The sequence below is a fragment of the Pseudomonas sp. B6(2017) genome, assembly GCF_002112765.1.
GTDB classification, from domain to species: Bacteria; Pseudomonadota; Gammaproteobacteria; order Pseudomonadales; family Pseudomonadaceae; genus Aquipseudomonas; species Aquipseudomonas piscis.
Window position 1 is genome coordinate 57,672 of the sequence record NZ_NEIQ01000014.1, and the last position, 55,131, is coordinate 112,802.

The window sequence follows — 55,131 nt, forward strand, 5'->3', positions numbered from 1 at the left end:
TGGCCCTGGCGGCCCAGGCGGTGCTGATCAAGCAGATGACCGAAAACATCGTCAAGGAAAACGTCACGGGGGCCGCCGAGGATGCATTGGGCGTGCTGGCCACCGACTTGATGGTGGGGGCTGCGGCGGCAGTGGCTGCTGCGGCCGGGGCCATGGAAGCCGATGCTGCGGCCGGGGCCATCGACAAGATCGACGCCAGCATCGCCAAGTACGCCGACACCCTGGCCAACCGTTCGGCATCCTGAACACCGCTCCCCGGGCGTGCAAGGCGTCCGGGGAGGTTGTACTCGGGGCCCGCGTGGGCTCTTTTTTCATCCCGGGCGCTGAAGCCCGATCAAGCCGACTACCAAGGCTTCAGCGCCATTCATCGACAAGGAGCATGAGATGGCGATTGAAGACCTAAATGCGTTGGAAACGATCCAGCGTTTTGCCGAAGCCTACCTGAATCGCCCGCTGACCCAGGTCGAAAGCCAGGTGCTCGATGCGTTCATCCGCGACAAGCCCCTGGACTTTTCCCAGAACGCCCAGCAGAGCGTCGAGCAGGCCCGCAAGCAGGCCATGGAGCTGATCCGCTCCGACAGCCAGCGCACCCGCAGCATTCTCGAGCAGGTGACCAGCCCCAGGGCCAACGACAGGGCCGACCCCCAGGCCCGGGAGTTGGTGCTCTCGCAGTTGCTCGCGGCCATCGCGGCCCAGGGCCAGGCGGCGCCACCTGCGCCTGCAGGCCCAGCGGACGATCCGGCGCTCAAGGCGATGCTCAGCGCCATGGTGCAGGCTGAGGTCAAGAGCGTGATCGAGAAGCAGATGGCCGAGCTCTCGCGGCAGGTCGAGCAAGCGCTCAAGCAGCTCAATGCCTCCGGCGGCAAGCCAGGGGGGCGTTGACGGCGGATCACCGATACCCGGCCCCGTTCACAGTCCCCTGGGTGCCACGTTCACTCAATGACACGGAATGCTCCGTGTGCCAAACAAAGGAAGTTGAGCCATGCCACTCGTAAATGAACAAATCACCGATGCCGTCACCCAGACCAACGTCAAAGTCGTCGCCGAAGCGCCGGCCATGGCGATGGGCACCATCTACCAATCCATGGCCCAGGCCACCGCGATCCTGTTCCAGAACTCGGTCTCGGCGCAGCAGCAGCAAAACACCCTGGCGCAGGCCGCGACCAACCAGGGCGTGATGCAGATCTACAGCGTCGACACCACCGCCGGTGCCGCGGCTACCGAGAAGGTCGCCCAGGGTGGGGTTGCCGACAATCTCACCAGCCTGCTGACGGTGCTCAAGTCCTTCCAGTCTTGAGGGCCTGACGGCTTAGCCCCGAATTGATTCTTCTTGCTGAAAAAATGGAGTTTTTATGAGCACAGTTAGTCCGCAAATCACCGATGCCGTGACCCAGAGCAACGTCAAGGTCGTCGCCGAGGCCCCGGCTGTTTCCATGGGTACTGTCTACCAGTCCATGGGCCAGTCCGTGGCCATCCTGTTCCAGAACTCGGTCTCGGCACAGCAGCAGCAAAACACCCTGGCGCAGGCCGCGACCAACCAGGGCGTGATGCAGATCTACACCGTCGATACCACCGCCGGTGCGGCAACCGCCGAGAAAGTCGCCCAGGGCGGTGTGGTCGACAACCTCGCCAGCCTGTTGACCGTGCTCAAGTCGCTCAACAGCTGATCGTCCCCCTGGCAACATGCCAGCGCCCCCGCTGTCTTCCGGCAGCGGGGGCGTTGTCTTTAGGGCGTGACGTTGATCCGAAAGTTTTCGCCTTGGGGACGTTTACGTTCTTTTTTTCGAACGGCCTATTGTCCTTTTACCCCCTTTGCTCCTAGGATTCGTTTGAGATTTCAAACGCTCTTGCCTGGGTGACCAAGCGCACGTCTATCCTTGTGTGCGACATTTTTCATGCTTCGACCCAGTGAACGATTTTCCTGACGGCAGCTTTGCCTCGGATCGTTGAATGCGCTGCCGCGCTCAATGGCCGACAAGGCGCCTTTTTTACAATCACAATTTGCCCCGCGTATGCGCGGTGCTGTTAAGGAAGCCGACATGCAGCTCAAAGACGCCCAGTTGTTCCGCCAACAAGCCTATATCGATGGTGCTTGGGTGGATGCGGACAGCGGCCAGACGATCAAGGTCAACAACCCAGCCACCGGTGAAATCCTCGGCACCGTGCCGAAGATGGGCGCCGTCGAAACCCGCCGCGCCATCGAGGCCGCCGACAAGGCCCTGCCGGCCTGGCGTGCCCTGACCGCCAAGGAGCGCGCCACCAAGCTGCGCCGCTGGTATGAGCTGCTGATCGAGAACCAGGACGACCTCGGTCGCCTGATGACCCTGGAGCAAGGCAAGCCACTGGCCGAGGCCAAGGGCGAGATCGTCTACGCGGCGTCCTTCATCGAGTGGTTCGCCGAAGAAGCCAAGCGCATCTACGGCGATGTGATCCCCGGCCACCAGCCCGACAAGCGCCTGATCGTGATCAAGCAGCCGATCGGCGTGACCGCGGCCATTACCCCGTGGAACTTCCCGGCGGCGATGATCACCCGCAAAGCCGGCCCGGCCCTGGCCGCCGGTTGCACCATGGTGATCAAGCCTGCGTCGCAAACTCCGTTCTCGGCCCTGGCCCTGGTCGAGCTGGCCCACCGTGCCGGCATCCCGAAAGGCGTGCTGAGCGTGGTCACCGGCAGTGCCGGCGACATCGGCGGCGAGCTGACCAGCAACCCGATCGTGCGCAAGCTGTCGTTCACCGGCTCCACCGAGATCGGTCGCCAACTGATGGCCGAATGCGCCAACGACATCAAGAAGGTGTCCCTGGAACTGGGCGGCAACGCGCCGTTCATCGTGTTCGACGACGCCGACCTGGATAAGGCGGTCGAGGGCGCGATCATTTCCAAGTACCGCAACAACGGCCAGACCTGCGTCTGCGCCAACCGCCTGTACATCCAGGATTCGGTCTACGACGCCTTCGCCGAGAAGCTCAAGGCCGCCGTGGCCAAGCTGAAGATCGGCAACGGCCTGGAAGAGGGCACCACCACCGGCCCGCTGATCGATGAAAAAGCCGTGGCCAAGGTCCAGGAACACATCAAGGATGCCCTGGACAAGGGCGCCACCCTGCTGGCCGGCGGCAAGCCCATGGAAGGCAACTTCTTCGAGCCGACCATCCTGGTCAACGTGCCCAAGGGCGCGGCCGTGGCCAAGGAAGAAACCTTCGGCCCGCTGGCGCCGCTGTTCCGCTTCAAGGACGAGGCCGAAGTCATCGCCATGTCCAACGACACCGAATTCGGCCTGGCCTCCTACTTCTATGCCCGCGACCTGGGTCGCGTGTTCCGTGTGGCCGAGGCCCTGGAATACGGCATGGTCGGGGTCAACACCGGCCTGATCTCCAACGAAGTGGCGCCGTTCGGCGGCATCAAGGCTTCGGGCCTGGGTCGCGAAGGTTCCAAGTACGGGATCGAGGATTATCTGGAAATCAAATACCTCTGCCTGGGTATCTGATCCGGTTTCAAGCGCGCAGGGCACGAGAGCGCTGTCCCCGCGCGCAGTTTTAAAACCGCACTATTCAAGGTGGCCCGGGACCACGGCGGCAGTCGATCATCGCATGCTGCCGCCGTCGCCTCCCCGCCCCGCAACCCTTGAACCGCACCGCGGCCGCCGCGGTGAATGAGGACACTATGAGCAAGACCAACGCATCCCTGATGAAACGCCGTGAAGCCGCCGTACCGCGTGGCGTGGGCCAGATCCACCCGATCTTCGCCGACAGCGCGAAGAACGCCAGCGTCACTGACGTCGAAGGCCGCGAGTTCATCGATTTCGCCGGCGGTATCGCCGTGCTCAATACCGGTCACGTACACCCGAAAGTCATCGCCGCGGTGACCGAGCAACTGAACAAGCTGACCCACACCTGCTTCCAGGTCCTGGCCTACGAGCCCTACGTTGAGCTGTGCGAGAAAATCAACGCCAAGGTGCCAGGCGATTTCGCCAAGAAAACCCTGCTGGTGACCACCGGCTCCGAAGCCGTCGAGAACGCCGTGAAGATCGCCCGCGCCAGCACTGGCCGCGCCGGCGTGATTGCCTTCACCGGCGCCTACCACGGCCGCACCATGATGACCTTGGGCCTGACCGGCAAGGTCGTGCCGTACTCGGCCGGCATGGGCCTGATGCCAGGCGGCATCTTCCGTGCGCTGTACCCCAACGAACTGCACGGCGTGAGCATCGACGATTCCATCGCCAGCATCGAGCGCATCTTCAAGAACGACGCCGAGCCTCGTGACATTGCCGCGATCATCATCGAGCCAGTGCAGGGCGAAGGCGGCTTCTACGTCGCGCCGAAGGAATTCATGAAGCGCCTGCGCGCCCTGTGCGACCAGCACGGCATCCTGTTGATCGCCGACGAAGTGCAGACCGGCGCTGGCCGTACCGGCACCTTCTTCGCCATGGAGCAGATGGGCGTCGCCGCTGACCTGACCACCTTCGCCAAGTCCATCGCCGGTGGTTTCCCGCTGGCTGGCGTATGCGGCAAGGCCGAGTACATGGACGCCATCGCCCCAGGTGGCCTGGGCGGCACCTACGCCGGTAGCCCGATCGCCTGCGCCGCGGCCCTGGCCGTGATGGAAGTGTTCGAGCAAGAGCACCTGCTGGATCGCTGCAAGGCTGTGGGCGAGCGCCTGGTGACCGGCCTCAAGGCTATCCAGGCCAAGCACCCGGCAGTGATCGGTGAAGTCCGTGCCCTGGGCGCGATGATCGCGGTCGAGCTGTTCGAGAACGGCGACAGCCACAAGCCGAACGCCGCCGCCGTGGCGCAGGTTGTGGCCAAGGCCCGTGACAAGGGCCTGATCCTGCTGTCCTGCGGCACCTACGGTAACGTCCTGCGGGTGCTGGTGCCGCTGACCGCGCCGGACGCGCAACTGGACAAGGGCCTGGCCATCATCGAAGAGTGCTTCGCTGAGCTTTGATGCCCGCCTGGGCTGATCGATAAAAAACCCGCTTCGGCGGGTTTTTTTCATTCCACGGTGGTCTATAGGCGGATTTGCGCTGTATGGAAGCCTGCGCATTGACTAAGGTGCAAGGGATTGCCTAGGGAGCGTGCCGCATGACCGCTGTTGATCTACCCGCTGTACCTCGCGTGCTGATCGCCGAGGCCGATCCCTGGTCCCGCGACCTGCTCGAGCAAGTGCTGCTTAACGTGCGTTGCGATGCTCGCCTGGATCTGTGCGCCGACGGCCAGGAAGCCATGGACCTGCTCAACGCCAAGCCCTACGACCTGGTCATCGCCGACTGGGAGCTGCCAGGCATCGACGGCCTCTCGCTGCTGCGTGCGATGCGCCAGCGCAAGCGCAATCCGCCGCAGCCGTTCATCCTGCTCAGCGTGCGCAGCGACAGCGCCAGCGTGCGTGAGGCCCTGCCCCTGGCCCCTACCGCGTACCTGACCAAGCCCCTGAACATGGAAGGCCTGACCCAGCGCCTGCAAGGCTTGCTGCTGGACGCTGGCCAGGAGGTCTCCTGCGAGATCCCGAGCCTGACGCCCGGCACGACCTTGTACAGCTTTCTCGAACACCGCCGCGAACTGGCCGACGGTGCGCCCCTGCTGACCGACGTGCAACTGGCGGTCAAGCGCAGCCTGCACCCCGAGGGGCTGGACCTGCGGCTGCTGGAGGACGAAATCCGCACCGACCCGCAAGTCACCGCCGTGCTGATCGCCGCTGCCAATAGTGCTGCCCAGCACCATGGCGACGGCGTGCAGACCCTGTCCCAGGCCCTGCACCGGCTCGGTACCGGGCAGAGCATGAACCTGATCCTCGGCCTGACCCTCAAGCGCAGCGCCCGCCTCAGCGACCCGGTCCTGGCCGACTATGCCGAGCGCTATTGGGGGCTATCGCTGCACGCCGCCGAGTACGGCCGGACCCTGGCCCGCCTGCTGGACCTGGACCAGGAGCGTTGCTACTGCGCCGGCTTGCTGCACCGCCTGGGCGACCTGGCGCTGCTGCGTTGCCTGCAAGAGTGGAAGCAGGCCGGCGGCGAGCTGGACGACCAGGAAGAGATCGGCGATGCCCTGGAGCGCTATGGCGCGGCCTACGGCTCGGCCCTGCGTACCCGCTGGCGCATGCCCCTGGAGCTGCGCGAGCTGATCGCCGCGGTCTACCAGCTCGGGGGTGGGGTCTACTCCCGCGAAGCCCTGGCGATGAACCTGGCGGGTCAGCTGGCGCACCTGACGCCCACCGAGGGCGTCGAGGAAGTGGCCCAGGGCAAGACCGCGCGGTTGCTGAAGATCGGCCTGCCGGAGCTGAGTCGCCTGCGCAAGGGTTGAGTGACCGCTGCGTTTGCATATCACCCGGTGACGATGCGGTTCTTGCCCTGGCGCTTGGCCTCGTACATCGCTGCGTCGGCCCGGGCGAACAGGCTATCCAGGCTCTCGTCTTCTGCCAGCAGGCTGGTCAGGCCCTGGCTGACCGTGATGCTGAAGACCTGGCCCTGGTGGCTGAAGTGCTGGCGCTGGATTTCTCGTTGCAGGCGTTCGGCCACCTGGCGCGCCATGTCGGCGGCGCAGCCGGGGAACAGCGCGGCGAACTCCTCGCCGCCGATACGCCCGAACAGGTCGCCCCGGCGCAGGGCGGCGCGTCCGCTCTCGGCGATGCGTTGCAGGACGATATCGCCCTCGGGGTGGCCATAGGTGTCGTTGATCACCTTGAAATCATCGATGTCCAGCAACAGGAAGGACAGGGGCGAGCCTTGCAGGCGGGCCTGTTCGAATTCGCGATTGGCACACTCGAAGAAGTGCCGGCGGTTGCTGCTCTGGGTCAGCGCGTCGGTGGTGGCCAGGCGCTGCAGCTCGTTCTCCAATTGCTTCTTTTCGCTGATGTCCTCGGCGATCCCCACCACGATCAGGCGCTGCCCGGGTTCGGCATTGCGGTTGATGAAGCATTTGTCGCTGAGCCAGCGCACCTGGCCCGTGGCGTCGATGATGCGGTACTCGCGGTCTTCCACCGCGCCTTTCTCCAGGACCTGGGCCAGGCTGCGCTCGGCGTATTCCAGGTCGTCGGGGTAGATGCTGTCGCGCCACTGGTTGTAGTCCGCCAGCAGCAGGCCGGCGGGGCGGCCGAAAATGCGTTCATAGGCCGGGCTGACGTACAGCACCTGGCGGCTTTCCCAGTCGAAGGCCCAAAGCACGGCGTTGACGCTGACCAGCAGCGAGTTGAACAGCTGCTCGCGTTCGGTCAGGCGAGCGACTTCGCCCTGGGCATGCATCAGGGCCATGAGGGTTTGCGCGGCCTCGGGCCACAGGGGAAGCGAAGATGGAATATCTGGATTCTTGTTGACCATCGGCACAATTCTCGAAGGGCGTGCCGCGTGGTGTTCGACAGCGGCTACAACCAAGCCCGCCTGGATGGCGAAGTGTTGCTTGAGATAGAGGATGGAACGCTAAGTTCCCGTGTGCCCCGGCGACGCGCCGGACGGTCGGCAGGCGCGGGTTGCGGGTGAGGCCGGAGGGAGTGTGCTCCCTCGCCTCGGGCGTGGCGAGGGATGCGGGTCAGGCGGCGCTGGGGCGCAGGGAGTAGGTCTTGAGCTGGTTGGCGAAGTCCCGCAGGGACTGGATGCCGCTGGCCTCGGCCTCGTGGACCCAGTCCTTGATGGCCGCCAGCATGTCGTGGCCGTTGGAGCTGGTCTTGACCCAGATCTGTTGCAGCGCCAGGCGCTTCTCGTAGATCACCTTCAACGCCTGGCTGTGTTCCAGCATGTTCTGGATACGCAGGTGGTGGCGGTCTTCCAGCAGGCTGGTTTCCCGGGACAGCAAGCGCTTGGCGCGGTGGAACTGGTGGCGCACCGAGTGATCGACCTTGGCCAGTTCCTGCTTGACCAGCGGGCCGATCACCAGCTTGCGGTACTGGGCCATGATCTGGAAGCGGTTGTTGAGGATCGCCATGGCGGTGTCCATGTCCAGGTGGCCCTTGCCTTCGACCCGATGGGCGATGGGCGCCACTCGCTGGACCTTGGCCAGGCCCAGCAGGCTGAACAGCTTGATCCAGCCCCAGCCCATGTCGAATTCCCACCTCTTCACCGACAGCTTGGCCGAGTTGGGGTAGGTGTGGTGGTTGTTATGCAGCTCTTCGCCGCCGACGATGATGCCCCAGGGCACCAGGTTGGTGGCCGCGTCGCGGCATTCGAAGTTGCGGTAGCCCACGGCATGGCCCAGGCCGTTGATCACGCCGGCGGCCCAGAACGGGATCCACATCATCTGCACCGCCCAGATGGTGATGCCGATGGTGCCGAACAGCAGCAGGTCGATCACCGCCATCAGCGCCACGCCGCCGAGTTTGTAGCGGCTGTAGAGGTTGCGCTCGATCCAGTCTTCCGGGCAGTTCTTGCCGTAGATGCGCAGGGTCTCGGGGTTGCGCGCTTCCTCGCGGTACAGCTCGGCGCCCTTGCGCATGACCGTGGACAAACCCTTGATCACCGGGCTGTGCGGGTCGTCGACGGTCTCGCATTTGGCGTGGTGCTTGCGATGGATCGCGGTCCACTCGCGGGTGTTCTGCGCCGTGGTCAGCCACAGCCAGAAGCGGAAGAAATGCTTGAGCCCGGCATTGAGCTCCAGGGAGCGGTGCGCGGAGTAACGGTGCAGATAGACCGTGACCGCAACGATGGTCACGTGGGTCATCAACAGGGTGACTGCCACCAGTTGCCAGGCGGACAAGCCAAGTAAACCTTCATACCACATAGGCGATAAGGCCCTCGATAGAGAAAAAACAGCCCAGGCATTATCACTAAGCCCGGTGAGAAAACCAGTCGCCCTTTCAGATAAGAGTGGCGGGATGTTTCTTCCTCTATAATCCCAAACTTTTCGTGTGGAAATAGACGGGCTTATGTCGGTTTCTTATCGCAATGGCTTGCGTGCTGCGCTGCTCTACCTGCTGCTGTCCATGGCCTGGCTGCAGCTCAGTGGCTATTTATTGAGCAGTTTCTTCGATGGATCGATCGACCAGGTCCTGTGGCAGCAAGCCAGCTGCTATGCCTGGGCCCTGGTCAGCGCGGTGCTGATCTTCTTTGCCCGTGCCCGCTTGCTGCGGGTGCTGGGCGCCGATCGCTGGCTGCGCCACCAGCAGAAGGACCGCGAGCGCCTGCGCCAGGCCGCGGCGGTGTTCGACTGTACCCGCGAGGGGGTACTGGTGAGCGACACCCAGGGGCAGATCGTCCACGTCAACCGCGCCTTCATGGAGATCACCGGCTACCAGCGCGAGGAGGTGCTGGGGCGCCAGCCGAGCATGTTCAAGTCCGGCCATCATTCGGTGGATTTCTACAAGGCGATGTTCGGCGCGTTGCGCCAGACCGGCGAGTGGAGCGGCGAAATCTGGAACCGGCGCAAGAGCGGGGAAATCTATCCGCAGTGGCAGACCATCCGTGCGATCCGTGACGAGCAGGGCGAGCTCACCCACTATGTGGCGGTATTCTCCGACATCAGCGCGATCAAGGATTCCGAGCATGAACTGGCGCACCTGGCCCACCACGATCCGCTGACCGACCTGCCCAACCGCCTGCTGCTCACCGACCGCGCCGAGCAGGCCCTGGCTTCGGCGCAGATCCACAAGCGCGGCTGCGCCATGCTGATGATCGACCTGGACCACTTCAAGATGGTCAACGACAGCCTCGGGCATAACGTCGGCGACCAGTTGCTCAAGGCTTTTGCCCAACGCCTGCGGGAGATGTTCGGCCCGGGCGTGACCCTGGCGCGCCTGGGCGGCGACGAGTTCGCCGTGCTGGCCGAAAGTTGCCCGCAGCTGGTGCAGGCGGCCGCCCTGGCCCAGCGCATCCTCGATGGTCTCAAGGAGCCGTTCCAGCTGGACGGTCACCAGGTGCTGATCAACGCCAGCATCGGCATCAGCCTGTTTCCCAGCGATGCCCGCAGCGCCAGCCAGTTGCTGCGCAACGCCGATGCCGCGCTGTTCAAGGCCAAGAGCGCCGGGCGCAATGGTTATGCGTTGTACACCGAGGAGCTCACCGCCCATGCCCAGCAGCGGGTGGAGACCGCCTTCGAGTTGCGCCGCGCCCTGGACCGCCAGGAGCTGCGGGTCTACTACCAACCCGTGCACGACCTGGCCAGCAGTCGCCTGGTGGGCGTCGAGGCCCTGGTGCGCTGGCAGCACCCGCACCGGGGCCTGGTGCCGCCGGCGGAGTTCATCCCCATCGCCGAACGCACCGGGATGATTGCCGAGATCGATGCCTGGGTCATGGGCGAGGCATGCCGGCAGATGTGCCAGTGGCAGGCCGAGGGCGTGGTGCTGTCGTTCATCGCGGTGAATGTCTCGACCCGCCTGTTCGCCCGTAGCGAGCTGTACCAGCAGGTGGCCCAGGTACTGCACGACACCGGGCTGGATCCGGCCTACCTGGAGCTGGAGGTCACCGAAAGCGCGCTGATGGATGACCCGGAAGTGGCCCTGGAACAGATGCATCGCCTGCGCGAGCTGGGCATCCGCCTGGCCATCGACGACTTCGGCACCGGCTATTCGTCGCTACTGCGGCTCAAGCGCCTGCCGGTGCAGAAGCTCAAGATCGACCAGGGTTTCGTCGCCGGTTTGCCCTGGGACGAGGACGATGCGGCGATTTCCCGGGTCATCGTGGCGCTGGCCCAGAGCATGGGCATGCAGGTCCATGCCGAAGGCATCGAGCAGATGGAGCAGGCGCGGTTCCTCCTCGACCAGGGCTGCGATCTGGGCCAGGGCTACTGGTTCGGCCGGCCGATGCCGGCCTCCTTGCTGGACTGGGACAACGCCCCGCAGATCCTCTGACCTGCCTGATGCAGCTTGCGGGTGCTGCGCCCCGGTCGCGGCCTCGCTGCGTTCGACAGCGGCTCCAGGCGCTTCGCGTAGCGGCCGCAAGAGGGTGGGCACGGACTCAGGGGGCCCGTAACTGCGCGCCCCGCCGAATAATTTCCACTGGTTATATAAACATTCTTAAATAGTATTTTTAAGAATATCCCTGCCTATCTACTATTGCTCCACGCCACCCGCAGTGCCGCCACTGCACGGCACATCCCACTCAGGAGCAACACCATGAGCGCATCTCTACGTAGCGTCGACGGACAGGACGAAGCAACCATCTTGCGTGAAATTCAAAGTGCACTGCGGGACCTGCGCTTCGGTGCGGTGGAAATCACCGTGCACAACGCCCAGGTCGTGCAGATCGAGCGCAAGGAAAAATTCCGCCTGCAGCAACCCGGCAACAAGCCCAGCTGAATCGCGCGTCACCCTCTCGCGAGCGAGAGGCCCGACTGGTCAACCGGAGGGCGTCACCCATGACCCCCAGTTCGTCCCACAGCGTTCGCCCGCGAATGCGAGCCTGATTCGCCATAAGAAAAATGCCAGCACATTAGAAAATTTCGGGAGCTCTACCATGTCGTCGATTCGCCGTTATGCCCTGGCTGCCCTCGCCAGCGCCGTTTTTGCCGGTTCCGCCGTAGCCAAGGACTATGAGCTGCTCAACGTGTCCTACGACCCGACCCGCGAGCTGTACCAGGACTACAACGCCGAGTTCGTAAGCTTCTGGAAGAAGGAGCACCCCGGCGACAACGTGAAGATCCAGCAATCCCACGGTGGTTCGGGCAAGCAGGGCCGGGCGGTGATCGACGGCCTGCGCGCCGACGTGGTGACCCTGGCCCTGGCCGGCGACATCGACGAAATCGCCAAGCTCGGCAAGACCCTGCCGGCGGACTGGCAGCAGCGCCTGCCCGACGCCAGCACGCCCTACACCTCGACCATCGTGTTCCTGGTGCGCAAGGGCAATCCCAAGGGCATCAAGGACTGGGGCGACCTGATCAAGAAGGACGTCTCGGTGATCACCCCCAACCCGAAGACCTCCGGCGGCGCCCGCTGGAACTTCCTGGCCGCGTGGGCCTACGGCCTGAAGGCCGGGGGTAGCGAAGCCAAGGCCAAGGAGTACGTGCAAGAGTTGTTCAAGCACGTACCGGTGCTGGATACCGGCGCCCGTGGCTCGACCATCACCTTCGTCAACAACGGCCAGGGCGATGTCCTGCTGGCCTGGGAAAACGAAGCCTTCCTGGCGCTCAAGGAAGACGGTGGCGCCGACAAGTTCGACATCGTCGTGCCGTCGCTGTCGATCCTCGCCGAACCGCCGGTGGCGGTGGTGGACAAGAACGCCGAGAAGAAGGGCAACACGGCGATCGCCGAAGCCTACCTAAAGCACCTGTACAGCCCGGCCGGCCAGGAGATCGCGGCGAAGAACTTCTATCGTCCACGGGACAAGGACGTGGCGGCCAAATACGCCCAGCAGTTCCCGAAACTGGAGCTGGTGACTATCGACAAGGACTTCGGCGGCTGGAAAACTGCCCAACCGAAATTCTTCAATGACGGTGGCGTGTTCGACCAGATCTACCAGGCCCAGTAACAGGAGGAGCCACTCTAACCGCCCTCGCCTGGAGCCCCGGAATCACTTCGGGGCTTCGTGCGTTTCACCTGCGTTCAACCAAGGACTCTTATGTCGCGTCGTATCTCCCCCGTCATACCCGGCTTCGGGCTGACGCTGGGCTACACCTTGGTGTACCTCAGCCTGATTGTGCTCATCCCCCTGGCGGCGATGTTCGTCCATGCCGCACAACTCACCTGGGACCAGTTCTGGGCCATCGTCTCGGCGCCCCGGGTGCTCGCCGCCCTCAAGCTCAGCTTCGGCACCGCCTTGTACGCGGCAGTCATCAATGGCCTGATCGGCACGCTGCTGGCCTGGGTCCTGGTGCGCTACAACTTCCCCGGACGGCGGATCATCGATGCGATGATCGACCTGCCCTTCGCTTTGCCCACCGCGGTGGCGGGCATTGCCCTGACCGCGCTGTACGCGCCCACCGGGCTGGTGGGCCAGTTTGCCACCGACCTGGGCTTCAAGATCGCCTACACGCCCTTGGGCATCACCCTGGCGCTGACTTTCGTCACCCTGCCGTTCGTGGTGCGTACCGTACAACCGGTGTTGGCGGACATCCCCCGCGAAGTGGAAGAGGCCGCCGCCTGCCTCGGCGCCAAGCCCTGGCAGGTGTTCCGCCACATCCTGGTGCCGGCGTTGCTGCCGGCCTGGCTGACCGGTTTCGCCCTGGCTTTCGCCCGGGGCGTGGGCGAGTACGGTTCGGTGATCTTCATCGCCGGCAACATGCCGATGAAGACCGAGATCCTGCCGCTGCTGATCATGGTCAAGCTCGACCAGTACGACTACACCGGGGCCACCTCCATCGGCGTGCTGATGCTGGTGGTGTCCTTCATCCTGTTGCTGCTGATCAACCTGCTGCAGCGGCGTATCGAAACCCCATAAGGAGGCGCGAACCATGTCCCAATCGTCCATCGCTGCCTCGTCGGCCAACGCCGCCCGCCGTGGCAGTGCCACTTCGCGGCGGGTATTGATTGGCCTGGGCTGGCTGATCTTTGCCCTGTTCCTGCTGTTGCCGCTGTTCATCGTCGTGTCCCAGGGGCTCAAGCTTGGCCTGGGGGCATTCTTCGCGGCGATCTTGGAGCCCGATGCGCTGTCGGCGCTCAAGCTCACGGTGATCGCGGTGCTGGTCTCGGTGCCGTTGAACCTGGTGTTCGGCGTCAGCGCCGCCTGGTGCGTGAGCAAGTATTCGTTCCGTGGCAAGAGCCTCCTGGTGACCCTGATCGACCTGCCGTTCTCGGTGTCGCCGGTGATCGCCGGCCTGGTCTACGTGCTGATGTTCGGCGCCCAGGGGCTGTTCGGCCCGTGGCTGTCGGAGCACGACATCCAGATCGTGTTCGCCCTGCCGGGCATCGTCCTGGCCACCATCTTCGTCACCGTGCCCTTCGTCGCCCGCGAGCTGATCCCGCTGATGCAGGAGCAGGGCACCCAGGAAGAAGAGGCCGCGCGCCTGCTGGGGGCCAACGGCTGGCAGATGTTCTGGCACGTCACCGTACCCAACATCAAATGGGGCCTGATCTACGGCGTGGTGCTCTGCACCGCCCGGGCCATGGGCGAGTTCGGCGCGGTGTCGGTGGTCTCCGGGCACATCCGCGGGGTCACCAACACCCTGCCACTGCACGTGGAGATCCTCTACAACGAGTACAACCACGTCGCCGCCTTCGCCGTGGCCAGCCTGTTGCTGATCCTTGCGTTGTTCATCCTGCTGCTCAAGCAGTGGAGCGAATCCCGAATCAACCGCCTGCGCGCCAGCGCCGCGGAGGAATAAGACATGTCGATCGAAGTCCGTAACGTCAGCAAGAACTTCAACGCCTTCAAGGCCCTGGACCGCATCAACCTGGATATCCACAGCGGTGAGCTGGTGGCGCTGCTCGGCCCCTCGGGCTGCGGCAAGACCACCCTGCTGCGGATCATCGCCGGCCTGGAGACTCCCGATGCCGGCAACATCGTGTTCCATGGCGAGGACGTTTCCGGCCACGATGTGCGCGATCGCAACGTCGGGTTCGTGTTCCAGCACTACGCGCTGTTCCGCCACATGAGCGTGTTCGACAACGTCGCCTTCGGCCTGCGCATGAAGCCCAAGAACCAGCGCCCCAGCGAAAGCCGGATCGCCGAGAAAGTCCATGAACTGCTGAACATGGTGCAGCTGGACTGGCTCTCCGATCGCTATCCGGAGCAGCTCTCCGGCGGCCAGCGCCAGCGTATCGCCCTGGCCCGGGCCCTGGCGGTGGAGCCCAAGGTGCTGCTGCTGGACGAGCCCTTCGGCGCGCTGGATGCCAAGGTGCGCAAGGAGCTGCGCCGCTGGCTGGCGCGGCTGCACGAAGACATCAACCTGACCTCGGTGTTCGTCACCCACGACCAGGAAGAGGCCATGGAAGTGGCCGACCGCATCGTGGTGATGAACAAGGGCGTGATCGAGCAGATCGGCTCACCTGGCGAGGTCTACGAGTATCCGGCCAGCGATTTCGTCTATCACTTCCTCGGCGACTCCAACCGCCTGCGCCTGGGGGAGGACGACCATGTGCTGTTCCGGCCCCATGAAGTGTCGCTGTCGCGTTCGGAGCTGGAGGACCACCACGCCGCCCAGGTCCGTGATATCCGCCCGCTGGGCGCCACCACCCGGGTGACCCTCAAGGTCGAGGGCCAGGATGAACTGATCGAGGCCGAAGTGGTGAAGGACCATGACAGCCTGGTGGGCCTGGCCAAGGGCGAGACGCTGTTCTTCAAGCCCAAGGTCTGGCAGAAGGTCGCCAACCTCTAACAGGCCGTTTGAAAGCTACCTGCGTTGCCATCGCTGCGTTGAAAACAGGCTCGCCTACATTTTTCAACGGCCTGCTAAAGCATCGCGGGCAAGCCGGATCGCCGCCCGCTCGCTCCTGCGGATCGAAGTGGTTCGCCTTTACCGCGAACGACACGAACCTGTAGGGGCGAGGCTTGCCCGCGTCCGGTCTTGCCCGCGATATCGATCTAGATCGCGGCACGCTTCGGATTGGCCCGCACACCCCCCGCCCGTGCCTCGATCTGCTGCTTGAGGTCATGGCGCAGGCCCAGCATGAAGGCCAGTTCGGCCACCACGAACAGCGGGCCGATGATCAGCCCGGAGACGTCATCGACGAAGGCTGGCTTGCGCCCTTCGTAGTAATGGCCGACGAACTGGATCACCCAGCCCACAACGAACATACCCACGCCACTGGCCAGCCAGACCAGGGTGCTCTGTTGCGCCAGTGCCTGGCCAGCCCACGCCGACAAGCCCATCAGCACGCTCATCAATAACCCCAGGCGCAGTTCCAGGCGCAGGTAGTACACCGCTGCGAACAGGGCCAGCAGCAGCGCCGGCGAGAGCATCAACCCGGCCACCGGCCAGGCCGGACGGGACAGCAGTACGGCCACGGCGACCACGATCATCGGGATACCGATGAAGTGGCTGGCGATATTGCGTGGGTCGCGGTGATAGGCCGCGTATTGACTGAGATGATCGACGAGGCTTTTCATTGTTGTTCCTCCGTTGGGGTAACGGGATCATGCCGGACGCCCGATCACGGCTCTGTCGGCTAGGCGACAATCAAGGCGATGCCCTGGGAAAACACGGTCCATGGATATGCAGCAATGGCGCGAATGCCTGATGGCCGGCCAGTGGTTCAGCCACGTGCCGGCCTCTCTACAGGATAGTCTGCTCGACAATGCCCGCCTGCGGCGGCTGGCGCCGGGGCAGTACCTGTTTCGCCGTGGCGATCCACCCTGCGGCCTGTATGCGGTGGTCGAAGGCGTGATACGGGTCGGCGCGGTCAGCGAACAGGGCAAGGAGGCCTTGCTCAGCCTGATGGAGGCACCCCACTGGTTCGGCGAGATCTGCCTGTTCGATGGCCAGCCGCGTACCCACGATGCCTGCGCCGAGGGCACCTGCACCTTGCTCCAGGTACCCCAGGCGAGCCTTGCGCGGCTATTGGACGAGCAACCCGTCTACTGGCGCCAGTTCGCCCTGTTGATGAGCCACAAGCTGCGCCTGGCCTTCATCAACCTGGAGCAACTGAGCCTGATGCCGGCTCCGGCGCGGGTGGCCAACCGCCTGCTGGCAATCGCTGCCGGTTATGGCGAGGTGGCCCAGAGCCGGCGCCTGCTGCAACTGCCCCAGGAACAGCTGGCGCTGATGCTCTCGCTGTCGCGCCAGACCACCAACCAGATCCTCAAGGACCTGCAGCACCAGGGCATCTTGCGCCTGAGCTATGGCGAGATCGAGATCCTCGACCCCGAACGCCTGCGTGTCCTCGCCAACTCCGTGTAGCCGCTGTCGCAGGCTCGGCACGCGCCGCCATCTGGCGGCGCCTGGTTTCTACAGGTCAGGGACGGTTCGGGGGTCAGCGCAGGCCGTCGCGGAATTGCCCCGGGGTCATGCCGGTCCAGCGCTTGAAGGCCCGGCTGAAGCTGCTGGCGTCGGCGAACCCCAGCAGGTAGCTGATCTCGCTCAGGGAGCAGGCCGGGTCGCGCAGGTGCAGCAGGGCGAGGTTTTCCCGGCATTCGTTGAGCAGGGTGTCGAAGCGCGTGCCTTCGTCCGCCAGGTGCCGTTGCAGGCTGCGCAGGCTCAGGTGCAGGGCCTGGGCCACTCGCTCGGCGGCCGGCTCGCCGTCGGGCAACTGGGCCTCGATCACCTCGCGCACCTTGCGCTCCCAGGTCAGCGGCCGCAGCTGCGCCAGGGCGCGCTTGAGCACTTGCTCGTTGTGTTCGGCCAGTTCCGGGTTGGCGTCGTCCAGGTGGCTTTCGAAATCCTGCACGCGAAACTCCAGGCAATCTTCGCTGGCCGCGAAGTGCACCGGGCAGCGGAACACCCGGTGCCATTGGCTGGGGTCCTCGGGCTGCGGCCGCCGCAGGTGTACGGCCAGCGGCGCATACTCACGGCCCAGGCGGCTGCGACAGGTGCGCACGTGGATCGCGGCGAACGCGTCGATGGCCTCGAACGCCGGCCGCTGGGCGCCTTCGGGAATCTTCAGGACGAAGCGGTAGCGGTCCGAGTCGCGGATCAACTGCGGGACCAGGGCATCGCTGACCACCTGGTGATAGCGCAGGATGCGCTCGAACACCTCGCGCAAGCTGCCGCTGGCCACCAGTGCATACCCCAGGGCGTGGAACGTGGTGGGGCTGACGAAGCGCGACACCCGCAGGCCGATGGCCGGATCACCGCTGGCCTGTACCGCCAACTGCCACAGACGAGTGGTGGCCGACAGCGGATAACGGGCGTTGGGATTGTCCATCAATTGGGGGTCAAGTCCGGCCTCGCGGCACAGGGCCGCGCTATCCAGGTCCAGGGCATCCAGCTGCTTGCGCAGGGCACGGGTCCAGCTGGCGAGAGAAGTGGCTTCGGTCATGCGATTGGCGCGTCCGGTCAACAGGTTGGCGTTCACAGCTAGCGCCCCGGGCCGGGGCTCGGGGCAGGATGCACACATCACTGACCCAGAGGATGGAATCATGCACGGTACTTGCGCAAGCCCCGACCGGATGGACGCGCAACAACGCGCGGCGCATATTCGCGAGGTGGTCATGGCCCGGGGCGACGAACTGCGCCGGCGCTATCCGCTCCTGCGCCACCAGGACGCCCTGGGCGCGGCGATCCTGGCCTTCGCCCTGGCCGGCATGGTCGGCTGCGCGGCGCTCTATCTCAATGGTCACCTGGCCTGGTGGGCCTGCCTGCTGCTCAATGCGTTCTTCGCCTCGCTGACCCACGAACTGGAGCACGACCTGATCCACAGCATGTATTTTCGCAAGCGGCGGGTGCCCCACAACCTGATGATGGGTTTGGTCTGGCTGGCTCGTCCCAGCACCATCAACCCCTGGATACGCCGCCAATTGCACTTGAACCACCACAAGGTCTCGGGCACTGCGGGCGACGTCGAAGAACGTGGCATCACCAACGGCGAGTCGTGGGGCATCGCGCGACTGCTGATGGTGGGCGACAACATGATCTCGGCCTTCGTCCATACGCTCCATGTACCGGGCTGGAAGGCCAAGCTCAAGCGTTTCGCCCGGCTGATGGCGGCCTATGCTCCCCTGGCGCAGTTGCACTGGGGGGCCTGGTACGTGTTTCTAGGTTTCCATGGGGCCAATGGCGTCGCCGCGTTGCTGGGCACTTCCATCCAGTGGTCGGCCAGCACCCTGGCGCTGATGCAGGTGATCGACATCGCCGTGGTGGTGATCGTCGGCCCGAACGTGCTGCGTACCTTCTGCCTGCACTTCGTCAGCTCCAACATGCACTACTACGGTGATGTCGAGCCGGGCAACGTGCTCCAGCAGACCCAGGTGCTCAACCCCTGGTGGATGTGGCCGCTGCAAGCATTCTGCTTCAACTTCGGCAGCACCCACGGCATCCACCACTTCGTGGTCAAGGAGCCCTTCTACATCCGCCAGATGACCGCGCCGGTGGCCCACCGGGTGATGGCGCAGATGGGCGTGCGTTTCAACGACCTGGGCACCTTCACCCGGGCCAATCGCTTCACCGCCAAGGAGCGGGCGGCGATGGAGGCGGTGCAGGGGGTGAAGGCCTGAGGTGGGGTGGTTGAGCCAGTCGCGGGCAAGCCAGGCCGGTAGGAGTGAGGCTTGCCCGCGATGGTGATTGCCCGGCCGCTATCAGTCCGGCTGGAACGGTGACTCGCTGAGGATCACCCCGGTTTCGTCCACGTAGCGCTGCCATTCCTGCAACAGGATTTGCAGCTTTTGCGGGTGGCTGCCGGCCAGGTCGTGGATCTCCCCGGGATCGCGCCCCAGGTCGTACAACTGCCAGGTGGCCGGGCCCACGGGGCCTGGAATGTACACCGCCTTCCACTGCCCCTGGCGGATCGCCCGGCGGCCGAACAGCTCCCAGCCGGTGACCGTGTGCTCGTCATGTACCTGCGCGGTCTCGCCGGACAGGAACCCCAGCCACGACTTGCCCCGTAGCGGTGCGATATCGCGCCCGCGCCAGCGCTTGCCCGGATGGCGCACGCCGGCCAGGTCCAGCAGGGTCGGGGTGATGTCCATCACCGTGCCGAAGCCATGGCTGACCTGCCCCTTGAGCGGCAACTGCGGGTAATGCAGCAACGCCGGCACGCGAATCCCGCCCTGGGTGGTGAAGGCCTTGAACAGCCGCGACGGCGCGGTGGCGGCCTGGGCCCAGGCCGGTCCGTACCAGACATAGGAATTGGCCCGGCCGATATTCTGAAGGCGGTTGTCGTAATGCTGGTCCAGGTAGCTCAACAGCTGCGGGCCGAACTTGGGGAAGGCTTCCAGCAGCGCCCCTTCGGCTCCGTTGTCGGACATGAACAGGATCAGCGTGTTGTCCAGCTGGCCCTGCTGGCGCAGGTAATCCACCACCCGGCCGATGTTCCAGTCCATGCGCTCCACCATCGCCGCATACACCTCCATGGCCCGGGCCGAGCGCTGGCGCTGATCGTCGCTGAGGGCGGCCCACTCGGCGTCCAGGCCGATCAGCGGGTGCGGCTCGACCTGGGCGTCCACCAGCCCCAGGGCCTTGAGCTTCTCCAGCCGTTCCAGGCGCAGGGCCTCGGGGCCGGCGTCGTAGCGCCCGCGGTACTTGGCGACGATCTCTTCAGGGGCCTGCAACGGCCAATGAGGCGCCGAGAACGGCAGGTAGGCGAAAAACGGCCGGCTCTGGTCGCGCTCCTTGAGGTACTGCAAGAGCTTGTCGCCGAAGGCATCGGAGGAATAGAACCCCTGCGGCAGAGCGTCGAGGAAGCGATCGTCCTCGATATACAGCGCCGGGGTGGACTTGAGCAGGCCCGGGGTATGCTCGTCGTAGGTGGGTTCGAAACCATAGTGGTTGGCCGCCCCGGGCAACAACGCGAACGAACGCTCGAAGCCCCGGGCGTGGGGTGCGCGGTCCACGGTCAGCCCCAGGTGCCACTTGCCGCTCATCAGGGTCTGGTAGCCGGCTTCGCGCAGCAGTTCGGGCAGGGCCGCTACCCGGTCGTTGAGGTGGCCCTCGTACCCTGGCTTGCCGATCAGCTCCGGGGTCAGGGCCTCGGCCATGGTGCCGATCCCGGCGATATGGTGGTCGGTGCCGGTGAGCAGCATGGAACGGGTCGGCGAGCAGGTCGGGGCGGTATGGAAATCGGTCAGGCGCAGGCCGTTGAAGGCCAGGGCATCGAGGTTCGGCGTGGCGATCTCGCCCCCGAAGGCGCCGAGGTCGGAAAAGCCCAGGTCGTCGGCCAGGATCACCAGGAAGTTGGGACGTTGCGGCATCGAGTCACTCCTGTTCAGCAAGCAATGAAGGTCAAGGGCAGGTCGCTGATCCGTACCGGTGGCGGGGCCTGGTAGTGGTCGTCGCTGGTCAGTTCGTGCAGCAGTTCCTCGCGCAACTGGTGGAAGTCGAAGCTGCTGCGCTGGCGCGGATGGGGCAGGGCCACCTCGACCACGCGCTTGATCCGCCCCGGGCGCGGCTCCATCACCACCACCCGGTCGGCGAGGAAGATCGCTTCCTCGACATCGTGGGTCACCAGTATTGTGGTGATCCGTGCCCGCTCGCGGATCGCCAGCAGCTCGTCCTGCATCTGCTGGCGGGTCAGCGCATCGAGGGCGCCGAAGGGTTCGTCCAGCAGCAGGATGCGCGGGCTGGCCACCAGCCCCCGGGCGATGGCCACCCGCTGCGCCATGCCGCCGGACAGCTGGTGCGGGTAGGCCTTGGCGAAATCCTTGAGGCCCACCAGCTCGATGAACTCGGCGATGCGCCGTTGGCGTTCGGCGGCGCCCAGCGGTTCGTTGACCAGGCCCAGGCCGATGTTCTCGGCCACGCTCAGCCAGGGGAACAACCGGTGCTCCTGGAACACGATGCCGCGTTCGCTGCCGATGCCCTCGACGGCCTTGCCGTCGACGCGTATCTGGCCACGGAACTCGGTGTCCAGGCCGATCAGCAGGCGCAACAGGGTGGACTTGCCACAGCCGCTGGAGCCGACGATGGCGACGAATTCGCCTTCGGCGATGTCCAGGTTGAATTCGCGGATCGCCTCCAGTTCGCCACCGGCGACGGGAAAGCTCTTGCCCACGTGATTGAAGCTGACCAGAGGTGCGTTCATGCGTGTCTCCAACGGGTGGCGTGGCGTTCCAGCCATTGCCCAAGGAAGTTGATAAGGGCGCCGGTCAGGCCCACCAGCAGCATCCCGGCCATGATCAGGTCCATGCGCAGCAGCTGCTGGGCGCTGATCATCTGGCTGCCGATCCCACCGTCGGACGGCATGAAGTACTCGGCGCCGATGGTGCCCAGCCAGGCGTAGATCAGGCTCACCCGCAGGCCGGCGAAGATCCCCGGTGCGGCCCCGGGCAACACCAGGCGCCGCAGGCGCTGCCAGAGGCCCAGGCGCAACACCTGGGCAGCCTCCGCCAGTTGTGGCGAGAGCTGGGCGACGCTGCGCTGGGTGGCGATGAACAGCGGGAAGAAGGCGGCCAGGGCGACGAAGACCCACTTGGCCAGCTCGCCCAGGCCGAACCAGGCGGTAAGCAGCGGCACCCAGGCGAAGATGGCGATCTGGCGCAGGGCGGCCAGGGTCGGCCCCAGCAGGCGCTCGCTCAGGCGCGACAGGCCCAGCAGCAGTCCCAGCCCCAGGCCCAGGCTGCCGCCCAGCAACAGGCCGGTGAGGGTACGTCCCAGGCTCAGGCCCAGGCCGCCCAGCAAGCTGGCATCGAGCAGGCCGTCGAAGGTGGTGGCCAGCACCACCAGGGGGCTGGGCAGGATGTTGGCGTCCAGCCACTGGCGTTCGCTCGCCAGTTGCCACAGGGCCAGCAGCGCCAGGGGCAGCAGCCAGGGTTGCAGGCGCTGCCAGCCCTGGTAGCGCGGGCCACGGCGAAACTCGGCGGTGGCCGGGTGCGGCCAGTACACCAGCTTGCGGTCCAGCCAGCCGATGCCGCGATCCATGGCCATGCCCAGCACGCCGATCACCAGGATGCAGACGAAGACGATATCCAGCATGAACAGCTGCCTGGCCCAGACCATCAGGTAGCCGATGCCTTCGCTGGAGGCCAGCAACTCCACCGCCAGCAACGAGGTCCAGCCGGTGGCCAGGGCCAGGCGCACGCCCGCCATGAAGGCCGGCAGCGCAGCGGGCAGCACCAGGCGCCGCAGCAGCAGGATCGGTGGCAGGCGCAGTACGGCGGCGGCTTCGCGCAGCCGCGGTTGCGCGTCGCGCACGCCCACCAGGGTATGCAGGGTCACCGGGACCACCACCGCCTTGAGCAGTACCACCAGCTTGAGCAGTTCGCCGATGCCGAAAAACACCATGAACAGCGGTACCCAGGCCAGGGTCGGGATCTGTGCCAGGGCACCGAAGGTGGGAAACACCAGGCGCTCCAGGCGGCGGCTGAAGCCCATGGCGCCACCCAGCAGGGCGCCGGCACCGATCCCGACCAGCAGGCCCCAGCCCAGCCGTTGCAGGCTGATCGCCAGGTGGCTCCAGAGTTCGCCGGCGGCCAGCTCCCGGGCGCTGTTCCAGACCAGCTCCGGGGCCGGCAGGATCTGCTCGCTCATCCATTGGTTGCGACTGGCCAGCCACCACAGGCCGAACAACCCCACTGGCAGCAACCAGGGCAGCAGGTGCTTGGCCGCCGGCCAATTTTGGCGCGGGCCGGAGGGTGACCACAGGGGCAGGCTGAGCAAAGAAACACGGGCCATGGGTGACCTCCGTCGTCGGGTGCGGCATGGCATGGGGCGGGCCACGTCCAGGCGTGGCGGAACCGATCGCTCCTACAATATGCATTTGTGTTCTATTAAAAATCAAATCAATGCTATTGAGCGATAAGAGAGGCCATTTAAGGCTTCCCTTCGCCACGCATCCAATGCATTTGGAGAATATTTTCCATGCATTTTCCGCATGTTCCCGGGGGAGCCCCGTACTGACTGATTTATTTCTTTTAGTTATTAAAATGTGAATTTTTAGTATTTAAATGCCTTGCCCTGCTGGGCCTACCTTGGGCTCCTCAACGCCTTTGCCCTCCAGGAGCCGTCCCCATGAACCTTCCCTTCAAACGTGTGATCAGCCTGTTGGCCGCGCCGGCCCTGGCCGGGCTGCTGGGCTACCTGCCGCTGCTGGCCCAGGCTGGCGAACTCAAGGAAATCCGCATCGCCGTGCCCGACCTCAGCGCCGGTACCCAGCACAGTTCGGGCGGGGTGGTGGATGTGCTGCGCCACCAGCAGATCCTGGAGAAGGCCTTCGCCGACCAGGGCATCAAGATCCAGTGGAATTTCTTCAAGGGCGCGGGGCCGGTGATCAACGAAGCCTTCGCCAATGGCCAGGTGGACCTGGCCTACCTCGGCGACCTGGCGGCCATCATCGGCAAGTCCAATGGCCTGGATACCCGCCTGCTCAGTGCCACGGCCCGTGGGGTCAAGCATTACCTGGGGGTTGCGCCGGGGTCGGGGATCAAGACCCTGGAAGACCTCAAGGGCAAGCGCGTGGCGGTGTTCCGTGGCACCGCCACCCAGTTGTCGTTCGATGCGGCCCTGGCCAGCCGGGGCCTGAGCGAAAAGGACCTGAAGGTGGTCAACCTCGACTTCAATGCCGCCGTGGCGGCCCTGGCGGCCAGGCAAATCGACGCTTCCTGGGGCAGCACCGGGCTGTCCGCCCTGCGCAGCAAGGGCCTGGCCGAATTGCCCCTGAGTACCAAGGACCTGGGCGATGCCGGCAGCGTGCAGGCGGTGCTGGTAGGGTCGGGCAAGTTCGTCGACGAGCATCCCGAGGCTGTGGAAAAACTGCTCAAGGCCCAGCAGCAGGCGGTGCAATGGCTGACCCAGGACAGCAACAAGGAGGCCTATATCCAACTGGTGTCGGGGCTGGCCAGTTATCCACCGGTGATTCTCCAGGATGACCTCAAGGACCAGCGCCTGAGCGAGATCTTCCCCTCGACCCTGGACCCGGTGTTCCTCGGCCGCTTGCAGGACTCGGTGGACCTGGCGGCCAAGGAGCGGCTGATCCGCAAGCCGTTCAAGGTCAGCGAATGGGTCGCCCCACAACTGGCCGCCGCCGGCCTGTAGCGCCCGCCGAAATGTAGCCGCTGCCGAGCCTGCGAGGCTGCGCCAAGGCCGCCAGGCCTTCAGCGGTTTCGCTGCCTGCACCTGCGTTGCGAGGTTGCGGCTACAAGAGCTTCGTGTAGCCGATGCTTCTGGCTCGGCACGAACCGCCCTTGCGCGATTTGCCTGGTGCACGGTGTCGCCTGGTTTTGCGGTCGCAGCCGCGCGCTGCTCGTCAGCGGCTACAGGGCCATGGCCACTTGCTGCTGGTCCACGCTCACCAGCACTTCGATCATCTTGCGGGCCGCCGGCGACAGGCGAAAACCACTGCGGCTGACGATGCCGCAGCGGGCATTCAGGCTGTCGATGTTCTGCGGCAGGTTGCGCCAGTGCAGCAGGGCCAGCGAACCCTGGGCGATATCCTCGGCGAACGCCTCGGCGGTGCCCACGCCGATGGCATTGGACTGGCGGACGATCTTCACCAGCGCCGGGAAATGCTCGGTCTCGATGGTCGGCGAAAAGTCGATGCGCCCGCTCAGGTTGGCCAGCAGCTTGCGAATGCCCGGCGGGATCAGGGTGGTGGCCAGGGGGTAGTCGAACATGTCGTTGGTGGACAGGCTTTCCTTGGCCAGCAACGGATGCCCGGGACGGCAGAAGAACACCCCGCGCTTGGGCGTCAGGGCCTGGGTCTGGTAGTTGGGGTCGGCCTCGAAGTGGCGGATGTCGGCGATGAAGAACTCGATCTCTTCGCGGTTAAGGCTGCGGCTGAGTTTTTCCCAGTTATCCACGGCAAAGCAGGTACGCACCCGCGGGTGGGCGCTGGTGAACTGCGCCACGGCGTCGGGCACCAGCTTCACCGCGGGCGCCGGGCCGCAGCCGAAGCGCACCTCGCCGGCATCGAGCTTGGTCATCTGGGTCACTTCACTGCTGAGCAGGGCCGCACCCTGCACCAGGCTCAAGGCATGCTGCAGCACCACCTGGCCCTCGGGCGTGGGGCGCAGGTCCTTGTTGCCCCGGTCCACCAGCACGCAACCGAACTCCTGCTCCAGGCCCTGGATACTGCGGCTGAAGGCCGGCTGGGTGATGCCCATGGCATCGGCGGCGCGGACAAAACTGCGGTGCTCGTTGAGGGCGATGAAGTAACGCAATTGGCGAAGATCCATATGCTTTCCCGGCATCCGAAAAATAGCTCGAAGGCATTTGCGACGAGTGATGATTGAGGTTTTAAATGCAAGCTCTTATTCCGTCAACGAAGCATGTATATATCTATTAGACCTAAAGTGAATATAGATAGAGCGTTGTTTCGCGGCGGTGCCTACCGTGATCAGTCCGCTGAGGGTGTCTTCGATGAGTAATGCCGCTTTAGCTGTCAAACCCGTTGTCCAGGCCCTTGAAATCCACCCGGTGGCCGGCCGTATCGGCGCCGAGATCCGTGGCGTGCAACTTTCCGGCGAGCTCGATGCCGCTACCGTGCAGGCCATCGAGCAGGCGCTGGTGCAGTACAAGGTGATCTTCTTCCGTGGCCAGGCCCACCTCGACGACCAGAGCCAGGAAGCCTTCTCCCACCTGCTGGGCGAGCCGGTGGCCCACCCCACCGTGCCGGTGCGCGACGGTACCCGCTATCTGATGGAGCTCGATGGCGCCCAGGGCCAGCGAGCCAACTCCTGGCACACCGACGTGACCTTCGTCGACGCCTATCCCAAGGCCTCGATCCTGCGCTCGGTGGTAGCCCCGGCCTTCGGCGGCGACACCGTGTGGGCCAACACCGCCACCGCCTATAACGAGCTGCCGGAGGAGCTGCGAGCCTTGGCGGACCGGCTGTGGGCGGTGCACAGCAACGAGTACGACTATGCCTCGGTCAAGCCCGACGTCTCGGCGGAACGGCTGGAGCGCTACCGCAAGATCTTCACCTCCACGGTGTTCGAGACCGAGCACCCGGTGGTTCGCGTGCATCCCCAGAGCGGCGAGAAGAGCCTGGTGCTGGGGCATTTCGTCAAGCGCATCAAGGGCTATTCCCAGGCCGATTCGGCGCACCTGTTCAACCTGCTGCAAAGCCATGTCACGCGCCTTGAAAATACCGTGCGCTGGCGCTGGAGCGCCGGTGACGTGGCGATCTGGGACAACCGCTCGACCCAGCACTACGCCGTCGACGACTACGGCAGCCAGGACCGCGTCGTGCGTCGGGTGACCCTCAAGGGCGACGTCCCGGTGGGTGTCCAGGGCCAGCGCAGCCAGACCACCAAGGGGGCCTGAACGCCCCCGACGGTTGCAGGTCACCACCAACCCTGCCGCTGCCGAGCTTGCGAGGCTGCGCAGGGCCCGAAGGCCACACAATCGCCGCAGCGGCTCCGGGACGGTGGCGGATTGGCGTTTTTTCGCGGGCAAGTCGGATCGCCGCCCGCTCGCTCCTACGCAAGAACGCGTATGCCTTTGTAGGAGCGAGGCTTGCCCGCGATGAGGTCCTTGAAGTCAGCGCCTCACCACACCCCAATCTGCACCACCTTTTCCGCTTCCGGTTCGCCGTAGCGGAAACGCTGGCCCCGCAGGTCGATCTCCTCGTAGCTTATGGTGGTCCGGCGCTTGAGGCCGCGCAGCCATTCCAGCAGGTAGCCCAGGTGTTCTTCGCGCACCGACGCATAGGCCGGATCGGCCCCCAGGTCGTGCAGCTCCTGCGGGTCGTTTTGCAGGTCGAACAGCTGCGGGCGAAAACCGTCGTAGGCCAGGTACTTCCAGCGCTCGCTGCGCACCATGGTCATGCGGCAACGGTCGATGGGCTGGCCCAGGCGCTCCCGGGCCGGGGCCTGGAAGGCGTAGTCGTATTCGCTGATGGCGTAGCGGCGCCAGGGCGGCGTGGCGCCATGCAGCAGCGGGATCAGCGAGCGGCCTTCCAGGCGGTGCTCGGCACCCGGCAAGCCCAGGGCCTCGAGGAAGGTCGGCAGGGCATCGATGCTTTCCACCAGGCGGGCATCCACCGTGCCCCGGCTGCTGTGCGCCGCTGGCCGTGGATCGCGGACGATCAGCGGCACGCCTACCGCCGGCTCCAGCAGGAATTCCTTTTCCCCCAGATAGTGATCGCCGAGGAAGTCGCCATGGTCGCTGGTGAAGACAATCAGGGTGTCGTCCCAGCGTCCGCTGCTGTGCAGTACATCGAACAGCCGGCCTAGCTGGTCGTCCACCTGCTTGATCAGGCCCATGTAGGTGGGCACCACGTTGGCGCGCACCTCATCGCGGGAGAAGTTCAGGCTTTCCTCGTGCTGGCGGAAGGCCTGGTACACCGGGTGGTCGCTGGCTTCCTGCGGCGCGGCCCGCACCGGCGCCAGTACCTGCTCTGCACCGTAGAGCGCGTGGTAGGGCGCCGGGGCGATATAGGGCCAGTGCGGCTTGATGTAGGACAGGTGCAGGCACCAGGGGCGCTCGCCCTGTTCGTGGATGAAATCGATGGCGCGGTCAGTGGTGTAGACGGTTTCCGAATGCTCTGCGGCGACCCGCGCCGGCAGGTGCGCGTGGCGCATCTTCCAGCCGCTGAGGATCTGCCCCTGCTCGCCGGCCGCGGCGTTGGCCCAGTCATGCCAGGGGTTGCGCCCGGCGTAGCCAAGCTCGCGCAGGTAGTGGGTGTAGGGCGCGGACTCGCGCTTGTCGTCGAACAGCGGGTCGTCGGGGTAGATGCCGTCGTGGCGGAACCAGGGCTCGAAGCCTACTTCGTTCAACTGTTCGGCCTGGGGGCTGTCGGCGGCGATATCCAGCCGCTGCTGGGCATCCAGGTTGGGCGTGGCGTGGGTCTTGCCCACCAGCGCGGTGCGGATGCCGTGGGGCCGCAGGTAGTCGCCCAGGGTCAGTTCCTCAAGCGGCAGGGGCACGGCGTTCCACGCCACCTGGTGGCTGCTCACGTAGCGCCCGGTGTAGGCCGACATCCGCGACGGGCCGCAGATGGTGCCTTGGGTATAGGCGCGGCTGAAGCGCACTCCGGCGGCGGCCAGGCGGTCGATATTGGGGGTATGCAGGTGCGGGTGGCCGTAGCACGACAGGTAATCCCGGCGCAGTTGGTCGCACATGATGTAGAGCACGTTGCGCACGGGTTGGGGGGTAGGGGACATGGGCTTCACCGATCGAAAGACAGGTGAGGGTTTTCGCCTTCGCCAGGGGATGCCGGCAAGCGCATTTACCGCATGCTTTTCATGCGTGATGTGCATCGCTCTTGAGGACGCCATCGCCGGCAAGTCGGATCAGATGGCGAGCTTGTGCAGCGAGCACAGCTCCTCATCCTGTGCGTCGAGGTGCTTGATCTCCTCGATCATCGCCTGGGCCAGCGGCGACAGCCGATACCCGGCGCGGCTGACGATGCCGTAGCGGGTGTAGAGCTCTTCCAGGTCGTCGGCCAGCCCCTCGATTTTCAGGCACACCAGCTCGCCCTTGGCCTGGTGCAGGGCATCGCTGTAGGAGCCGACGATGCCGATGGCGTCCGAGCGCAGCACCACCCCCAGCAGGCTGTAGCTGTTCTCGCATTCCACATTGGGCGTGAAGTCCGGCTTGCCACTGAGATCGACAATGACCTTGCGCAGGTTCGGCGGGCGGATGGTCACCGCCAGCGGATAGCTCATCAGCTCGCTGGCGCTGACGCTGTCGCGCCCGGCCAGGGGGTGGCCGGCGCGGCAGCAGAAGTGCCATTTGCGCGGGCGCAGGCGCTGGGTCAGGTAGTCCGGGTCGGCCTCGAAGTGCCGGGTATCGGCGACGAAAAATTCGAACTCCTCGCACAGCAGGCGCTTGCCCAGGCTCTGCCAATCCTCCACCTGGAACTGCACCCGGGCCTTGGGATAGCGCCCGATGAAGCTGCCGATGGCCCGGGGGATCAGCCCGGCCGCTGGTGCCGGGCCGCAGCCGAAGCGCAACTCCCCGGCTTCCAGGCCATTGAACTGGCTGATTTCGTTGGCCATCTGCTGGGCGCCGCTGACCAGCCGCCGCGCGTGTTCCAGCAGCAGCTGGCCCTGCTTGGTCGGCGCCAGGTCCTTGCGCCCACGGTCCACCAGCTGGCAGCCGACGCTGTGCTCCAGCGCCTGAATGCTGCGGCTGAAGGCCGATTGCGAGAGGTTCACCGTGGCCGCGGCCGCGACGAAGCTGCGCTGCTCGGCGAGGGCGATGAAGTGGCGGAGCTGGCGCAGGTCGATATGCATTTTTCACATAAAAAATATCGGGGAAATGCATTGGCTATGCATTAGGTCGACTCCTTATAAAGGCAATCTCTTATGCAGTAAATCTTTGTAAAAACATAAATAAATAACTTCAGGGAATATACGAGCTGTATGTTTTCTGACCAGGAGCCGCCCATGAGCCCGTTGTCCATCGCTTCACCCCTCACGCCTCGGCGGCTCAAGCGCCTGCCCCTGGCCCTGCTGCTGGCCGGCAGTGCCGGCTGGAGCGCGAGCTGGGCCGAGGAGGCGCCGGTGCCCCAGGCGAGCCCGGCCAAGAGCAGCGCCAACAAGGTCGACGACGGCCAGTTGCAGACCGTGACCGTGACCGCCCGGCGCCGCGAGGAAAGCTCGCAGAACGTGCCCACACCCATGAGCGTGATCGGCGGCCAGGCCCTGGAGAGCCAGCGGGTCTATCGCATCCAGGACCTGCAACAGCTGGTGCCCAGCGTCAACGTCGCCTACATGCATGCGCGCCAGTCCAGCGTGTCGATCCGCGGCCTGGGCAACAACCCGGCCAGCGACGGCCTGGAAGGCAGCGTCGGGCTGTACATCGACAACGTCTACCTGGGGCGGCCGGGAATGGCGGTGTTCGACCTGATGGACATCGAGCAGCTGGAAGTGCTGCGTGGTCCCCAGGGCACCCTGTTCGGCAAGAACACCACCGCCGGGGTGATCAACATCAGCACCCGCGCGCCGAGCTTCACCCCCGAGCGCAGCATCGAGACCTCCCTGGGCGAGGATGGCTACTTCCAGACCAAGGGCACCATTTCCGGGCCGCTGACCGATGAGCTGGCGGGGCGTTTCTCGGCCTATCGCACCCGCAGCGACGGCGATATCAAGAACGAGCACGACGGCCACGACCTCAACGGCGGTTCGCGCCAGGGCTTTCGCGGCCAGTTGCTGTACAAGCCCAGCGACCGCTTCAACCTGCGCTGGATCGGCGACTACAACGAAGAGGATTCCAGCGCTGGCACCCGGGTGCTGTACAGCACCGGGCCGACCATCAACGGCAGCAATGTCTATGAGTCGCGCGCGGCGGCCGCCGGGGCGACCCTGGTCAACGGCAGCCATCGCAAGGTCAACCTGGACAACGACCAGCACGTCACGGTGTTCCAGGGCGGTACTTCGCTGGAGGCCAACTGGATCCTGCCCAGCGATTTCACCCTGACCTCGGTCAGCTCCTACCGCTGGTGGAACTTCACCCCGCGCAACGACGATGGCCTCAACGTGCCGGCCACCTACAACGCCGGGGTCTCGGTGGAAGACAAACAGTGGTCCCAGGAGTTTCGCCTGGCCTCGCCCAGCGGCGGGTTCTTCGACTACGTGCTGGGGGCCTACTACTTCGGCTCGGACCTGGATAACAAGTCCTTCGCCTACTACGGGCCCAAGGCCGATATCTGGAACGGTACGCCCACCGGTGCGCTGAACGACGTCACCAGCATCGGCAAGGGCAAGATCCGCACCGACAGTTTCGCCCTGTTCGCCCAGGGCACCTGGCACCTCACCGAGCGCCTGGATTTCACCGCTGGCCTGCGGGGTTCCTACGAGGAAAAAACCGCCTCGGTCGGCCGCGACGCACCCCTGGGCGGTGTAGCGGTCACCGGGGCTGCGGCCAATGCCCGGCGTGGCCGGGCCGGGGCTTACGATTCCGGCGACCTGAACCAGTACAGCACCAGCCCCTCGGGGTTGCTCAACCTGAGCTACCGCTTCAGCGATGACCTGCTGGGCTATGCCACCTTGTCCCACGGCGAGAAATCCGGCGGGGTCAACCTGGCGGTAGGTTCGGCGCCCACGGCCGGTGCCGACTCCTTGCTGATCGGCACCGAGCGCGCCAACAACGCCGAGCTGGGCTTCAAGAGCACCCTGTGGGATCGGCGCCTGCAACTCAACGCCAACCTGTTCTGGACCCAGGTCAACGGCTACCAGACCAACGCCTACGACTATGGCAACCGCGTGCAGTACCTGACCAACGCCGGTTCGGTGCGCTCGCGCGGGGTCGAGGTGGAAAGCACCCTGGTGCCGCTGCGCGGCCTGACCCTGAACCTAAACGGTTCCTACAACGACGTGCGCTACCTGTCCTACAAGGATGCCCCATGCCCGCCGGAGGTCAGCTTGCGTCCCGGGGCGCCGGCGTCCTGCGATCTCACCGGGCACCAGGTGGTGGGTGCCTCGAAGTGGATCGCCAACGCCAACGGCGAATACAAGTGGAACCTGGATAACGGCCTGGAGGAGTACGTCACCGCCAGCTATGCCTTCCGTTCCAAGGCCGTGGGCACGGTGGAGGATTCCCAGTACGGGCAGATCCCCAGCTACGCCGTGGTCAACCTCTCCACCGGCCTGCGGGGCAACTACGAGCAGGGCCAGTGGGACGTCTCGCTGTGGCTGAAGAACGCTTTCGACAAGACCTACTACACCACCCTCTGGACCGGCGGCAACGGTGGTTACGAGGGCCTTTTGGGCACGCCGCGAACCCTGGGCGTGACCGGTCGCTACGACTTCTGAAGTCCGCTTTCGCACCTGGCGCCGGGACTGTCGGCGCCCTTCAATCCGAACAGGAGTGCCTGCCATGCCACGCGCCACAATCCCCTTGGTCTTGTTGACCACCACCTTGCTGGCCGGAGCGCTGCACGCGGCGCCCAGCGTCTACCCCACCGGCGTGACCCGCTACGACCCGGCCAAGGCCTATAACCAGTACGTGATCTTCAGCGGTGCCGACAAGCAGACCCACTTGATCGACATGAACGGCAACGAGGTCAGGAACTGGCCCCAGGCCGGTTTTCCCTCGGCCATCATCGACCCGCAACTGGTGGGCGGCGAGCGTGGCCGGGTGCTGTTGCAGCTCAAGGACAAGGACCCCGGCCCGCTCGGTTCGGCGGGCAACGGCCTGGGCAACCAGAGCGTCGGCGAGCTGGACTGGAACGGCAAGCTGGTCTGGCAATGGGGCGACCAGGCCCCCGGTGGCGCGGCCCAGCAGCACCATGACCAGCGCCGGCTGAGCAATGGCAACACCCTGGTGCTGGCCAACAAGGTGCACAAGGTGGCGGGTTTCAAGGTGCCCCAGGTGATCGACGACGTGATCTACGAAGTCAGCGCCGACGGCCAGGTCAAATGGCAGTGGCTGGCCTCCGAGCACCTCAAGGAGTTCGGCTTCACCCCCGCCCAGTTGCAATTGGTGCGCGGCACCAGCAACCCGGACTACCTGCATATCAACAACCTCAGCGTGGTAGGCCCCAACCGCTGGTTCGACGCCGGTGACAAACGCTTCGCCCCGGACAACCTGCTGATCGATTCACGCAACGCCAACTTCATCGCCATCATCGACAAGCACAGCGCCAAGGTGGTCTGGCGCCTGGGACCGAACCTGGCGCCGATCGAGCCCAAGAGCGCCGGCAAGCTGCCGCGCCCGGTGGATCAGTTCGTCGGCCAGCACGATGCCCACATCATCCCCGCCGGCCTGCCGGGGGCCGGCAACCTGCTGGTGTTCGACAACCAGGGCACGGCCGGCTACCCCTCGGTACCCCTGGGGCTGATCGCCGGCTCCCGGGTGCTGGAGATCGATCCGATCAAGCGTGAAATCGTCTGGCAATACAGCGCCGCCAGTTCCAGGCAACCGGGCTGGGCTTTCTACAGCTCGTTCATCAGCAGCGCGCGGCGCCTGCCCAACGGCAACACCCTGATCGACGAGGGCATGAACGGGCGTTTCTTCCAGGTCACCGGCGCTGGCGAGATCGTCTGGGAATACGTCAGCCCCTACCTGGGCAAGGCCCCGGGCAGCGAGGCGGTGAGCAACTGGGTGTATCGCGCGCTGCCGGTGAACTACGACTGGGTGCCGGAGGGTACGCCGCGTTCGCAAACCGCCGTGCAGGCGCCAGAGCCGCAGTTGAAACAGGCCAGCGCCGGGATCTGACCCCGCAAGCTCGCCCCTGGCGAAGGCGCCTGCCCGCTCAGAAGTAGAAGTACAGGCCGGTGTCCCGCTCCAGGGCCAGCCGATTCAGGGCGATCAGCCTGTGGATAAGTTCATCCCCGGCGGTCGCGGCCTGGGTGAGGATCGCCAGCGCCGTGGCGAGGTCGGCCTGGCCCTGGATCGAGGCGTCTTCGTAGTCGTCGATCAGCGTGCCCAGGGCGCGGTTCAAGCTCGGCAGCAGGTCGCTGCGCCACAGGCTCGTCCACTGTTCTGCGGACAGGGCCAGTTCCTCCAGGTCGCCCGGCAGGCACTGGTCCAGGTCCAGGCGTTGCATGGCGCCCTGGCTGGTGGGCACGGCTATCCATCTGCGCGGTGTGTTCATGGCTGCCACAGCTCGACGAAGGCCCGGAAGTCAGCCGCCACCGGGTAGCGATTGGCGCTGTCGGGGTCGAAGATTTCCACCGCCACGCGCGGACTGTTGAAGTCCAGGCAGACCAGCAAGCCGCCGGCATCCCGGGCAATCGCCAGGCAGCCGGCGGCGAGCCCCGGCACGCGGCCAGGGGTGGCGTACCAGGGCAGGGTCCAGGGTTCGTCGTTCATGCTGAAAGCGAAGAACTCGCTGATGCAGGCGTAGCCGTTGCCGTAGGCGAAGGTGCCGATCCCTGGCGTGGCCGCCTCGGCGTAGCGCACCAGCTCTAGGTACAGCGGCGGCAACTCCAGGCCCAGGCGCTGCTGCACCTGGGCGATCAGTTGTTCGTCCACCGTCGATCCGGGTTCTATTTCCCAGGCGTTCCAATCCAGGGTCATGCTCGACATGCACCTTGTGCTCAAGGGCCGTGCCCGCCCGATGGGGGACGGCATCGAGGGGCGATTGTAGGCGCGTCGCCTGGTGCGCGGTAGGCGCTTATTTGCAGCTCTGGCCTTCGGGCAGGGTCACGCTGTAGTTGCGCTGGACCCGGTTGCGGAAGTCCAGGTTGTCCAGGCTTTCCTGCACCAGGAAATCCTCGATCTTGGCGTCCTGGCAATCCTCGTTATAGGACGAGGCCCGCAGTACGAACACCGTGCGCCGGCTCTGCTCGTCCTTGGCCTTGATGTTGAAGGTCGAGAGGGTGGTGTAGGCGGTGCGCTCCGAGGAGCCGACGGCGCGGTAAGACATGGTCGGCGTGCTGGTGCACACGGTCTGCTGGTGCTTGCCGGGCATGCACGTGGTCTTGGTACTGCTGGGCACCGAGGCGTAGTCGGTGGCGGTGTAGCGGTAGCTGGTCCTTTTGCTGCCCACATCCAGGGCGATGTTCATGCGAAACGGTGGATGATCCTTCGGCAATGCCGACTCGGTATACACCTTGGTGAAGCCCATGCCATGCAGGGCGGCGACCATGTCGCGCAGGTAGTAGCTGGCCTTGAGGGCCTGGGCATCCTTGGCGCCGTTGACGGTCACCAGTACCGGAGCCTGGCGATCGAAGTAGTAGTCTTGGGCGGGGGTGGCGTCGATCGCCACGTCGAGTTTGTTGGCGCAGCCGGTCAACAGGGAGACGAGCAGCAACAGCGGGTAGAGCAGAGTACGAGTCATGAGTCAGCCATTGGATACAGGAGGGCTTGGAACAGGCTTTAACGGTCTGGACTCGATCAAACACACGCGAAGGGGGAGACGCAGTCTCAGTCTGCCTGGTACTCCAGCAAGTCGCCGGGTTGGCAGTCGAGTGCGGCGCAGAGTTTGTCGAGGGTCTCGATTTTCATCCCCTTGACCTTGCCATTTTTCAGCAACGACAGATTGGCCTCGGTAATGCCCAGGATGGCGGCCAGCTCTTTCGAGCGAATCTTGTTTTTAGCCATGACAACGTCAAGCCGAACGATAATGGTCATCTCATTGTTCTATATGTAGTGACTGTGCTCATCACTGAGGATTTTCGCGTCGCGCATGATAATGGAAAACGAGCACAGCAAGATTCCTTTGACCACCTCGTAAGCGGCGTAGGACGAGAAGCCGGCGGAGATCTGCAGGATGCGTTCGCCGGGCGGCAGGTCGATGGACAGGGCCAGGCCTTGCAGGGTCTCCATCATCGGGAAAGTGGCCGGGGCGATGATCCACAGCATGCCTACGCGCCAGAGGATGCGGATGTTGCGATCGCTCCAGGTTTCCCCCCGAGACAGGCGCATGAAGAACACCCCGGTCAGCCATAGGGCGAAGCTCGACAGCAGCAGTGGCAGGAAGTCCAGGATCACCAGCAGGGTGAAGCTCAGGGTGGAGGGCTTGAAGTCGGCTTCCAGCAGGCGTGGCCAGTGTTCGGCGAAGACCCCGAGCAGGGCGCCCAGGACCTGGTCCTTGCTGTAGATCCAGAGCCCGGCGTTGCCGCCGATTTCCACGATGCCCATGACCCAGGCCAGGATCGCGGCCAGCATGCCGACCCGGCGTAACCGGTATTGGGCAGAACCATTGTTTTGGAGGGGCATCGGGTATTCCTTGCAAAGCTGTGGGGGTGGCGGATTATTTATAAATAATTATCGAATTACAATAATTTATTTCACTAATAATTCCCCGACCCCCAACGTCTATTGCTTTGGTCCCCTCCATCGAGTCCCGGCCTGTGGCCGCTATCCAGGGTTTGCCTGTCGTACCGCGGCGCTGGGTGTTGCGGGCGCTGTGGGCTCGGTCGCAGCCTCGCGCCGCTCGACAGCGGCTACAGGGTTCTGTGTAACCGCTGGCGCAGGCTGCGCACGGCTCGGCACGAGTCGCCTGCTGGACCCGGCCCCAGGCTCATGCAGCTTGTGCGGCGGTGTCGAAACTGGCCCTGGGCTGGTAGCTGGACGGGCTGAAGATGCGGGTCAGGAGCAGCATCGCTACGGCACCGGCGACCAGCACCCACCAGGCGCTGGTGAACTCGCCGGTGACCTGGCGCAGCCAGCCGGTGAGCCAGGGCGAGACAGCGTTGAGCAAGAACCCCACGCCCTGGACGAAGGCCGCCAGTTGCCCGGCTTCCCGGGGGTCGCGGCGGTGGTCGAGGGTGAGGATCAGGCTCAGGCCGAAGCAGGCGCCCAGGCCGAAGCCGATCAGCGCCACCCACAGGTGCGGTGCTTGCAGTGGCCACAGCACCAGGCCGAGAAAGCCCAGGGCCTGGGAGGCGAGGCTGATGCCCAGCAGGGGCCGGCGGTCGACGCTGCGTTGGGCCAGGGCCGGCATCAACAGCGCGGCGATGACCTGGAACACGGTCATGAACGCCAGCAGCGAACCGCTCAGCGTGGCGCTCCAGCCCATCTGCAGGTAGTAGGCCGGCAGCCAGGCCACCATGCTCATGTAGCCGCAGTTCACCAGGCCGAAGTACAACGCCAGCAGCCAGGCCCGGCGGTTGTTCCACAGGCTGTCGCTCTCGCTTCGGGAGCCTTGGCGGCGGGCGGCGCCAAGGGGCAGGCAGGCCCACAGCATCAGGGCCGCCATGGCCGGCAGCAGCCAGACCCCCAGGCCCACCTGCCAGTTGGCGAAGTGCAGCGCCACCTGTGGGCTGAGCAGCGCGGCGAGCCCGCCGCCACCCATCAGCGAGGCCGAATACACCCCCATCGCCAGGGCCACTCGATGCTGGAACTGGCGCTTGATCAGCGCCGGCACCAGGGCCTGGATCAGCGCGACGCCGGCACCGCCCAGCAGGGCGGAAGCCAGCAGGGCTGGCGCCTGGCCGAAGTACAGGCGCGCCAGGCAGGCCAAAAGCACCAGCAGCAGGCCCAGGGAAACCCCGTGGCGCTCTCCCAGGCGCGCTTCGATGCGTACGCCCAGCAGTGCCACCAGGCCCATGCAGATCACCGGCAGGCTGGTGAGCCAGGCGCTGCTCTGGAAACTCATGCCGGTGGCTTCGCGGATCTGCCCCAGCAGCGGGCTGACCGAGCTGAGGATCGGCCGCAGGTTGAGCCCCAGGCACACCAGCAAGGCCCAGCCGGCGAAGGTCTTGAACGCCGATTCAGTGCGCGGCATGACGGTCCTGCCAATCCTGGTAGATAGCGTTCATCGCCGCCTGCGGCAGGTGCTGCACAGGCAGCTTCTGGGTCGCCAGGGGCTGGCCCAGTTGTTCGTAGATCGCCGCGGTGGACAGGCCGAACGGCGCCGCCTGCTGGTTGCTGGCGGCGAACACTGCCCGGGATACGCCGCACAAGTACATGGCGGCCAGGCACATCGGGCAGGGCTGGCCGCTGGCGTAGATCACGCAGCCGTCCAGGCGCGGGCCCAGTTGCTGGCTGGCGCTGCGGATCGCCAGCAGTTCGGCGTGGGCGGTGGGGTCCTGGCTGAGGTGGATTTCGTTGACCGCCTCGGCCAGTACCTGGCCGTCGCGTACCAGCAAGGCGCCGAAGGGCCGGCCGCCCTGCTCGACGTTGCGCCGGGCCAGGGCCACGGCTCGTTCGAGGAAGTGTTGATCGTTATGCATGCAAATCTCCGGCGTGCGCCGCGCGAGTTCAGGAGGCCCCGGCCTCGCGCAGCAGTTGGGCAGTGGCCTCCTGGCCGCGTTGTTCGGCATGGCGCAGGGGGCTGATCCCGGCGCGGTCCGGCAGGTTCAGGTCGGCGCCGGCGGCGATCAGCCGGCTGACGATGCGCTGGTGCGCCGGGCCGCCATCGGAGAGCAGGATCGCCTCCAGCAGGCAGGTCCAGCCCAGGCGGTTGACGTGGTCCACATCGACCCCGGCGGCGATCAGCAACTCCACGCTGGTCTCGTGGCCGCGCTCGCAGGCCGGGATCAGCGCCGTGCCGCCGTAGCGATTGGTGCTCTTGAGGTCGGCGCCATGGGCCAGGGTCAGCTTGAGGATCTCGTCGTGGCCGCTGGCCCCGGCCAGCAGGTAGGGGCTGTCTTGCATCAGGTTCTTGCGGTTGACGTCGGCGCCGGCCTCGATCAGCGCCCGGGCGATCTCCACCTGGTTGCCGCGGGTGGCCAGCAGCAGCGGGCTGCTGCCATCCAGGCCCCGGTCGTCGAGCGGCGCGCCCTGGGCGATGAGCTCGCGTACTTGCCGCAACTGTCCGTTGCGTACCGCTTCGAGCAATGCATTGTCGCTGGCCATTACCACTCCCGCCGTGAGCAGACCGGCGGCCAACAGGCCGCGTTTGAAGGACAGGTTGAACCCCATGCAAACCTCCCGTTCCGACTGATGAGCGACGAGTATGGGCAAGGCCCCGGGTATTCTGAAATTAAATATAATCATGCTAATCAGTGGCTATGAGAATGGTTTGGCGATGTTCGATCCCGTGTTGTTGCGCAGTTTCGTGGCGGTCGCCGACTGCCAGAACTTCACCCGCGCCGCCGAGCGCCTGCACCTGACCCAGTCCACCGTGAGCCAGCAGGTGCGGCGCCTGGAGGAGAGCCTGGGCTGCCAGTTGCTGGACCGCGACCAGCGCCGGGTGGCGGCCACGGTCGAGGGCGAGCGGCTTTTGGCCTATGCCCGGCGCATCCTGGCGCTGCACGAAGAGGCCAGCGACGTGCTGATCAACCAGCGCAGCGAAGAGGTGCTGCGCCTGGGGGTGCCGGAAGACTATGCCGCCGAGCGCCTGATGCCGTTGCTGTCACGGTTTGGCCGCGACTACCCGGCGGTGCGCCTGGAGGTCACTTGCGGCCTGGGGCCGGAGTTGCTGCGCCAATACCGGCGTGGCGAGTTCGACCTGTTGCTGGTCAAGCAGATGGGCCATGGCGAGGACTGCCTGGACTCCTGGCCCGAGCCGCTGTGTTGGGCCGACAGCCTCCGGCAACCGGCCTTCGGTCGCGAACCGCTGCCCTTGGTGGCCTTTGCGGTGGGGGGCTTGTACCGCCAGGAAATGCTCCATCACCTGGAGGTGGGCGGTTGGCCCTGGCGCATCGCCTATTCCAGCGCCAGCCTGGCCAGTGTCTGTTCGGCGGTGGGCGCAGGCTTGGGGATCAGCCTGCTGCCGGTGCGGGTGCTGGGCAAGCAGCACCGCATCCTCGATGCCGACAGCGGCCTGCCGGATATCCAGGGCGTGCGCCTGGCCCTGTATGCCGGCAGCGGCTTGAGCCGGGCAGGCAAGGCATTGCAGGAGCAGTTGCGAGTGCTGGCGGCCGGAAAGTTATAAGTTGCCTTGGCGTGGATATAGCTTATATGGGCCGTGCTGGACTCTATAGCTATTTGATTAGTTTTAAGTCAAGTTTGTCTTGGACAACTTTCCGGGTGCCGGCCATGCTGGTTTCGTGAGTTCTTCTTGAACTTGCCTCATTGGAAGAAACCTTTAACTGCATAAGGAAACCAGCACTATGTCGAGCATCAATGGCACCTATGTAAACTCCAACGCCGACGCCCGCCTGGTCGTGACCGACGGCAACGATTCCAACGGTTCGTTCAGCGGAGAGTTGACCCAGGCCGGGGTCAAGTACAGCGTCGCCGGGCATTACCACTTCCAGAACAGCACCGGCCAGCCCACCATCATCAACGTTTCCGGCTACAACGATGGCTATGGCTACCAGGCCTGGGCGCTGTTTTCCGCCGATCACAACTACGCTCGGTTGCGCGCTTCCGGAGCCCGCAGCAACTTCAGCGGTGATGTGGTCGGCTTGAGTGGTGAATTCCTCAAGCAGTAACGAGTTCGATAACTGACAGCCGCTGGATATCCGTTAGTTGATATGAAACTTGCGTGATTTTCCAGCGGCTTTGTCGTGCCTGTAGTTTGAGTTTAGTTGTGGGCCGGTGTTTCTGGTTAGTTGTATCGAGGCGGGTATCCAGGTGTTTTCGATGCCTTGCGGGAATATTTTTCATGCCGGCAAGGCATGGGCTTTCGCTGTTGTGGCTGCAGCCCTTGATTCACGCGGCCTGCAGGGTTTCACGAGTTTTGTATATTCCATGTGGGTCTATATATAACTTGAAAGATTACTTTAAGAGATAAGCGAGGGGCGCGGATCATGGACCCCACGGCACCGTTGCGTGGGGGAGTCAGAGCGCTGGTGCCGGTTATCCGCAGAAGATCGTAGGGAGTGAATCAATGGGCAATGTCCAGACCGTCGCCAGCGCGCAGGAGGTGCCGTGGCGCCAGGCACCGAGCGGCGAGTTGGTCGATCTTGGCCGGCCGCATCGCTTGCCGCTGGGCCAGGCTCGGCTGCAACGCACACCCAAGCGGGTGCTGCGCCGGCGCGAGGCGATTCTCCTGGGAGTGGCGGCCCTGGTGTTGCACGGCGCGGTGATCTACTGGGTGAGCCAGAAGCCTACTCCGGTGCTGCCCATCGTGCCGCCGGAGATCCCGCCCATGACCATCGAGTTCTCGCATCCGGCGCCACCGGTGGTCGAGCCGCCGCCACCGCAGCCGGTCCAGCCGGTAGTGGAGCCACCGCCGCCGGTGGAGGATGAGCTGGCAGTGAAGCCGCCGCCACCCAAGCCGGTGCCCAAGCCCAAGCCAAAACCGCTGCCCAAGCCCGAACCCAAGCCCGCGCCCAAACCGGTGCAACAGGCTCCGGCAGCGCCGCAACCGGTTGCGCCGGTCGCTGCCCCGGCTCCACCCGCGCCACCGGCTCCCGCTCCGGTGACGCCGGCCTCGGCCAGCGCCGCGTACCTGAAGAACCCGGCGCCGGAGTATCCGTCCCTGGCCCAGCGGCGGGGTTGGGAAGGCACGGTGCTGCTTCGGGTGCACGTGCTGGCCAGCGGCAAACCGGGAGAGATCCAGGTCCAGAAGAGCAGTGGGCGCCAGCAACTCGACGATGCGGCCCTGGCCGCGGTCAAGCGCTGGAGCTTCGTCCCGGCCAAGCAGGGCGACGTGGCCCAGGACGGCTGGGTCAGCGTACCTATCGATTTCAAGATCCATTGAGCCGCAAGGCCCGATCCACACGCTTATAGAGGGAACACATCATGACGTTACTGGCATCTCCACTGGAATCCATCGAAAGCGCGGTGATCTGGCTGCTGGTGGTCTTCTCCGTCGCTACCTGGGGCCTGGCCCTGGTCAAGGGCGTGCAGTTCGCCCGCCTCAAGGCCCAGGATCGCAAGTTCCACAATCAGTTCTGGGCGGCATCGAGCCTGGACTCCGCCGCGCCCCTGAGCGAAACCCAGCCCGGTGCGGCGGCGCGAGTGGCCCAGGCCGGCTACGCGGCGATCCAGGTGGGCGATGCCTCCCACGCCGCCGACCTGAGCCAGGCGATCAACCACCAGGACCGGCTCGAGCGCGCCCTGCGCCAGCAGATCGTGCGTGAGCGCCGCTCCCTTGAGACGGGCCTGGCGGTGGTGGCGAGTATCGGTAGCACCTCGCCCTTCATCGGTCTGTTCGGCACCGTGTGGGGGATCATGGAAGCGCTCAAGGGCATCAGCGCCGCTGGTTCGGCCAGCCTGGAAACCGTGGCTGGGCCTATTGGCGCGGCGCTGGTGGCCACTGGCGTGGGGATCGCCGTCGCCGTGCCGGCGGTGCTGGTCTACAACTACTTCCTGCGGCGCCTGAAGCTGACCGCCGCCGATCTCGATGACTTCGCCCATGACTTCTACAGCCTGGCGCAGAAGAGTTCGTTCCGTGTGCTGATCCACCCGGCCGCGCACAAGGTCGCGGCCCAGGGCTCCGGCCACAAAGTGAAGGAGGCCTCCTGACATGGCCTTCTCCACCCAAGACAGCGATGAAGTGCTGAGCGAGATCAACGTCACTCCGCTGGTGGACGTGATGCTGGTGCTGCTGGTGGTGTTCATCGTCACCGCGCCGCTCTTGACCAACGCCATTCCCATCAACCTGCCCAAGACCGAGGCCGTGGCCCCGGTGGAGCAGAAGGACCCGCTGGTGGTGAGCATCGATGGCACCGGCAAGCTGTTTATCAACAAGGACGAGATCCAGCCGGATCTCCTGGAAACCAACCTGCAAGCGGCCAAGCAGAAGGACCCGGAAGTCCGCGTCCAGCTGCAGGCCGACGATGGCGTCAACTACGGCGAGGTGGCCCGGGCCATGGCGTCCATCGAGCGTGCGGGCATCACCAAGCTGTCGGTGATCACCGCCCGCTGATACCGAGCAACAAAGCCACGACTTTTCAGGCCGTCTCCTTGGCAGGGTGCGGCCTTTTTTTTGTTGTGGCGCTGTAGCTGCTGTCGAGCGCAGCGAGGCCCGCAGGGCACTTCAACTGTACGGTCGAACGGGCTCCCTGGCGGTCGCTGCGCGCCTGCGGCAGCGATTGCACAAGGCGGAGCAGGGCGGGTTTATATTCTTTATGAGTCTTAATAAATAGCTTCTTATTCCTTAACCAATATAAATCCCCTCCCTATACTCGTTCGGGAACAGACACGCAGCAGGAGAGTTCCCCATGCGCAACGAATCCATTCGCTACTTGATTGTGCCGGGCTGGCAAGGATCGCCAGAAGATCATTGGCAAAGCCACTGGCAGCGCAGCCTGCCCAACAGTGCGCGAGTGGAGCAGGCCGATTGGCTGACGCCGCGCCGGGAAGACTGGGTAGCCGCGCTGGCCGAGGCCATTGCCGCCGATGACACCCCGGTGATCCTGATCGCCCACAGCCTGGGTTGCGTCACCGTGGCCCATTGGGCAGCCCGGGCGCCGTTGGCCGCCCTGCGCCAGGTACGTGGCGCGCTGCTGGTGGCGCCGGCGGATGTGGAACGTCCGGCCTGTGCCCCGGCGCTGCGCAATTTTGCCCCGATCCCCCGGGGCCTGCTGCCGTTCCCCAGCCAGGTGGTCAGCTCGGACAACGACAGCGCGGTCAGCGCGGCGCGAGCCCTGGAGCTGGCCCGGGACTGGGGCGCCGAGGCCGGGATCCTGGCCGGTGCCGGGCATATCAACGTCAAGTCCGGCCACCATCGCTGGGAACAGGGTTTCGCCTATCTCTACCGCCTGCAAAACCGCATGGAACAGCACGCCCTGCGTCGTGCCTGAATTTTCTTCTTTCGTTTAAACGCCCCCGCCTCCAGGCGCCTTGGGGCGGGAGCCAGCCATGAGTTCGCATACCCCCTTCGGCCAGCCGCTGCTGACCTTTCCCGATGCCGAGAAAAGCCCCCTGAGCATCCGCGCCAAGGCGCTGGTGTTCGTCGATCCGCGTTCGCGCCAGCTGCGCGAGGAGCTGGAGCAACTGGCGCCGCGTTCGACCTCGGTACTGATCCGTGGCGAGACCGGCACCGGCAAGGAGCTGCTGGCCCGGCATATCCACCGCGCCAGCGATCGTGGTGGGTTGTTCGTCTCGGTCAACTGCGGGGCCATCAGCCCGACCTATGCCGATGCCGAGCTGTTCGGTTACGCCGCGGGCAGCTTCAGCGGCTCGGCCAGCAGCCGGGCCGGCTGGTTCGGCTCGGCCAATGGCGGGACCCTGTACCTGGACGAGATCGGCGACCTGCCGCTGCCGATCCAGACCAAGCTGCTGGCGGCCCTGGAGAACCACGAAGTGACCCGGGTCGGTGCGCAGCAGCCAAGCCCGGTGGATGTGCGCCTGGTGGCGGCCACCAGCATCGACCTGGCCCAGGCGGTGGCGGCGGGCAAGTTCCACGAGCGCCTGTACCGCTACCTGGGCGAGGGCCAGCTGGAGCTCCCGGCCCTGCGTGAGCGGGTGGGGGATATCGAATCGTTGGCCGAATACTTCCTGGGGATCTACAGCCAGCGCCTGGACCTGCCGGTGCCGCTGATCAGCGAAGCCGCGCAACAGGTCCTGGAGCGCCACAGCTGGCCAGGCAATACCCGCGAGCTGGAGAACGTGGTGCACTTTGCCCTGCTGGTCAGCGATGGTGGGGAAATCCTTCCGGAGCACCTCAACCTGCCGGAAACAGTGTCACCGCTAAGTGAGTTGGAGCGGCAAGTAGAGGTGTTGCTGCGGGGAAGTGAGAGTGAGCGCAGCGGATTGAAGGCCGTGCTGGAGAAGGTTGCGCAGCGGTTGGGGGGATAGAGAGGAGCGAACACCCGAATTGTTGCGAAAGCAATCCTTGTTCTTGCAAATGATTTGCATTAGCCTTTCTCGAAAAGAAGATCTGCTTCAAGCATTGAAGGAGTCTTTATGAGAAAAGTATCTTGCGCGGTGCTTTTTCTATCTGCCCTGGCCCCCAACGCCTATGCGTATCTCACTGAACTAGCGATGTTTTCGCGTGCCAACTGTTTCGGTTTCAACGAATCGGTCAGTTGGGACACGATACATACATGGAAATTAGAAACATCGTCTGTGCAATACAATACGGTGGATGGCAGTTACAGGGAGTTTTACGATAAATCCGACAGTACCTGGCGCTCTTATGCAGGTTGTGGATTGTGTGGCATGGATTGGGAAGTCTACGGTTTCCATTATGCGGACGGGAAGTATGGCGACCCTGACTACAAGGCCCAGCAGGATCATCTTCTTGTCAATGTCTGTACTGCTGGCTGGTCGCCAAGTGTGGCTGATGGCTCGCCCTGCCTCGAAACCTACACCACCTCTTGCAATCTGACGGAGTGGTAATGATGCGCTTGTCGATGGTTTGCATAAGCATGCTGCTCGTTCCATTCTCGGCAGATGCCGAGTTGGAGATTCGCCCTCTAAGTAGTAATACACATATTCAAAAGATCCTTGATAAAGGAACTGCCTCACCCAGGAGGGAGGCGGAGAGAAAATCGGCTTTTCCAAGCTTCGAACAATTTAGTTCGATGGTCACACTCGCTCAGATGACCGATAAAAGGCTATCTCAAGCCGTCAGGTTCAAATCTGAGTCGAGAGCGGCAATTGAAAAGTTGAGATGTCAATTTTCCAAAGAAGCCCCCTCCGGTGTCGAGATGAAGGAAGGCGGTTTGAACGGTGTCATGTCTCTTTACTCGTGCGGCGATGATTATGTTGTCACCTACGAGACCCACTATGAACCTGAGCTGGCACAGCGTGTAGTTGTTTACGACGATGATTACGCCAAGCCTCAAGACCCCGGCAAGCCCTTGGTGAAAACGTCGGAAAAAGTAGTGGGCGGGGTCAGGAAGACCGGGTTGCGCTGGATGAATTCCAAGCATGAAGTGAGGTATGACATTTACGCCAGCCTGGAAGGTGATGGTGCGCTGGAGAAGGCACTGATGTCGGTCATTACCAAGGTTGCCATTGAAATCGGTAAGCGATAGATCGCAGGCGTTGTGTAATGGAGCAACCAGGCGTACCGGCAGGCTAGGCAGTTGTCCTTTCACTACCAATAAAAAAGGCATAAGTACTTGCCAAAAAGATATTGTTAGGGAATAAAAAATCTCGGTATTGTCCGGTTCACGCCAGCAGTGGCACTTCACCAGTATCCCGATCCACTCCCTATTTGAAGCCGTCGTCGGACCCCGACATCTAAGGACATCGCATGAAAAAAGTTCTGTTGTTCACCGCACTGGCGGCAGCCCTGGGCGCCGGTATCGCCCAGGCCGGCGAGAAGCTGGTGGTCGCCGCGACCCCGGTGCCCCACGCCGAGATCCTCGAGCTGATCAAGCCGACCCTGGCCAAGGAAGGCGTGGACCTGGAAGTGAAGGTCTTCACCGACTACGTGCAGCCCAACGTGCAAGTGGACCAGAAGCGCCTGGACGCCAACTACTTCCAGACCCTGCCGTACCTGAAGAACTTCAACGAAGGCAAGGGCACCCACCTGGAGACCGTGATTGGCGTGCATGTCGAGCCTTTCGGCGGCTACTCGAAGAAGGTCAAGAGCCTGGCCGAACTGAAGGACGGCGCCAGCATCGCCATCCCCAACGAAGGCAGCAACAGCGGGCGTGCGCTGATCCTGCTGCACAAGGCCGGCCTGATCGAACTCAAGGATCCGAAGAACGCCGTGTCCACTCCGAAGGACATCGCCAAGAACCCGCACAACTTCAAGTTCAGGGAACTGGAATCGGCCATGCTGCCACGGGTCCTGGACCAGGTTGACCTGGACATGATCAACACCAACTACGCCCTGGAAGCCGGCCTGAACCCGGCCAAGGATGCGCTGGTGATCGAAGGCGCCGACTCGCCCTACGTGAACTTCCTGGTGGCCCGTCCGGACAACAAGGACAGCCCGGCCATCCAGAAGCTGGCCAAGGCCCTGACCAGCCCTGAAGTGAAGGCTTTCATCGAGAAGAAATACAGCGGCGCGGTATTGCCGGCCTTCTGATGGGCTAGGCTGTCCACCGGACCAACCCCTTCAAGGTTCGAACGCCGACGGCTAGGCCAGCGTCGGCGTTTTTTATTGCCCGCAATTTTTGGCCAGCGTCAGCCTGCCGGCTGCATGGCCCGGCGCAAGGCCATGAGCCATTTGAGCAAGTCATGGGGATCGAGCGGTTGCGGAGTCTTTTCATTGGCCATGGTCATCGTCCTTGTGAAGCTGCGCGTCCTGGGAAATGCCCCGGTCCTCATGAACCCGGCAGGCAGGCAAAAAGGTAGTCGCTCGACGCCAGCCCGGCAAATCCGCGGGTTAGGTTTTTGGGTGATATCAATATGCCTTAACGGTATTTAAATTCTGCTTTTTATAGCTTTAGAGTCGCGCTCAGCCGGGCGATTACCCATCGCCCCATGGACTGCATCACCGTCGCCGTATCCCGGCGACGTCCAGGACGTTCAATGACCCTCGACTACGCTTTCATCCTCAGCACCCTGCCGGCGTTCCTCAAGGCCGTGGGGGTGACCCTGCAGGTCGGCCTGATCGCCATCGGCACTTCCCTGCTGGTGGCGTTGATCAACGCTGCCTTCCTGGTGTTCCGTACGCCCTATGTGCACCGCCTGATCGGCCTGTACGTGGAGCTGGCGCGCAACACGCCGTTGCTGATCCAGCTGTTCTTCGTCTACTTCGCCCTGCCGGCCCTGGGGATCAAGGTCTCCGGCTTCACCGCGGCGATCATCACCATGACCTTCCTCGGCGGTGCCTATCTCACCGAGGTGCTGCGCGCCGGGGTCGAGGCGGTGCCGCTGGCCCAGCTGGAATCGGGGCGTTCCATCGGCCTGTCGCGCTGGCAGCTGTTGCGCTACGTGATCCTGCCCCAGGCAGGCATCCTCAGCCTGCCGTCGCTGTTCGCCAACTTCATCTTCCTGCTCAAGGAGACCACCGTGGTCTCGGCGGTGGCGGTGCCGGAGATCCTCTACACCACCAAGAGCTACATCGCCCTGTACTACAAGACCTACGAGATGCTGGCGGTGTTGACGCTGATCTGCGTGCTGCTGTTCTTGCCACTGTCGCTGTTGCTCGGCTACCTGGAAAGGAGGCTGCAACATGGCCAGTTCGGGTCTTGAGCTGCTGCTGGTGTCCCTGCCGCAACTGGCCCGGGGCGCCGAGCAGACCTTGTCGATCTCCTTGCTGAGCATCCTCTTCAGCACCCTGGGCGGCGTGCTCTATGGCGTGCTGCGCAGCCTGCAGCGGCGAGTGCTGGATGTACCGCTGCGCATCTACCTGGAGCTGTTCCGGGCGATCCCGGTGCTGGTCTGGCTGTACTTGCTGTTCTTCGGCTTCCCGATCTTCTTCGGTATCAGCATTCCCAGCTTCACCTGTGCGGTGCTGGTGCTGTCGCTGTGGGGCGCCAGCGAGGTCGGCGAGGTGGTGCGCGGGGCGCTGCGTTCGTTGCCCCGGGGCCAGCGCGAGGCGGGGCTGTCCATCGGCCTGTCGACGTTACAGCTATATGGCCACGTGTTGCTGCCCCAGGCCCTCAAGCGCATGACGCCGCCGACCATCAACGTCTACACACGGATCATCAAGACCAGCTCCCTGGCGGTGCTGATCGGCGTAGTGGACGTGATCAAGGTCGGCCAGCAGATCATCGAGCGCACCTACGAATCGGTGTTGATCTACGGCGTCCTGTTCCTGTTCTTCTTTTTCATCTGCTACCCGCTATCGGCCGCCTCCCGCGTGCTGGAGCGGCGCTGGACGCAAGCATGAGCGCATTGATCGAGTTCCAGGGTTTCACCAAGTTCTTCGGCTCGCAGCAGGTGCTGCGCGACATCGACCTGAGCGTGGCGTCGGGCGAGGTGATCGTCATCCTCGGTCCCAGCGGCTGCGGCAAGAGTACCCTGCTGCGCTGCCTAAACGGCCTGGAAAGCGCCCAGGGCGGCCACCTGCGCTTTGCCGGCCGCGAGCTGCTGGACCCGGCCACCGACTGGCGCCAGGTACGCCAGCAGATCGGCATGGTGTTCCAGAGCTATCACCTGTTTCCCCACATGAACGTGCTGGACAACATCCTCCTCGGCCCGCTCAAGGTGCAGAAGCGCCAGCGCCGCGAGGCCCAGGCCCAGGCCGAGGCGCTGCTGGAGCGGGTCGGCCTGGCGGACAAGCGCCAGGCGTTTCCCCGGCAGCTGTCCGGCGGCCAGCAGCAACGCATCGCCATCGTCCGCTCGCTGTGCATGAACCCCCAGGTGATGCTGTTCGACGAGGTCACCGCGGCGCTGGACCCGGAGATGGTCAAGGAAGTGCTGCAGGTGATCCAGGGCCTGGCCCGGGACGGCATGACGCTGCTGATCGTCACCCATGAAATGGCCTTCGCCCGGGCCGTGGCCGACCGCATCGTGTTCATGGACGCTGGCCGCATCCTCGAGCAGAACACCCCCGAGGCTTTCTTCACGAACCCGCAGACCGTTCGCGCGCAGCAGTTCCTGGAGAAGTTCTCGTTCGTCGAAGCATTACCCAAGAAAGCCCCTAGAAAGGAACTGGAGCTCTTATGAAAACCATCAAGTCTTCACTGTTGTTGCTGCCGTTGTTCGGCCTGGCCCTGCTGGCCGGCTGCGATAAATCCTCCGAGGCCCCCAAGCCTGCGGCCAGTGCCGCCAGCGCTGCGCCGGCGGCCAGCTACCTGGACAAGATCAAGGCCCGGGACAAGCTGATCGTCGGCGTGTTCACCGACAAGCCGCCGTTCGGTTTCGTCGATGAGGCCGGCCGCTACGTGGGCTTCGATACCGACATCGGCCGGCAGTTCGCCAAGGACCTGCTGGGCGACGAGAACAAGGTGGAGTTCGTCGCCGTGGAGCCGGCCAGCCGCATTCCGTTCCTGCAAAGCGACAAGGTCGACCTGATCCTGGCCAACATGACCGTGACCCCCGAGCGCAAGGAAGCGGTGGAATTCACCAACCCCAACCTCAAGGTCGCGGTCCAGGCCCTGGTGCCCGAGGGCAGCCCGGTGCAGAGCCTGGATGACCTGGCGAGCCGCACCACCATCGTCACCACCGGCACCACCGCGGATATCTGGCTGACCCAGAACCACCCGGACTGGAAGCTGCTCAAGTTCGAGAAGAACACCGAGTCCCTGCAGGCCCTGGCCAATGGCCGTGGCGATGCCTACGCCCAGGACAACCTGATCCTGTTCAGCTGGTCCAAGCAGAACCCGGGCTACCGCGTACTGCCCCAGACCCTGGGCGAGCAGGCGCCGATCGCCCCGGCGGTGAAGAAGGGCAACACCGAGCTGCGTGACTGGGTCAACGCCGAGCTGGCCAAGCTGGGCGAGCAGAAGTACCTGCTCAAGCTGTACGACCAGTACGTGCGCAAGGAACTGAGCGACGACACCAACCCCGACAGCGTGATCGTCGAAGGCGGCAAGTGGCAGGGGTGATCCGCCCCGGGCGCTTGAAGCGCTCTTGAGTACGCCATCGCGGGCAAGCCTCGCTCCTACGCAGACCTTAGGAGAGAGGCTTGCCCGCGATGCTTTTGAGGCTGCTCAATCGGGCCAGTACCAGGCGGGCTCGTCGAGCTGTCGCTGGCCGACGATGCCCGTCTGGCCCAGTTCCTTTTCCAGCACGATGCAGTTGCATTCCGGGTCTTCCTGCAGGGCCGCGATCAGGCGCCGGGCGTGGGACACCACCCACACCTGGCACTGCTCCGAGGCACGGATGATCAGGCGCGCCAGCGCCGGCAGCAGGTCGGGGTGCAGGCTGGTTTCCGGTTCGTTGAGCACCATCAGCGTTGGCGGTCTCGGGGTCAGCAGGGCCGCCACCAGCAGCAGGTAGCGCAGGGTGCCGTCCGACAGCTCCGCCGCCGACAGTGGGCGCAACAAGCCTTCTTGATAGAACTCGATGGCGAAGCGCCCGCCCGGTTGCGCGTCGATCTCCAGGCGGGCTCCGGGGAAGGCATCGCTGATGGCCGCTTGCAGGGCCTGGGGATCGCCGATCTCGCGGATGGTCTGCAAGGCGGCTGCCAGATCGCGGCCGTCGTGGTGCAGTATCGGGGTGCGGGTGCCCAGTTGCGGTTGGCGCGCCGGGGCTTCGCTGTCGCAGCGAAAATGATCGTAGAAGCGCCAGCGGCGAATGGACTCGCGCAGGTGCAGCACCTCGGGCGAAGTGCGCAGGCTGCCCACCTGGTCGAACAGGCTGTCGAACTCCGGCGTGTGCTGGGCCAGTACGTCCCAGGCCCGGCCTTGGCGAGCCCGGATCAACGGGCCGTCACGGTCTACCAGCAGGCTGGCGGGGCGATAGAAATGCCCGGACCAGATGCATTCCTTCTTGATCTGCGGGTCCAGGGCAAATGCCGAGCGGCTGGGTTCCGGCAGGCCCAGGGCAATGGCATAGCCGAAGTCCTCGCCGGAGAATCCCAGGCGCAGGCGCTTGCTGGAGGAGCGCACGCCAGCCTCGATCGGCACCTCGCCCTTGCGCATGCGTCGGCTGATGGTTTCCGGCCCGGCCCAGAAGGTCGAGTCCAGCCCGCCCTCCCGGGCCAGGGCGTTGACCACCCCGCCCTGGGCAGTTTCCGCCAGCAGGCGCAGGGCGCGGTAGAGATTGGATTTGCCGCTGCCGTTGGCGCCGGTGATCAGGTTCAGCCGAGCGAGGGGAATCACCAGTTTGTTGATGGAGCGGTAATTGGCCACCGCCAGGGTCTTGAGCATGCCGGATCTCCTTTGCGTGCCGCGCAGTGTGCCCAATCCCCATGGCTCTTGTCGCGCCATCCCTGCGGCGGCGACACGGGGCGAACCTGAAGCCGCTGTCGAGCTTGCGAGGCTGCGCCAAGGCCCGCAGGGCCTTCAAGTGGACGATCTCCAGACCCTGGGCTGCGGCGGGCAGTACAAGGGTGGAACCCTGTTCTAAGCTCACAGTCGTAAACGTCACGGCGCATCGATCAAGCAAAAGGAGCCTGCATGGCTGGTCTCGATACGAAGTGGGTAGTGGGGTTTTGCCTGTTGGCCTTGCTCGCTGGTTGCGGGGCGGAGCAGCCCACGGAAAAGAATCATCCGCGGGTGCGGGTCCAGCAAGTGCAGAGCAGCGAGTTCGCGGCGTCGGTGACCCTTACCGGCGATGTGCAGGCACGGGTCCAGACCGATCTGTCGTTTCGCGTTGGCGGCAAGATCATCCAGCGCATGGTGGATGTTGGCGACCGGGTCGCGGCTCGCCAGGTGCTGGCCAGGCTCGACCCCAAGGACCTGCAGACCAACGTCGACTCGGCCAATGCCGCGGTGTTCGCCGAGCAGGCGCGGGTCAAGCAGACCAGCGCCGCGTTCGTCCGCCAGCAGAAACTCTTGCCCAAGGGCTACACCAGCCAGAGCGAATACGACTCGGCCAAGGCCGCCCTGCACAGCAGCCAGAGCGCCTTGAGCGCGGCCCAGGCCCAGTTGGCCAACGCCCGCGAGCAACTGGGCTACACCGCACTGGTGGCCGAAGTCCCGGGGGTAATCACCGCCCGCCAGGCCGAGGTCGGCCAGGTGATGCAGGCGACGCAGCCGATCTTCAGCCTGGCCCAGGACGGCGAGCGCGATGCGGTATTCAACGTCTATGAGTCTTTGGTGATGCAGCCACCGGGGCAGGAAACCATCCACATCGCCCTGTTGGACAATCCCAAGGTGACCACCACCGGCAAGGTCCGCGAAGTGACCCCGGTGGTCTCGGCCCAGAGCGGCACGGTGCAGGTCAAGGTCAAGCTCGACTCTTTGCCGGCGGGCATGGAGTTGGGTTCGGTGGTCAGCGCCACCGCTCGCGCCAATGCCAAGGCCAGCGTGTTGCTGCCCTGGGCGGCGCTGACCAAGGACCTGCGCGAGCCGGCGGTATGGCTGGTGGACACTGACGGCAGGGCGCAACTGCACAAGGTCAAGGTCGGGCGCTACCTGACCGGCAAGGTGATCATCAGCGAAGGCCTCGAGGGCGGCGAGCAGGTGGTGGTGGCCGGCGGGCAGTTGCTGTATCCGGGAGTACCGGTGGAGATCGCCGGCCAGACCACCGGCCAGGAGCAACAGCCATGAAGCGCCTGGCCTTGTTGTGGTGCGCCGTTGTGCTGCTGCCTGCCTGCTCCAAGCACGACGCACCGCCGGAACCGGTGCGTCCGGTGCTGTGGATCCAGGTGACGCCGCAGTCCGAGGAAAGCCTGGGGCGCTTTGCCGGCAACATCCAGGCCCGCTATGAGACCAACCTGGGCTTCCGGGTGCCGGGACGCATCGCCAAGCGCAATGTCGACGTCGGGGCCGAGGTGGCCCCCGGGGACTTGCTGGCGACCCTGGACCCCACCGACCAGCAGAACCAGTTGCGGGCGGCCCAGGGCGACCTGGCCCGGGTCCAGGCGCAGTGGATCAATGCCCAGGCCAACGCCCGGCGCCAGCAGGAACTGTTCGACCGTGGGGTCGGGGCCCAGGCCCAGCTGGACCTGGCCCAGACCGACATGAAGACCACCCGCGCCTCCCTCGACCAGGCCCAGGCCTCGGTGCAGCAGGCCCGGGACCAGCTCGGCTACAGCGAGCTGCACACCGACCACGGCGGCGTGGTCACCGCCTGGAAGGCCGAGGCCGGGCAGGTGGTGAGCGCCGGCCAGCAGGTGGTGACCCTGGCCCGGCCGGAGGTCAAGGAAGCGGTGATCGACCTGCCGGCGAACCTGGTGGACCAGCTGCCGGCGGACGTGGTGTTCCAGGTCGCGGCGCAACTGGACCCGAGCATCGGCACCAGCGCCACGGTGCGCGAGATCGAACCCCAGGCCCAGAGCGCGACCCGCACCCGCCGGGCCCGCCTGACCCTCAAGGACACCCCCGAGGCATTCCGCCTGGGTACCGCCATCAGCGTGACCCTGAGCTCGGCCATCGCGCCGCGCACCGAGCTGCCGTTGACCGCGTTGCAACAGGTGGATGGCAAGAGCCGGATCTGGGTCATCGACCCCAAGACCCATACCGTCTCGCCCCGTGAGGTGACGGTACTGAGCCGCGATGATGATTCGATCCTGATCAGCCAGGGCGTGCAGCCCGGCGAGCGGATCGTCAGCGCCGGCGTCAACAGCCTCAAGCCGGGGCAGAAAGTCAAAATCGATGAGGACCGCGCACAATGACGCCCGCCAACAAAGGGAGCTTCAACCTGTCCGAGTGGGCGATCAGGCATCAATCCTTCGTCTGGTACCTGATGTTCGTGGCGCTGTTGATGGGCGTGTTCTCCTATATGAACCTGGGGCGCGAGGAAGATCCGTCCTTCACCATCAAGACCATGGTCATCCAGACCCGCTGGCCCGGCGCGACCCAGGAAGAAACCCTCAAGCAGGTCACCGACCGCATCGAGAAGAAGCTCGAGGAACTCGACTCCCTGGACTACGTGAAGAGCTACACCCGCCCCGGCGAGTCGACGGTGTTCGTCTACCTGCGCGACACCACCAACGGCAAGGACATCCCCGACATCTGGTACCAGGTGCGCAAGAAGATCAACGACATCCGGGGCGAGTTTCCCCAAGGCTTGCAGGGGCCAGGGTTCAACGACGAGTTCGGCGATGTGTTCGGCTCCATCTACGCCTTCACCGCCGATGGCCTGAGCATGCGCCAGCTGCGCGACTACGTGGAGCAGGTGCGGGCGCAGATCCGCGAGGTGCCGAACCTGGGCAAGGTGGAGATGGTCGGCGAGCAGGACGAGGTGATCTACCTGAACTTCTCCACCCGCAAGCTGGCGGCCCTGGGGATCGACCAGCGCCAGGTGCTGCAAAGCCTGCAGTCGCAGAACGCGGTGACTCCGGCCGGGGTGATCGAGGCCGGGCCGGAGCGGATCTCGGTGCGCACTTCGGGGCAGTTCGCCTCGGAGAAGGACCTGGCCACGGTGAACCTGCGGCTCAACGACCGTTTCTATCGCCTGGCGGATATCGCCCAGATCAGCCGTGGCTATGTCGATCCGGCGACGCCGATGTTCCGCTTCAACGGCCAGCCGGCCATTGGCCTGGCCATCGCCATGAAGAAGGGCGGCAATATCCAGGACTTCGGCAAGGCCCTGCACGCGCGCATGGACCAGCTGACCGCCGACCTGCCGGTGGGCGTCGGCGTGCACAAGGTCTCCGATCAGGCCGAGGTGGTGGAGGAGGCGGTGGGTGGCTTCACCAGCGCATTGTTCGAGGCGGTGGTGATCGTCCTGGTGGTGAGTTTCATCAGCCTCGGGGTCCGGGCCGGGTTGGTGGTGGCCTGTTCGATCCCGCTGGTGCTGGCCATGGTCTTCCTGTTCATGGAGTACAGCGGCATCACCATGCAGCGTATTTCCCTGGGAGCGCTGATCATCGCCCTGGGCTTGCTGGTGGACGACGCGATGATCACCGTGGAGATGATGGTCACGCGCCTGGAAAAAGGTGAAAGCAAGGAGCAGGCGGCGACCTACGCCTACACTTCCACGGCCTTCCCGATGCTCACCGGGACCTTGGTGACTGTCGCCGGCTTCGTGCCCATCGGCCTCAATGCCAGCTCGGCCGGGGAGTACACCTTCACTCTGTTCGCGGTGATCGCGGTGGCGATGCTGGTGTCGTGGATCGTCGCGGTGTTGTTCGCCCCGGTGATTGGCGTGCATATCCTGAGCACCAACGTCAAACCTCACTCCGAGGAGCCGGGGCGGGTCGGCCGGGCCTTCAATGGCGGCCTGCTATGGGCCATGCGC

The 55,131-nt window shown here is 64.7% G+C and carries 55 protein-coding genes (2 of these 55 running past the window's edge); 36 read left to right on the forward strand and 19 right to left on the reverse strand.

Annotated features, from left to right (window positions below):
• The 7 genes from CAG11_RS22915 to CAG11_RS22945 all read left to right on the forward strand — a co-directional run.
• Positions 1 to 245, forward strand: the end of a protein-coding gene (locus tag CAG11_RS22915) for a hypothetical protein (protein ID WP_085598078.1). 388 nt of this gene lie to the left of the window's left edge; only the last 245 of its 633 coding nucleotides appear in the window; the start codon falls outside the window, past its left edge; it ends in the stop codon at positions 243 to 245.
• 139 nt (positions 246 to 384) lie between these two features.
• Complete coding sequence (locus tag CAG11_RS22920) at positions 385 to 882, forward strand: hypothetical protein (protein ID WP_085598079.1); 498 nt, start codon at positions 385 to 387, stop codon at positions 880 to 882.
• A 100-nt stretch (positions 883 to 982) separates the two neighbouring features.
• Positions 983 to 1,297 (forward strand): RebB family R body protein, encoded by a 315-nt coding sequence (locus tag CAG11_RS22925; protein WP_022643485.1) that lies wholly within the window; start codon positions 983 to 985, stop codon positions 1,295 to 1,297.
• A 55-nt stretch (positions 1,298 to 1,352) separates the two neighbouring features.
• Complete coding sequence (locus CAG11_RS22930) at positions 1,353 to 1,667, forward strand: RebB family R body protein (protein ID WP_085598080.1); 315 nt, start codon at positions 1,353 to 1,355, stop codon at positions 1,665 to 1,667.
• Between the two features lie 372 nt (positions 1,668 to 2,039).
• Positions 2,040 to 3,482 (forward strand): NADP-dependent succinate-semialdehyde dehydrogenase, encoded by a 1,443-nt coding sequence (gene gabD, locus CAG11_RS22935; RefSeq protein WP_085598081.1) that lies wholly within the window; start codon positions 2,040 to 2,042, stop codon positions 3,480 to 3,482.
• A 176-nt stretch (positions 3,483 to 3,658) separates the two neighbouring features.
• Positions 3,659 to 4,939 (forward strand): 4-aminobutyrate--2-oxoglutarate transaminase, encoded by a 1,281-nt coding sequence (gene gabT, locus CAG11_RS22940; protein ID WP_085598082.1) that lies wholly within the window; start codon positions 3,659 to 3,661, stop codon positions 4,937 to 4,939.
• A 137-nt stretch (positions 4,940 to 5,076) separates the two neighbouring features.
• The gene (locus CAG11_RS22945) at positions 5,077 to 6,291 is read left to right on the forward strand and encodes a response regulator (RefSeq protein WP_085598083.1); all 1,215 of its coding nucleotides are present in this window, start codon (positions 5,077 to 5,079) and stop codon (positions 6,289 to 6,291) included.
• 20 nt (positions 6,292 to 6,311) lie between these two features.
• Here the strand turns inward: CAG11_RS22945 and CAG11_RS22950 are convergent, their stop codons facing one another.
• Positions 6,312 to 7,304 carry a sensor domain-containing diguanylate cyclase gene (locus CAG11_RS22950; RefSeq protein ID WP_053132811.1) on the reverse strand — a complete coding sequence of 331 codons (993 nt, stop codon included), beginning with the start codon at positions 7,302 to 7,304 and terminating at the stop codon, positions 6,312 to 6,314.
• A 208-nt stretch (positions 7,305 to 7,512) separates the two neighbouring features.
• A complete protein-coding gene (desA, locus tag CAG11_RS22955; RefSeq protein WP_085598084.1) occupies positions 7,513 to 8,697 on the reverse strand; it encodes a delta-9 fatty acid desaturase DesA in 1,185 nt (394 codons plus the stop codon).
• Between the two features lie 145 nt (positions 8,698 to 8,842).
• On the opposite strand from desA, the gene dibA reads away from it, so the two are divergent.
• From dibA to CAG11_RS22985, 6 genes are all read left to right on the forward strand, one after another.
• Complete coding sequence (dibA, locus tag CAG11_RS22960; protein ID WP_022643502.1) at positions 8,843 to 10,762, forward strand: phosphodiesterase DibA; 1,920 nt, start codon at positions 8,843 to 8,845, stop codon at positions 10,760 to 10,762.
• 264 nt (positions 10,763 to 11,026) lie between these two features.
• Positions 11,027 to 11,209 carry a sulfur starvation response protein OscA gene (gene oscA, locus CAG11_RS22965; protein WP_022643503.1) on the forward strand — a complete coding sequence of 61 codons (183 nt, stop codon included), beginning with the start codon at positions 11,027 to 11,029 and terminating at the stop codon, positions 11,207 to 11,209.
• Positions 11,210 to 11,366: 157 nt separating this feature from the next.
• The gene (locus CAG11_RS22970) at positions 11,367 to 12,377 is read left to right on the forward strand and encodes a sulfate ABC transporter substrate-binding protein (RefSeq protein WP_053132808.1); all 1,011 of its coding nucleotides are present in this window, start codon (positions 11,367 to 11,369) and stop codon (positions 12,375 to 12,377) included.
• Positions 12,378 to 12,467: 90 nt separating this feature from the next.
• Positions 12,468 to 13,286: a sulfate ABC transporter permease subunit CysT gene (gene cysT, locus CAG11_RS22975; protein WP_085598085.1), complete on the forward strand. Its 819-nt coding sequence runs from the start codon at positions 12,468 to 12,470 to the stop codon at positions 13,284 to 13,286.
• A 13-nt stretch (positions 13,287 to 13,299) separates the two neighbouring features.
• Entirely contained in the window at positions 13,300 to 14,169 is an 870-nt protein-coding gene (cysW, locus tag CAG11_RS22980) for a sulfate ABC transporter permease subunit CysW (RefSeq protein WP_085598086.1), read from the forward strand.
• A 3-nt stretch (positions 14,170 to 14,172) separates the two neighbouring features.
• Positions 14,173 to 15,162, forward strand: coding sequence for a sulfate/molybdate ABC transporter ATP-binding protein (locus tag CAG11_RS22985; RefSeq protein ID WP_085598087.1), 990 nt, complete (start codon positions 14,173 to 14,175; stop codon positions 15,160 to 15,162).
• Between the two features lie 206 nt (positions 15,163 to 15,368).
• Here the strand turns inward: CAG11_RS22985 and CAG11_RS22990 are convergent, their stop codons facing one another.
• Complete coding sequence (locus tag CAG11_RS22990; protein WP_085598088.1) at positions 15,369 to 15,893, reverse strand: DUF962 domain-containing protein; 525 nt, start codon at positions 15,891 to 15,893, stop codon at positions 15,369 to 15,371.
• Positions 15,894 to 15,993: 100 nt separating this feature from the next.
• Here CAG11_RS22990 and CAG11_RS22995 point away from each other — a divergent pair, with 100 nt between their 5' ends.
• Positions 15,994 to 16,683, forward strand: a complete 690-nt coding sequence (locus tag CAG11_RS22995) for a Crp/Fnr family transcriptional regulator (RefSeq protein ID WP_085598089.1) — start codon at positions 15,994 to 15,996, stop codon at positions 16,681 to 16,683.
• A gap of 73 nt (positions 16,684 to 16,756) precedes the next feature.
• Here CAG11_RS22995 and CAG11_RS23000 read toward each other — a convergent pair whose 3' ends face one another.
• Positions 16,757 to 17,761: an AraC family transcriptional regulator gene (locus tag CAG11_RS23000; RefSeq protein WP_085598201.1), complete on the reverse strand. Its 1,005-nt coding sequence runs from the start codon at positions 17,759 to 17,761 to the stop codon at positions 16,757 to 16,759.
• A 100-nt stretch (positions 17,762 to 17,861) separates the two neighbouring features.
• On the opposite strand from CAG11_RS23000, the gene CAG11_RS23005 reads away from it, so the two are divergent.
• The gene (locus tag CAG11_RS23005) at positions 17,862 to 18,935 is read left to right on the forward strand and encodes a fatty acid desaturase (protein WP_085598090.1); all 1,074 of its coding nucleotides are present in this window, start codon (positions 17,862 to 17,864) and stop codon (positions 18,933 to 18,935) included.
• Positions 18,936 to 19,016: 81 nt separating this feature from the next.
• Here CAG11_RS23005 and CAG11_RS23010 read toward each other — a convergent pair whose 3' ends face one another.
• The 3 genes from CAG11_RS23010 to CAG11_RS23020 are packed head-to-tail and all read right to left on the reverse strand — an operon-like array spanning position 19,017 to position 23,046.
• Entirely contained in the window at positions 19,017 to 20,627 is a 1,611-nt protein-coding gene (locus tag CAG11_RS23010; RefSeq protein WP_085598091.1) for an arylsulfatase, read from the reverse strand.
• A gap of 14 nt (positions 20,628 to 20,641) precedes the next feature.
• Positions 20,642 to 21,457: an ABC transporter ATP-binding protein gene (locus CAG11_RS23015; protein WP_022643513.1), complete on the reverse strand. Its 816-nt coding sequence runs from the start codon at positions 21,455 to 21,457 to the stop codon at positions 20,642 to 20,644.
• On the reverse strand, positions 21,454 to 23,046 hold the full coding sequence (locus CAG11_RS23020; RefSeq protein ID WP_085598092.1) for an ABC transporter permease: 1,593 nt from the start codon (positions 23,044 to 23,046) through the stop codon (positions 21,454 to 21,456). The genes CAG11_RS23015 and CAG11_RS23020 overlap by 4 nt, the downstream gene beginning before the upstream one ends.
• A gap of 336 nt (positions 23,047 to 23,382) precedes the next feature.
• Here CAG11_RS23020 and CAG11_RS23025 point away from each other — a divergent pair, with 336 nt between their 5' ends.
• On the forward strand, positions 23,383 to 24,405 hold the full coding sequence (locus CAG11_RS23025) for an ABC transporter substrate-binding protein (RefSeq protein WP_085598093.1): 1,023 nt from the start codon (positions 23,383 to 23,385) through the stop codon (positions 24,403 to 24,405).
• Positions 24,406 to 24,623: 218 nt separating this feature from the next.
• Here the strand turns inward: CAG11_RS23025 and CAG11_RS23030 are convergent, their stop codons facing one another.
• Complete coding sequence (locus CAG11_RS23030; protein ID WP_022643516.1) at positions 24,624 to 25,544, reverse strand: LysR family transcriptional regulator; 921 nt, start codon at positions 25,542 to 25,544, stop codon at positions 24,624 to 24,626.
• A 184-nt stretch (positions 25,545 to 25,728) separates the two neighbouring features.
• Here CAG11_RS23030 and CAG11_RS23035 point away from each other — a divergent pair, with 184 nt between their 5' ends.
• Complete coding sequence (locus CAG11_RS23035; protein WP_053132786.1) at positions 25,729 to 26,634, forward strand: TauD/TfdA family dioxygenase; 906 nt, start codon at positions 25,729 to 25,731, stop codon at positions 26,632 to 26,634.
• Positions 26,635 to 26,858: 224 nt separating this feature from the next.
• On the opposite strand, the gene CAG11_RS23040 is transcribed toward CAG11_RS23035, so the two are convergent.
• Positions 26,859 to 28,475, reverse strand: a complete 1,617-nt coding sequence (locus tag CAG11_RS23040) for an alkaline phosphatase family protein (protein WP_085598094.1) — start codon at positions 28,473 to 28,475, stop codon at positions 26,859 to 26,861.
• Between the two features lie 129 nt (positions 28,476 to 28,604).
• A complete protein-coding gene (locus CAG11_RS23045) occupies positions 28,605 to 29,549 on the reverse strand; it encodes a LysR family transcriptional regulator (RefSeq protein ID WP_085598095.1) in 945 nt (314 codons plus the stop codon).
• Between the two features lie 153 nt (positions 29,550 to 29,702).
• On the opposite strand from CAG11_RS23045, the gene CAG11_RS23050 reads away from it, so the two are divergent.
• On the forward strand, positions 29,703 to 32,069 hold the full coding sequence (locus CAG11_RS23050; protein WP_022643910.1) for a TonB-dependent receptor: 2,367 nt from the start codon (positions 29,703 to 29,705) through the stop codon (positions 32,067 to 32,069).
• A 64-nt stretch (positions 32,070 to 32,133) separates the two neighbouring features.
• Entirely contained in the window at positions 32,134 to 33,474 is a 1,341-nt protein-coding gene (locus tag CAG11_RS23055) for an aryl-sulfate sulfotransferase (RefSeq protein ID WP_085598096.1), read from the forward strand.
• 37 nt (positions 33,475 to 33,511) lie between these two features.
• Here CAG11_RS23055 and CAG11_RS23060 read toward each other — a convergent pair whose 3' ends face one another.
• The 8 genes from CAG11_RS23060 to CAG11_RS23095 form a co-directional block, all read right to left on the reverse strand.
• Positions 33,512 to 33,853 carry a hypothetical protein gene (locus CAG11_RS23060; protein WP_177409169.1) on the reverse strand — a complete coding sequence of 114 codons (342 nt, stop codon included), beginning with the start codon at positions 33,851 to 33,853 and terminating at the stop codon, positions 33,512 to 33,514.
• Positions 33,850 to 34,278: an SMI1/KNR4 family protein gene (locus CAG11_RS23065; protein ID WP_246196016.1), complete on the reverse strand. Its 429-nt coding sequence runs from the start codon at positions 34,276 to 34,278 to the stop codon at positions 33,850 to 33,852. The genes CAG11_RS23060 and CAG11_RS23065 overlap by 4 nt, the downstream gene beginning before the upstream one ends.
• A gap of 97 nt (positions 34,279 to 34,375) precedes the next feature.
• On the reverse strand, positions 34,376 to 35,041 hold the full coding sequence (locus CAG11_RS23070) for a hypothetical protein (RefSeq protein ID WP_022643914.1): 666 nt from the start codon (positions 35,039 to 35,041) through the stop codon (positions 34,376 to 34,378).
• Positions 35,042 to 35,127: 86 nt separating this feature from the next.
• Entirely contained in the window at positions 35,128 to 35,334 is a 207-nt protein-coding gene (locus CAG11_RS23075) for a helix-turn-helix transcriptional regulator (protein ID WP_022643915.1), read from the reverse strand.
• Between the two features lie 9 nt (positions 35,335 to 35,343).
• On the reverse strand, positions 35,344 to 35,922 hold the full coding sequence (locus CAG11_RS23080; protein ID WP_022643916.1) for a hypothetical protein: 579 nt from the start codon (positions 35,920 to 35,922) through the stop codon (positions 35,344 to 35,346).
• Positions 35,923 to 36,226: 304 nt separating this feature from the next.
• Positions 36,227 to 37,432, reverse strand: a complete 1,206-nt coding sequence (locus tag CAG11_RS23085; RefSeq protein WP_085598098.1) for a CynX/NimT family MFS transporter — start codon at positions 37,430 to 37,432, stop codon at positions 36,227 to 36,229.
• Positions 37,419 to 37,880, reverse strand: a complete 462-nt coding sequence (locus CAG11_RS23090) for a nucleoside deaminase (RefSeq protein WP_022643918.1) — start codon at positions 37,878 to 37,880, stop codon at positions 37,419 to 37,421. Before CAG11_RS23090 ends, CAG11_RS23085 begins: the two co-directional genes overlap by 14 nt.
• Positions 37,881 to 37,908: 28 nt before the next feature.
• Positions 37,909 to 38,571, reverse strand: a complete 663-nt coding sequence (locus tag CAG11_RS23095) for an ankyrin repeat domain-containing protein (RefSeq protein ID WP_085598099.1) — start codon at positions 38,569 to 38,571, stop codon at positions 37,909 to 37,911.
• A 106-nt stretch (positions 38,572 to 38,677) separates the two neighbouring features.
• Here CAG11_RS23095 and CAG11_RS23100 point away from each other — a divergent pair, with 106 nt between their 5' ends.
• The 14 genes from CAG11_RS23100 to CAG11_RS23160 all read left to right on the forward strand — a co-directional run bounded on the left by CAG11_RS23100 (position 38,678) and on the right by CAG11_RS23160 (position 49,886).
• The gene (locus CAG11_RS23100) at positions 38,678 to 39,526 is read left to right on the forward strand and encodes a LysR substrate-binding domain-containing protein (RefSeq protein WP_085598100.1); all 849 of its coding nucleotides are present in this window, start codon (positions 38,678 to 38,680) and stop codon (positions 39,524 to 39,526) included.
• 178 nt (positions 39,527 to 39,704) lie between these two features.
• Positions 39,705 to 40,028 carry a hypothetical protein gene (locus CAG11_RS23105; RefSeq protein WP_053132768.1) on the forward strand — a complete coding sequence of 108 codons (324 nt, stop codon included), beginning with the start codon at positions 39,705 to 39,707 and terminating at the stop codon, positions 40,026 to 40,028.
• Positions 40,029 to 40,426: 398 nt separating this feature from the next.
• A complete protein-coding gene (locus CAG11_RS23110) occupies positions 40,427 to 41,242 on the forward strand; it encodes an energy transducer TonB (RefSeq protein WP_085598101.1) in 816 nt (271 codons plus the stop codon).
• Between the two features lie 41 nt (positions 41,243 to 41,283).
• A complete protein-coding gene (locus tag CAG11_RS23115) occupies positions 41,284 to 42,009 on the forward strand; it encodes a MotA/TolQ/ExbB proton channel family protein (RefSeq protein WP_053132762.1) in 726 nt (241 codons plus the stop codon).
• 1 nt (position 42,010) lies between these two features.
• On the forward strand, positions 42,011 to 42,412 hold the full coding sequence (locus CAG11_RS23120; protein WP_053132759.1) for a biopolymer transporter ExbD: 402 nt from the start codon (positions 42,011 to 42,013) through the stop codon (positions 42,410 to 42,412).
• Positions 42,413 to 42,707: 295 nt separating this feature from the next.
• Positions 42,708 to 43,289 carry an alpha/beta hydrolase gene (locus CAG11_RS23125; protein ID WP_085598102.1) on the forward strand — a complete coding sequence of 194 codons (582 nt, stop codon included), beginning with the start codon at positions 42,708 to 42,710 and terminating at the stop codon, positions 43,287 to 43,289.
• A gap of 58 nt (positions 43,290 to 43,347) precedes the next feature.
• The gene (locus tag CAG11_RS23130) at positions 43,348 to 44,286 is read left to right on the forward strand and encodes a sigma 54-interacting transcriptional regulator (RefSeq protein ID WP_085598103.1); all 939 of its coding nucleotides are present in this window, start codon (positions 43,348 to 43,350) and stop codon (positions 44,284 to 44,286) included.
• Positions 44,287 to 44,394: 108 nt separating this feature from the next.
• A complete protein-coding gene (locus CAG11_RS33320; protein ID WP_143494741.1) occupies positions 44,395 to 44,829 on the forward strand; it encodes a hypothetical protein in 435 nt (144 codons plus the stop codon).
• Positions 44,829 to 45,470: a hypothetical protein gene (locus tag CAG11_RS23135; RefSeq protein ID WP_085598104.1), complete on the forward strand. Its 642-nt coding sequence runs from the start codon at positions 44,829 to 44,831 to the stop codon at positions 45,468 to 45,470. The genes CAG11_RS33320 and CAG11_RS23135 overlap by 1 nt, the downstream gene beginning before the upstream one ends.
• 221 nt (positions 45,471 to 45,691) lie before the next feature.
• Positions 45,692 to 46,474, forward strand: coding sequence for a MetQ/NlpA family ABC transporter substrate-binding protein (locus CAG11_RS23140; protein WP_053132753.1), 783 nt, complete (start codon positions 45,692 to 45,694; stop codon positions 46,472 to 46,474).
• 446 nt (positions 46,475 to 46,920) lie between these two features.
• Positions 46,921 to 47,586, forward strand: coding sequence for an amino acid ABC transporter permease (locus tag CAG11_RS23145; protein WP_053132750.1), 666 nt, complete (start codon positions 46,921 to 46,923; stop codon positions 47,584 to 47,586).
• Positions 47,567 to 48,226 (forward strand): amino acid ABC transporter permease, encoded by a 660-nt coding sequence (locus CAG11_RS23150; protein WP_053132748.1) that lies wholly within the window; start codon positions 47,567 to 47,569, stop codon positions 48,224 to 48,226. Before CAG11_RS23145 ends, CAG11_RS23150 begins: the two co-directional genes overlap by 20 nt.
• Positions 48,223 to 49,005 (forward strand): amino acid ABC transporter ATP-binding protein, encoded by a 783-nt coding sequence (locus CAG11_RS23155; RefSeq protein ID WP_085598105.1) that lies wholly within the window; start codon positions 48,223 to 48,225, stop codon positions 49,003 to 49,005. The genes CAG11_RS23150 and CAG11_RS23155 overlap by 4 nt, the downstream gene beginning before the upstream one ends.
• Positions 49,002 to 49,886: a transporter substrate-binding domain-containing protein gene (locus tag CAG11_RS23160; protein WP_085598106.1), complete on the forward strand. Its 885-nt coding sequence runs from the start codon at positions 49,002 to 49,004 to the stop codon at positions 49,884 to 49,886. Before CAG11_RS23155 ends, CAG11_RS23160 begins: the two co-directional genes overlap by 4 nt.
• 105 nt (positions 49,887 to 49,991) lie before the next feature.
• Here the strand turns inward: CAG11_RS23160 and CAG11_RS23165 are convergent, their stop codons facing one another.
• The gene (locus tag CAG11_RS23165; protein ID WP_085598107.1) at positions 49,992 to 51,152 is read right to left on the reverse strand and encodes an AAA family ATPase; all 1,161 of its coding nucleotides are present in this window, start codon (positions 51,150 to 51,152) and stop codon (positions 49,992 to 49,994) included.
• A 249-nt stretch (positions 51,153 to 51,401) separates the two neighbouring features.
• Between CAG11_RS23165 and CAG11_RS23175 the strand changes: the two genes are divergently transcribed.
• The 3 genes in view from CAG11_RS23175 to CAG11_RS23185 are tightly spaced (each overlapping or abutting the next) and all read left to right on the forward strand, a layout consistent with a single transcriptional unit that may run on beyond the window.
• Positions 51,402 to 52,496 carry an efflux RND transporter periplasmic adaptor subunit gene (locus tag CAG11_RS23175; RefSeq protein ID WP_085598109.1) on the forward strand — a complete coding sequence of 365 codons (1,095 nt, stop codon included), beginning with the start codon at positions 51,402 to 51,404 and terminating at the stop codon, positions 52,494 to 52,496.
• Entirely contained in the window at positions 52,493 to 53,563 is a 1,071-nt protein-coding gene (locus tag CAG11_RS23180; RefSeq protein WP_085598110.1) for an efflux RND transporter periplasmic adaptor subunit, read from the forward strand. The genes CAG11_RS23175 and CAG11_RS23180 overlap by 4 nt, the downstream gene beginning before the upstream one ends.
• Positions 53,560 to 55,131, forward strand: partial view of an efflux RND transporter permease subunit gene (locus CAG11_RS23185; RefSeq protein WP_085598111.1) — the 5' portion only. It continues 1,500 nt past the right edge of the window; 1,572 of the gene's 3,072 nt are visible here — the first part of the coding sequence; the start codon lies at positions 53,560 to 53,562; the stop codon falls past the right edge of the window. Before CAG11_RS23180 ends, CAG11_RS23185 begins: the two co-directional genes overlap by 4 nt.

Coding starts and splice junctions, on each gene's coding strand:
- CAG11_RS23055 (WP_085598096.1), top strand. CDS start 32,134: ATGCCACGCGCCACAATCCCCTTGGTCTTGTTGACCACCACCTTGCTG.
- CAG11_RS23115 (WP_053132762.1), top strand. CDS start 41,284: ATGACGTTACTGGCATCTCCACTGGAATCCATCGAAAGCGCGGTGATC.
- CAG11_RS23100 (WP_085598100.1), top strand. CDS start 38,678: ATGTTCGATCCCGTGTTGTTGCGCAGTTTCGTGGCGGTCGCCGACTGC.
- CAG11_RS22930 (WP_085598080.1), top strand. CDS start 1,353: ATGAGCACAGTTAGTCCGCAAATCACCGATGCCGTGACCCAGAGCAAC.
- CAG11_RS23025 (WP_085598093.1), top strand. CDS start 23,383: ATGAACCTTCCCTTCAAACGTGTGATCAGCCTGTTGGCCGCGCCGGCC.
- CAG11_RS22950 (WP_053132811.1), bottom strand. CDS start 7,304: ATGGTCAACAAGAATCCAGATATTCCATCTTCGCTTCCCCTGTGGCCC.
- cysT (WP_085598085.1), top strand. CDS start 12,468: ATGTCGCGTCGTATCTCCCCCGTCATACCCGGCTTCGGGCTGACGCTG.
- CAG11_RS23180 (WP_085598110.1), top strand. CDS start 52,493: ATGAAGCGCCTGGCCTTGTTGTGGTGCGCCGTTGTGCTGCTGCCTGCC.
- CAG11_RS23140 (WP_053132753.1), top strand. CDS start 45,692: ATGAAAAAAGTTCTGTTGTTCACCGCACTGGCGGCAGCCCTGGGCGCC.
- CAG11_RS23045 (WP_085598095.1), bottom strand. CDS start 29,549: ATGCATATCGACCTGCGCCAGCTCCGCCACTTCATCGCCCTCGCCGAG.
- CAG11_RS23070 (WP_022643914.1), bottom strand. CDS start 35,041: ATGACTCGTACTCTGCTCTACCCGCTGTTGCTGCTCGTCTCCCTGTTG.
- CAG11_RS23000 (WP_085598201.1), bottom strand. CDS start 17,761: ATGACCGAAGCCACTTCTCTCGCCAGCTGGACCCGTGCCCTGCGCAAG.
- CAG11_RS23005 (WP_085598090.1), top strand. CDS start 17,862: ATGCACGGTACTTGCGCAAGCCCCGACCGGATGGACGCGCAACAACGC.
- CAG11_RS23150 (WP_053132748.1), top strand. CDS start 47,567: ATGGCCAGTTCGGGTCTTGAGCTGCTGCTGGTGTCCCTGCCGCAACTG.
- CAG11_RS23155 (WP_085598105.1), top strand. CDS start 48,223: ATGAGCGCATTGATCGAGTTCCAGGGTTTCACCAAGTTCTTCGGCTCG.
- CAG11_RS23085 (WP_085598098.1), bottom strand. CDS start 37,432: ATGCCGCGCACTGAATCGGCGTTCAAGACCTTCGCCGGCTGGGCCTTG.
- CAG11_RS23030 (WP_022643516.1), bottom strand. CDS start 25,544: ATGGATCTTCGCCAATTGCGTTACTTCATCGCCCTCAACGAGCACCGC.
- CAG11_RS23015 (WP_022643513.1), bottom strand. CDS start 21,457: ATGAACGCACCTCTGGTCAGCTTCAATCACGTGGGCAAGAGCTTTCCC.
- CAG11_RS23090 (WP_022643918.1), bottom strand. CDS start 37,880: ATGCATAACGATCAACACTTCCTCGAACGAGCCGTGGCCCTGGCCCGG.
- gabD (WP_085598081.1), top strand. CDS start 2,040: ATGCAGCTCAAAGACGCCCAGTTGTTCCGCCAACAAGCCTATATCGAT.
- CAG11_RS23105 (WP_053132768.1), top strand. CDS start 39,705: ATGTCGAGCATCAATGGCACCTATGTAAACTCCAACGCCGACGCCCGC.
- CAG11_RS23040 (WP_085598094.1), bottom strand. CDS start 28,475: ATGTCCCCTACCCCCCAACCCGTGCGCAACGTGCTCTACATCATGTGC.
- CAG11_RS23010 (WP_085598091.1), bottom strand. CDS start 20,627: ATGCCGCAACGTCCCAACTTCCTGGTGATCCTGGCCGACGACCTGGGC.
- CAG11_RS23175 (WP_085598109.1), top strand. CDS start 51,402: ATGGCTGGTCTCGATACGAAGTGGGTAGTGGGGTTTTGCCTGTTGGCC.
- CAG11_RS23050 (WP_022643910.1), top strand. CDS start 29,703: ATGAGCCCGTTGTCCATCGCTTCACCCCTCACGCCTCGGCGGCTCAAG.
- CAG11_RS23065 (WP_246196016.1), bottom strand. CDS start 34,278: ATGACCCTGGATTGGAACGCCTGGGAAATAGAACCCGGATCGACGGTG.
- CAG11_RS33320 (WP_143494741.1), top strand. CDS start 44,395: ATGAGAAAAGTATCTTGCGCGGTGCTTTTTCTATCTGCCCTGGCCCCC.
- gabT (WP_085598082.1), top strand. CDS start 3,659: ATGAGCAAGACCAACGCATCCCTGATGAAACGCCGTGAAGCCGCCGTA.
- CAG11_RS23075 (WP_022643915.1), bottom strand. CDS start 35,334: ATGACCATTATCGTTCGGCTTGACGTTGTCATGGCTAAAAACAAGATT.
- CAG11_RS22990 (WP_085598088.1), bottom strand. CDS start 15,893: ATGAAAAGCCTCGTCGATCATCTCAGTCAATACGCGGCCTATCACCGC.
- CAG11_RS23080 (WP_022643916.1), bottom strand. CDS start 35,922: ATGCCCCTCCAAAACAATGGTTCTGCCCAATACCGGTTACGCCGGGTC.
- CAG11_RS22985 (WP_085598087.1), top strand. CDS start 14,173: ATGTCGATCGAAGTCCGTAACGTCAGCAAGAACTTCAACGCCTTCAAG.
- CAG11_RS23060 (WP_177409169.1), bottom strand. CDS start 33,853: ATGAACACACCGCGCAGATGGATAGCCGTGCCCACCAGCCAGGGCGCC.
- CAG11_RS22920 (WP_085598079.1), top strand. CDS start 385: ATGGCGATTGAAGACCTAAATGCGTTGGAAACGATCCAGCGTTTTGCC.
- CAG11_RS23110 (WP_085598101.1), top strand. CDS start 40,427: ATGGGCAATGTCCAGACCGTCGCCAGCGCGCAGGAGGTGCCGTGGCGC.
- CAG11_RS23165 (WP_085598107.1), bottom strand. CDS start 51,152: ATGCTCAAGACCCTGGCGGTGGCCAATTACCGCTCCATCAACAAACTG.
- dibA (WP_022643502.1), top strand. CDS start 8,843: ATGTCGGTTTCTTATCGCAATGGCTTGCGTGCTGCGCTGCTCTACCTG.
- CAG11_RS23035 (WP_053132786.1), top strand. CDS start 25,729: ATGAGTAATGCCGCTTTAGCTGTCAAACCCGTTGTCCAGGCCCTTGAA.
- CAG11_RS23020 (WP_085598092.1), bottom strand. CDS start 23,046: ATGGCCCGTGTTTCTTTGCTCAGCCTGCCCCTGTGGTCACCCTCCGGC.
- CAG11_RS23130 (WP_085598103.1), top strand. CDS start 43,348: ATGAGTTCGCATACCCCCTTCGGCCAGCCGCTGCTGACCTTTCCCGAT.
- CAG11_RS23160 (WP_085598106.1), top strand. CDS start 49,002: ATGAAAACCATCAAGTCTTCACTGTTGTTGCTGCCGTTGTTCGGCCTG.
- desA (WP_085598084.1), bottom strand. CDS start 8,697: ATGTGGTATGAAGGTTTACTTGGCTTGTCCGCCTGGCAACTGGTGGCA.
- cysW (WP_085598086.1), top strand. CDS start 13,300: ATGTCCCAATCGTCCATCGCTGCCTCGTCGGCCAACGCCGCCCGCCGT.
- CAG11_RS23125 (WP_085598102.1), top strand. CDS start 42,708: ATGCGCAACGAATCCATTCGCTACTTGATTGTGCCGGGCTGGCAAGGA.
- CAG11_RS23145 (WP_053132750.1), top strand. CDS start 46,921: ATGACCCTCGACTACGCTTTCATCCTCAGCACCCTGCCGGCGTTCCTC.
- CAG11_RS23135 (WP_085598104.1), top strand. CDS start 44,829: ATGATGCGCTTGTCGATGGTTTGCATAAGCATGCTGCTCGTTCCATTC.
- oscA (WP_022643503.1), top strand. CDS start 11,027: ATGAGCGCATCTCTACGTAGCGTCGACGGACAGGACGAAGCAACCATC.
- CAG11_RS22925 (WP_022643485.1), top strand. CDS start 983: ATGCCACTCGTAAATGAACAAATCACCGATGCCGTCACCCAGACCAAC.
- CAG11_RS22995 (WP_085598089.1), top strand. CDS start 15,994: ATGGATATGCAGCAATGGCGCGAATGCCTGATGGCCGGCCAGTGGTTC.
- CAG11_RS23120 (WP_053132759.1), top strand. CDS start 42,011: ATGGCCTTCTCCACCCAAGACAGCGATGAAGTGCTGAGCGAGATCAAC.
- CAG11_RS23095 (WP_085598099.1), bottom strand. CDS start 38,571: ATGGGGTTCAACCTGTCCTTCAAACGCGGCCTGTTGGCCGCCGGTCTG.
- CAG11_RS22970 (WP_053132808.1), top strand. CDS start 11,367: ATGTCGTCGATTCGCCGTTATGCCCTGGCTGCCCTCGCCAGCGCCGTT.
- CAG11_RS22945 (WP_085598083.1), top strand. CDS start 5,077: ATGACCGCTGTTGATCTACCCGCTGTACCTCGCGTGCTGATCGCCGAG.